The 56,768-nt window shown below is 73.7% G+C and carries 51 protein-coding genes and 1 pseudogene (1 of these 52 running past the window's edge); 31 read left to right on the forward strand and 21 right to left on the reverse strand.

The window, feature by feature from the left end; translation table 11 throughout:
* Nucleotides 1-1,091 (forward strand): SMC family ATPase (locus ABEA81_RS26665; RefSeq protein ID WP_345608264.1); only part of this gene is annotated, 1,091 nt, incomplete at its 5' end.
* Nucleotides 1,088-2,041 carry a hypothetical protein gene (locus tag ABEA81_RS26670; RefSeq protein WP_345608266.1) on the forward strand — a complete coding sequence of 318 codons (954 nt, stop codon included), beginning with the start codon at nt 1,088-1,090 and terminating at the stop codon, nt 2,039-2,041. The genes ABEA81_RS26665 and ABEA81_RS26670, both read left to right, overlap by 4 nt.
* Nucleotides 2,042-2,064: 23 nt before the next feature.
* Here ABEA81_RS26670 and ABEA81_RS26675 read toward each other — a convergent pair whose 3' ends face one another.
* On the reverse strand, nt 2,065-2,346 hold the full coding sequence (locus ABEA81_RS26675) for a MerR family DNA-binding transcriptional regulator (protein WP_345608268.1): 282 nt from the start codon (nt 2,344-2,346) through the stop codon (nt 2,065-2,067).
* A 132-nt stretch (nt 2,347-2,478) separates the two neighbouring features.
* On the opposite strand from ABEA81_RS26675, the gene ABEA81_RS26680 reads away from it, so the two are divergent.
* Both ABEA81_RS26680 and ABEA81_RS26685 read left to right on the forward strand, forming a co-directional pair.
* Complete coding sequence (locus ABEA81_RS26680; protein ID WP_345608537.1) at nt 2,479-3,000, forward strand: bifunctional nuclease family protein; 522 nt, start codon at nt 2,479-2,481, stop codon at nt 2,998-3,000.
* Nucleotides 3,001-3,058: 58 nt separating this feature from the next.
* The gene (locus tag ABEA81_RS26685; protein WP_345608270.1) at nt 3,059-3,895 is read left to right on the forward strand and encodes an NAD-dependent epimerase/dehydratase family protein; all 837 of its coding nucleotides are present in this window, start codon (nt 3,059-3,061) and stop codon (nt 3,893-3,895) included.
* Nucleotides 3,896-3,902: 7 nt separating this feature from the next.
* Here ABEA81_RS26685 and ABEA81_RS26690 read toward each other — a convergent pair whose 3' ends face one another.
* The gene (locus ABEA81_RS26690) at nt 3,903-4,823 is read right to left on the reverse strand and encodes a TIGR03620 family F420-dependent LLM class oxidoreductase (RefSeq protein ID WP_345608272.1); all 921 of its coding nucleotides are present in this window, start codon (nt 4,821-4,823) and stop codon (nt 3,903-3,905) included.
* Between the two features lie 121 nt (nt 4,824-4,944).
* Between ABEA81_RS26690 and ABEA81_RS26695 the strand changes: the two genes are divergently transcribed.
* The 4 genes from ABEA81_RS26695 (at nt 4,945) to ABEA81_RS26710 (ending at nt 10,634) form a co-directional block, all read left to right on the forward strand.
* A complete protein-coding gene (locus ABEA81_RS26695) occupies nt 4,945-5,832 on the forward strand; it encodes a LysR family transcriptional regulator (protein WP_345608273.1) in 888 nt (295 codons plus the stop codon).
* Between the two features lie 51 nt (nt 5,833-5,883).
* Nucleotides 5,884-6,843 (forward strand): NADP-dependent oxidoreductase, encoded by a 960-nt coding sequence (locus tag ABEA81_RS26700; RefSeq protein WP_345608275.1) that lies wholly within the window; start codon nt 5,884-5,886, stop codon nt 6,841-6,843.
* Between the two features lie 93 nt (nt 6,844-6,936).
* Nucleotides 6,937-7,614, forward strand: coding sequence for a hypothetical protein (locus ABEA81_RS26705; protein ID WP_345608277.1), 678 nt, complete (start codon nt 6,937-6,939; stop codon nt 7,612-7,614).
* Nucleotides 7,615-9,752: 2,138 nt separating this feature from the next.
* A complete protein-coding gene (locus ABEA81_RS26710; RefSeq protein WP_345608539.1) occupies nt 9,753-10,634 on the forward strand; it encodes a CHAT domain-containing protein in 882 nt (293 codons plus the stop codon).
* On the opposite strand, the gene recD is transcribed toward ABEA81_RS26710, so the two are convergent.
* Genes recD through recC form a run of 3 tightly spaced genes read right to left on the reverse strand, consistent with a single transcriptional unit; the run spans nt 10,615 to nt 19,078 of the window.
* Entirely contained in the window at nt 10,615-12,450 is a 1,836-nt protein-coding gene (recD, locus tag ABEA81_RS26715; protein WP_345608279.1) for an exodeoxyribonuclease V subunit alpha, read from the reverse strand. The two genes, ABEA81_RS26710 and recD, sit on opposite strands and share 20 nt — an antisense overlap.
* Nucleotides 12,447-15,800 carry a UvrD-helicase domain-containing protein gene (locus tag ABEA81_RS26720; protein ID WP_345608281.1) on the reverse strand — a complete coding sequence of 1,118 codons (3,354 nt, stop codon included), beginning with the start codon at nt 15,798-15,800 and terminating at the stop codon, nt 12,447-12,449. The genes recD and ABEA81_RS26720 overlap by 4 nt, the downstream gene beginning before the upstream one ends.
* Entirely contained in the window at nt 15,797-19,078 is a 3,282-nt protein-coding gene (recC, locus tag ABEA81_RS26725) for an exodeoxyribonuclease V subunit gamma (protein WP_345608283.1), read from the reverse strand. The genes ABEA81_RS26720 and recC overlap by 4 nt, the downstream gene beginning before the upstream one ends.
* 313 nt (nt 19,079-19,391) lie before the next feature.
* Here recC and ABEA81_RS26730 point away from each other — a divergent pair, with 313 nt between their 5' ends.
* From ABEA81_RS26730 to ABEA81_RS26740, 3 genes are all read left to right on the forward strand, one after another.
* Nucleotides 19,392-19,778, forward strand: coding sequence for a hypothetical protein (locus tag ABEA81_RS26730; protein WP_345608285.1), 387 nt, complete (start codon nt 19,392-19,394; stop codon nt 19,776-19,778).
* A gap of 112 nt (nt 19,779-19,890) precedes the next feature.
* Complete coding sequence (gene pgm / locus ABEA81_RS26735) at nt 19,891-21,516, forward strand: phosphoglucomutase (alpha-D-glucose-1,6-bisphosphate-dependent) (RefSeq protein ID WP_345608287.1); 1,626 nt, start codon at nt 19,891-19,893, stop codon at nt 21,514-21,516.
* 28 nt (nt 21,517-21,544) lie between these two features.
* The gene (locus tag ABEA81_RS26740) at nt 21,545-22,222 is read left to right on the forward strand and encodes a hypothetical protein (protein WP_345608289.1); all 678 of its coding nucleotides are present in this window, start codon (nt 21,545-21,547) and stop codon (nt 22,220-22,222) included.
* Between the two features lie 216 nt (nt 22,223-22,438).
* On the opposite strand, the gene ABEA81_RS26745 is transcribed toward ABEA81_RS26740, so the two are convergent.
* Nucleotides 22,439-22,942, reverse strand: a complete 504-nt coding sequence (locus ABEA81_RS26745) for a DUF2127 domain-containing protein (RefSeq protein ID WP_345608291.1) — start codon at nt 22,940-22,942, stop codon at nt 22,439-22,441.
* 90 nt (nt 22,943-23,032) lie between these two features.
* Here ABEA81_RS26745 and ABEA81_RS26750 point away from each other — a divergent pair, with 90 nt between their 5' ends.
* The 4 genes from ABEA81_RS26750 (at nt 23,033) to ABEA81_RS26765 (ending at nt 28,091) form a co-directional block, all read left to right on the forward strand.
* Nucleotides 23,033-24,004 (forward strand): hypothetical protein, encoded by a 972-nt coding sequence (locus ABEA81_RS26750; RefSeq protein WP_345608293.1) that lies wholly within the window; start codon nt 23,033-23,035, stop codon nt 24,002-24,004.
* Between the two features lie 57 nt (nt 24,005-24,061).
* Complete coding sequence (locus tag ABEA81_RS26755) at nt 24,062-26,716, forward strand: helix-turn-helix transcriptional regulator (protein ID WP_345608295.1); 2,655 nt, start codon at nt 24,062-24,064, stop codon at nt 26,714-26,716.
* A gap of 53 nt (nt 26,717-26,769) precedes the next feature.
* Complete coding sequence (locus ABEA81_RS26760) at nt 26,770-27,189, forward strand: ester cyclase (protein WP_345608297.1); 420 nt, start codon at nt 26,770-26,772, stop codon at nt 27,187-27,189.
* A 296-nt stretch (nt 27,190-27,485) separates the two neighbouring features.
* A complete protein-coding gene (locus ABEA81_RS26765) occupies nt 27,486-28,091 on the forward strand; it encodes a hypothetical protein (protein ID WP_345608299.1) in 606 nt (201 codons plus the stop codon).
* Nucleotides 28,092-28,110: 19 nt separating this feature from the next.
* On the opposite strand, the gene ABEA81_RS26770 is transcribed toward ABEA81_RS26765, so the two are convergent.
* The 7 genes from ABEA81_RS26770 to ABEA81_RS26800 form a co-directional block, all read right to left on the reverse strand.
* On the reverse strand, nt 28,111-28,878 hold the full coding sequence (locus ABEA81_RS26770) for a hypothetical protein (protein ID WP_345608301.1): 768 nt from the start codon (nt 28,876-28,878) through the stop codon (nt 28,111-28,113).
* On the reverse strand, nt 28,875-30,290 hold the full coding sequence (locus ABEA81_RS26775; RefSeq protein WP_345608303.1) for a Na+/H+ antiporter NhaC family protein: 1,416 nt from the start codon (nt 30,288-30,290) through the stop codon (nt 28,875-28,877). The genes ABEA81_RS26770 and ABEA81_RS26775 overlap by 4 nt, the downstream gene beginning before the upstream one ends.
* 77 nt (nt 30,291-30,367) lie before the next feature.
* On the reverse strand, nt 30,368-31,945 hold the full coding sequence (locus ABEA81_RS26780; protein ID WP_345608305.1) for an N-acyl-D-amino-acid deacylase family protein: 1,578 nt from the start codon (nt 31,943-31,945) through the stop codon (nt 30,368-30,370).
* Complete coding sequence (locus tag ABEA81_RS26785; RefSeq protein ID WP_345608307.1) at nt 31,942-33,360, reverse strand: Na+/H+ antiporter NhaC family protein; 1,419 nt, start codon at nt 33,358-33,360, stop codon at nt 31,942-31,944. The genes ABEA81_RS26780 and ABEA81_RS26785 overlap by 4 nt, the downstream gene beginning before the upstream one ends.
* Entirely contained in the window at nt 33,357-34,475 is a 1,119-nt protein-coding gene (gene menC / locus ABEA81_RS26790; RefSeq protein WP_345608309.1) for an o-succinylbenzoate synthase, read from the reverse strand. Before menC ends, ABEA81_RS26785 begins: the two co-directional genes overlap by 4 nt.
* Nucleotides 34,476-35,126, reverse strand: a complete 651-nt coding sequence (locus ABEA81_RS26795) for a MurR/RpiR family transcriptional regulator (RefSeq protein ID WP_345608312.1) — start codon at nt 35,124-35,126, stop codon at nt 34,476-34,478. It lies immediately after the preceding gene.
* Nucleotides 35,123-35,863 carry a GNAT family N-acetyltransferase gene (locus ABEA81_RS26800; protein WP_345608314.1) on the reverse strand — a complete coding sequence of 247 codons (741 nt, stop codon included), beginning with the start codon at nt 35,861-35,863 and terminating at the stop codon, nt 35,123-35,125. The genes ABEA81_RS26795 and ABEA81_RS26800 overlap by 4 nt, the downstream gene beginning before the upstream one ends.
* A gap of 97 nt (nt 35,864-35,960) precedes the next feature.
* On the opposite strand from ABEA81_RS26800, the gene ABEA81_RS26805 reads away from it, so the two are divergent.
* Together ABEA81_RS26805 and ABEA81_RS26810 are read left to right on the forward strand one after the other, a co-directional pair.
* Nucleotides 35,961-37,082, forward strand: coding sequence for a M20/M25/M40 family metallo-hydrolase (locus ABEA81_RS26805; protein WP_345608316.1), 1,122 nt, complete (start codon nt 35,961-35,963; stop codon nt 37,080-37,082).
* Between the two features lie 409 nt (nt 37,083-37,491).
* Nucleotides 37,492-37,836 carry a DoxX family protein gene (locus ABEA81_RS26810; protein ID WP_345608318.1) on the forward strand — a complete coding sequence of 115 codons (345 nt, stop codon included), beginning with the start codon at nt 37,492-37,494 and terminating at the stop codon, nt 37,834-37,836.
* Here ABEA81_RS26810 and ABEA81_RS26815 read toward each other — a convergent pair whose 3' ends face one another.
* Nucleotides 37,837-38,814, reverse strand: a complete 978-nt coding sequence (locus tag ABEA81_RS26815) for a LacI family DNA-binding transcriptional regulator (RefSeq protein ID WP_345608320.1) — start codon at nt 38,812-38,814, stop codon at nt 37,837-37,839.
* A gap of 108 nt (nt 38,815-38,922) precedes the next feature.
* Between ABEA81_RS26815 and ABEA81_RS26820 the strand changes: the two genes are divergently transcribed.
* From ABEA81_RS26820 to ABEA81_RS26840, 5 genes are all read left to right on the forward strand, one after another.
* Entirely contained in the window at nt 38,923-40,227 is a 1,305-nt protein-coding gene (locus ABEA81_RS26820; RefSeq protein WP_345608322.1) for an extracellular solute-binding protein, read from the forward strand.
* Between the two features lie 73 nt (nt 40,228-40,300).
* Entirely contained in the window at nt 40,301-41,242 is a 942-nt protein-coding gene (locus ABEA81_RS26825) for a carbohydrate ABC transporter permease (protein WP_345608324.1), read from the forward strand.
* A complete protein-coding gene (locus ABEA81_RS26830) occupies nt 41,239-42,162 on the forward strand; it encodes a carbohydrate ABC transporter permease (protein ID WP_345608326.1) in 924 nt (307 codons plus the stop codon). The genes ABEA81_RS26825 and ABEA81_RS26830 overlap by 4 nt, the downstream gene beginning before the upstream one ends.
* Nucleotides 42,163-42,175: 13 nt before the next feature.
* Nucleotides 42,176-43,699, forward strand: coding sequence for an arabinosylfuranosidase ArfA (gene arfA / locus ABEA81_RS26835; RefSeq protein ID WP_345608329.1), 1,524 nt, complete (start codon nt 42,176-42,178; stop codon nt 43,697-43,699).
* A 178-nt stretch (nt 43,700-43,877) separates the two neighbouring features.
* Nucleotides 43,878-44,390 carry a beta-class carbonic anhydrase gene (locus ABEA81_RS26840; protein WP_345608331.1) on the forward strand — a complete coding sequence of 171 codons (513 nt, stop codon included), beginning with the start codon at nt 43,878-43,880 and terminating at the stop codon, nt 44,388-44,390.
* 19 nt (nt 44,391-44,409) lie between these two features.
* Here the strand turns inward: ABEA81_RS26840 and ABEA81_RS26845 are convergent, their stop codons facing one another.
* The 6 genes and pseudogenes from ABEA81_RS26845 to ABEA81_RS26870 form a co-directional block, all read right to left on the reverse strand.
* Complete coding sequence (locus ABEA81_RS26845; RefSeq protein WP_345608549.1) at nt 44,410-45,090, reverse strand: hypothetical protein; 681 nt, start codon at nt 45,088-45,090, stop codon at nt 44,410-44,412.
* A 41-nt stretch (nt 45,091-45,131) separates the two neighbouring features.
* Nucleotides 45,132-45,444, reverse strand: a pseudogene (locus ABEA81_RS26850) (ArsR/SmtB family transcription factor); the annotation flags it as partial.
* Between the two features lie 59 nt (nt 45,445-45,503).
* Nucleotides 45,504-45,833: a hypothetical protein gene (locus ABEA81_RS26855; protein ID WP_345608335.1), complete on the reverse strand. Its 330-nt coding sequence runs from the start codon at nt 45,831-45,833 to the stop codon at nt 45,504-45,506.
* 56 nt (nt 45,834-45,889) lie between these two features.
* The gene (locus tag ABEA81_RS26860) at nt 45,890-46,126 is read right to left on the reverse strand and encodes a hypothetical protein (RefSeq protein WP_345608338.1); all 237 of its coding nucleotides are present in this window, start codon (nt 46,124-46,126) and stop codon (nt 45,890-45,892) included.
* Nucleotides 46,127-46,255: 129 nt separating this feature from the next.
* Nucleotides 46,256-47,944, reverse strand: a complete 1,689-nt coding sequence (locus tag ABEA81_RS26865) for a hypothetical protein (protein ID WP_345608340.1) — start codon at nt 47,942-47,944, stop codon at nt 46,256-46,258.
* Between the two features lie 306 nt (nt 47,945-48,250).
* Nucleotides 48,251-48,625 (reverse strand): hypothetical protein, encoded by a 375-nt coding sequence (locus tag ABEA81_RS26870; protein WP_345608342.1) that lies wholly within the window; start codon nt 48,623-48,625, stop codon nt 48,251-48,253.
* 137 nt (nt 48,626-48,762) lie between these two features.
* On the opposite strand from ABEA81_RS26870, the gene ABEA81_RS26875 reads away from it, so the two are divergent.
* The 3 genes from ABEA81_RS26875 to ABEA81_RS26885 are packed head-to-tail and all read left to right on the forward strand — an operon-like array spanning nt 48,763 to nt 50,132.
* A complete protein-coding gene (locus ABEA81_RS26875; protein WP_345608344.1) occupies nt 48,763-48,936 on the forward strand; it encodes a ribbon-helix-helix domain-containing protein in 174 nt (57 codons plus the stop codon).
* A 1-nt stretch (nt 48,937) separates the two neighbouring features.
* A complete protein-coding gene (locus ABEA81_RS26880) occupies nt 48,938-49,291 on the forward strand; it encodes a VOC family protein (protein WP_345608346.1) in 354 nt (117 codons plus the stop codon).
* 1 nt (nt 49,292) lies between these two features.
* Nucleotides 49,293-50,132 (forward strand): class I SAM-dependent methyltransferase, encoded by an 840-nt coding sequence (locus ABEA81_RS26885; protein ID WP_345608348.1) that lies wholly within the window; start codon nt 49,293-49,295, stop codon nt 50,130-50,132.
* Here the strand turns inward: ABEA81_RS26885 and ABEA81_RS26890 are convergent.
* Nucleotides 50,125-51,162, reverse strand: coding sequence for a LacI family DNA-binding transcriptional regulator (locus ABEA81_RS26890; protein ID WP_345608350.1), 1,038 nt, complete (start codon nt 51,160-51,162; stop codon nt 50,125-50,127). The two genes, ABEA81_RS26885 and ABEA81_RS26890, sit on opposite strands and share 8 nt — an antisense overlap.
* Nucleotides 51,163-51,256: 94 nt before the next feature.
* Between ABEA81_RS26890 and ABEA81_RS26895 the strand changes: the two genes are divergently transcribed.
* The 6 genes in view from ABEA81_RS26895 to ABEA81_RS26920 are tightly spaced (at most 28 nt apart) and all read left to right on the forward strand, a layout consistent with a single transcriptional unit that may run on beyond the window.
* Nucleotides 51,257-52,474: an amino acid ABC transporter substrate-binding protein gene (locus tag ABEA81_RS26895; protein WP_345608352.1), complete on the forward strand. Its 1,218-nt coding sequence runs from the start codon at nt 51,257-51,259 to the stop codon at nt 52,472-52,474.
* Nucleotides 52,475-52,502: 28 nt separating this feature from the next.
* Complete coding sequence (locus ABEA81_RS26900) at nt 52,503-53,387, forward strand: branched-chain amino acid ABC transporter permease (protein WP_345608354.1); 885 nt, start codon at nt 52,503-52,505, stop codon at nt 53,385-53,387.
* Nucleotides 53,388-53,406: 19 nt separating this feature from the next.
* A complete protein-coding gene (locus tag ABEA81_RS26905) occupies nt 53,407-54,399 on the forward strand; it encodes a branched-chain amino acid ABC transporter permease (RefSeq protein ID WP_345608356.1) in 993 nt (330 codons plus the stop codon).
* Nucleotides 54,396-55,124 carry an ABC transporter ATP-binding protein gene (locus tag ABEA81_RS26910; RefSeq protein ID WP_345608358.1) on the forward strand — a complete coding sequence of 243 codons (729 nt, stop codon included), beginning with the start codon at nt 54,396-54,398 and terminating at the stop codon, nt 55,122-55,124. Before ABEA81_RS26905 ends, ABEA81_RS26910 begins: the two co-directional genes overlap by 4 nt.
* Nucleotides 55,117-55,893: an ABC transporter ATP-binding protein gene (locus ABEA81_RS26915; protein ID WP_345608360.1), complete on the forward strand. Its 777-nt coding sequence runs from the start codon at nt 55,117-55,119 to the stop codon at nt 55,891-55,893. Before ABEA81_RS26910 ends, ABEA81_RS26915 begins: the two co-directional genes overlap by 8 nt.
* Nucleotides 55,894-55,901: 8 nt before the next feature.
* A protein-coding gene (locus ABEA81_RS26920) for a Gfo/Idh/MocA family protein (protein ID WP_345608362.1) crosses the window boundary here: on the forward strand, nt 55,902-56,768 show its 5' portion. 267 nt of this gene lie beyond the right edge of the window; only the first 867 of its 1,134 coding nucleotides appear in the window; its start codon is at nt 55,902-55,904; the stop codon falls past the right edge of the window.

Below are 56,768 nucleotides of genomic sequence, written 5' to 3' on the forward strand. Positions count from 1 at the left end.
CCGTCGACACCGCGGAGCGCGGGGCGGCGCAGCGGCGGCCCGCGCTGCGCGACGCCCCGTCCGACGAGGACGCCGCCGCGGCCCTCGACGAGCTCGGCGCTCTCGAGGCGGCCGTCCGCGAGGCGGACGCGCACCTGCGCACGGCCCGCGCCGCAGCCCGTTCCGCGGAACGCACCGCGTCGGACGTCGCCCGCGAGGTCACCGCGGCATGGGACGCCCTGCGCGCGGCGCGCGACCCCCTCGTCCCGCTCGGTGCCCCCGCCGTCCGCGGGGACGAGCTGCTCGCGGCCTGGCAGGAGCTCACCGCGTGGTCGCGCCGAGAGGCCGAGGCCCGCGCCGCGCGCCTCGCCGAGGCGGCGACCACCGCCGAGGACGCGCGGGCGGCCCGCGCCGCCGTCGAGCGCCGGATCGCCGACGACCTGGCCGCCCACCAGGTGACCGCCGCCGCCCCGCTGGGGGGCACGGCACCAGCCGCCGTCGCCGGGGCGCTCGCCAGGGCCCGGTCCGCCCAGGAGCGGGTGGCGGAGCGGCGGGCCGCGGCGGAGCGGATCCGGGCCGATCGGGACGAGGCCGAGTCGGCCCAGCAGGTCGCGAAGCTCCTGGGCAGCCTGCTGCGCTCCGACGGGTTCCCGCGCTGGCTCGTCGCGTCCGCGCTGGACGCGCTCGTGGCGGACGCGTCGGAGAGCCTCGCCGAGCTCTCGGGTGGGCAGTTCGCGCTCACCCACGAGGGCGGCGAGTTCCTCGTCATCGACCACGCCGACGCCGACGCGCGGCGCCCGGTCAAGACCCTGTCGGGCGGCGAGACGTTCCAGGCGAGCCTCGCGCTCGCGCTGGCCCTGTCGGCGCAGATGGCGGGGCTCGCCGCGCAGGGTGCCGCCCGCCTCGAGTCGATCTTCCTGGACGAGGGCTTCGGCACCCTGGACGAGGCCAACCTCGACGTCGTCGCGAGCACCCTCGAAAACCTCGCCACCCGCGGCGACCGGATGGTCGGTGTGGTCACCCACGTGCCCGCGCTCGCCGAGCGCGTGCCGGTGCGGTTCGTCGTGAGCCGCGACCAGCGCACCTCCTCCGTCGTGAAGGAAAGCCTGTGAGGTTCGCCGTCGACCCGTGGGACCCCTCCTACGGCACGAGCCTGGACGCGGAGCGCGGTGAGTCGGCCGCGCAGGTCACGCCGGACGTCGAGCTACCGGCAAGCGAGTGGCAGCCGATCGACCCGGATCCGGCTGCCGTCCCGCCGGAGGCGGTGCTGTTCGTCGACGGTGTCCGCCGGGTCGACGCGCAGCTCTGGCTGGAGGACGGGAGCCCGGAGTCGGCGCCCGCGCTCTGCGCCTCGTACGCGGCGGGCGTGGTCTGCTGCTGCCGGGACGGGGGCGCGCACCTGCTCGCCGCCGACGTCCGCCGCGGGCTCTTCACCACCGCCGACGCCGCCGACGACGTCCGCACCGGCGCCGGGACCTACCGGGCCACCCGCACCGCGCCGCACCCCGACGTCGCGCCCGCCCAGCTGCTGAGCCTCGCGCTGCAGCGCGAGCTGGCCGACACCGAGCTCGCCGCCGCGGCCGCCGCCCGCAGCGGTCACGGCGTGCCCGACGACCTGCTCGTCGTCGACGGCCCGCTGCGCGGGCGCCAGCACCTGCCCCGGGCCATCGGCTTCGTCAAGACCCACCGCAGCGACTACCTGCCCCCACAACTCGGCGGGGTCGTCGGGATGCTGCGCACCGGGCAGCGCACTCCGGTGTTCCGGCTCGGCAGCTCGTGGGAGCGGCACACCTGGTACCTGCGGCTGCCCTGCCGGCCGGGCGCACCGTGGGCGGGCATCGTGCGGGTCGAGTGCAGCGCCGACCTCCCGGCCGCGGAGGCCGTCGCGCACGCCGCCCGCAGCCAGGCCACCCTGCCGAGGTTCGCCTCCACCGAGTACAAGGACTCCCGCGCCCCGCAGAACCTCTACCCGATCGCGGGCCTCGAACGCGAGCTGCGCAGGCGCCTCGGCGAGCCGAACCTCCTCTACCGTGCGCTGCGGAGGGCCGCGGCCGCCGCCTGACCGGGCGATGCCTCCCCGAGGCCTCACTGCCTCGGCGTGCCGTCGGGCCTGCTGTCGTGCTGCCGCTCGCGCAGCTGCGCCTGCACCTCCGACCAGCGGAAGCGGGAGCGCCCGCCGGGAGTCCTCACGGCGGGCGTGAGCATGCCGCGCGCCACCCACCGCCCGACGGCGCGCGTGGTCACGCCCAATCGGCGCGCCACGTCACCGGAGCTGATCAGTGGCTCCTCGCCGCTCACACCCGCACGCCAGGACGGATGCTTGTCGGATCGTGCCTGTCTGTCGCAGCGGGAACCGGCGCCGACCACCCGGGTGATCGCGGCCCACTGAGCCGGGGGCGAATACCGCCCAGCTCGTGCGGCCTGCGGTGCGGGCGACTCCAGTTGACGCCGCGTGCCGGGCGGTGAACCGTGGAGGTTGGAGTCTGGAAGGGGGTCGCCGTGCAGGAGATGCGGGTGGTCGCGCTCGGCAGGGACCCGATGGCCGTGCAGCCGGTCCTGCTCCTGCAGGAGACCGGCGGCAAGCGGCGCGTGCTGCCGGTGTGGGTGGGCGTGCCGGAGGCGACGGCCATCGAGCTCGCCCGCCGCCGCGTCGAGCTGCCGCGGCCGCAGACCCACAAGCTGATCCTCGACGTCGTGAGCGCGTTCGACCGCAGGCTGCAACTCGTGCGCATCACGATGCTGCGCGACAGCGTCTTCCACGCCGAGCTCGTGTTCGACGGCGACATCCGCGTATCGGCCAGGGTGAGCGACGCCGTGGCGATGGCCCTGCACGTCGACGTCCGGATCGAGGCCGAGGACGCCGTGCTCGACGAGGCAGCGGTGGCCGAGGTCGGGATGGTCGGCCCTGCGGAGGAGGACGACGAGACCGAAGGCGAGACCCCGTCGGAGCACGAGGAGCTGGAGCGCTTCCGCCGCTTCCTGGACAACGCCTCACCGGAGGACTTCGGAAACTCCAGCTGACGGGCCCGTCCCGCACCGCCGGTTGACGCGCTCCGCGGATGGATCAAGGATCGATCGCATGCGGATCGCGGTCACCGGGTGCAATGGCAAGATCGGACGGGCCGTCACCGCCCGGCTGCGCGAGGACGGCCACGACGTGGTCGGGTTCGACGTCGACGGCGCGAGGGGCGCCGGCTTCACCCGGGTCGATCTGCGCGACTACGGGCAGACGCTCGACGCGCTCCTCGGCGTCACCTTCCGCCACGACGGCATCGACGCGCTCGTCCACCTCGCCGCGATCCCCGTCAACGGGCTCGTCCCGGACGCCACCACGTTCCACCACAACATGGCGGTCACGTTCAACGTCCTCCACGGCGCGCACCGGGCCGGGATCACGAGGATCGTGTACGCCTCCAGCATCAACGCGATGGGGTTCCCGTTCGAGGAGCCGCCGCCCTACCTGCCGCTCGACGAGGGCTACACGGCGGCGAACAACACGTACGGGCTGGGGAAGGCCATGGAAGAGACGATGGCCGGCCAGCTCGTGCGCTGGGAGCCGGAGCTGTCGATCACCGCCTTGCGGTTCACGAACGTGGTCGGCGAGGACGATTACGGGTCGTTCACGCGGGCCGGGGAGCTCGACTACCGCCGTGACCTGCTCGGCTCCTACGTCGATGCGCGCGACGCCGCGCTCGCGGTGGCGCTCTCGCTGGAGAAGGGCGCTCCCGGCTTCGAGGTCTACGCCGTGGCCGCGTCGGACACCGGCCTGACCATCCCGTCGGCGGAACTCGCCGCGGCGTGGTTCCCGGGTGTCCCGGTGCGCAAGGAGCTGGGGGAGTTCGAGACGCTGCTGTCGATCGACAAGGCCGCGGAGCGCCTCGGCTACGTGCCCCAGCACCTGTGGCGAGAGCGCTGATCCGGGGCTACCGCACCAGTGCCGGGGCGAGTCGTTCCAGCTCGTCCACGTCGGTGGCGAAGTCGCCGCCCACGGGGAGCATGACCAGCACGTGATCCGCACCGGCGGCGAGGTGCTCGCGCGCCTTCGCCGCGATCGAGGCGGGGTCGCCGTGGCCGATGACCGCGTCCACCAGCCGGTCGCTCACCTCGGCGATCTCCTGGTCCGGGAAGCCCAGCCGGGCGAGGGTGGCCGCGTAGGACGCGGCCGCGCGGCCGATCCGGCTCGACAGGACCTCGCGCGCGGTCTCCTTGGCCCGCTGCGCGTCTGTGTCCACCACCACGGACAGCCCGACGACCAGGAGCTTGTCCGGGCCGAGCGCCTGCCTGGCCCGAGCGGTGAACTCGGGAGGAACCATGGCCGGGAACGCCCCGTCGCTGATCTCGCCGGCCAGCGCGAGCATCTTCGGCCCGAGCGCGGCGAGGATCCGCGGGTAGGCCACGTCGGGCGCGGGCAGCTGGGTCGGCTCGGCCATCCGGTCGACGTAGTCGCGCATCGTGGCGAGCGGGCTCCCGAACGCCCGGCCGGCGCTGGCGGCCTGCTCCGGGTAGCCGACGCCCAGGCCCAGCACGAACCGGCCGGGGTGGGCCTGGGCGAGGAGCGCCGCCGCGCCGTGCGCGGTCTGCGGGGCCCGGGCCCAGATGTTGGCGATGCCGGTGCCGAAGGTCATCCGCTGGGTGGCGGCGAGCAGCACGGCCAGCTGCACGAAGGCGTCCTTGCCGCCGACGCCCTCGTTGGTCCACGCGGCCCGGTAGCCGGCGCGTTCGAGCCGGCCGACCGCCTCGCGCTGCACGTCGACGGGTGCCGCCTCGGCGAGCGGGGACGGCAGGAACACGCCGACCGGCCCCAACGCGTCCCGGGCCGCCTGGACCACGGTGGTGGGTTGCATGCGGATCCTCTCGGAGATGGTGCCTCCACGATGCGTCGGCGGCGCGCGTCCGGTCCAAGATCTGTTCCTCATCGGGCAATACGTTTCAGGCATCATCCCAGCTCGCGGCTATCCTGGGGCCATGCCCTCACCGCCGGTGGACCTCGACCTGCGGCTGGCGCGCTACTTCGTCGCCGTGGCCGAGCACCGGCACTTCGGCCGGGCCGCCGCCGCCCTGCACACCGCCCAGCCGTCGCTGAGCCGGCAGATCCGCCGCCTCGAACAGCAGCTGGGCGCACGCCTGCTCGACCGCACTTCGCAGGGCTGCCGGCTCACCGAGGCCGGCGAGGTCTTCCTCCCGCACGCCGTCGCGCTGCTGCGCTCCGCGGCCGAGGCCGCGGCGCTCACCCGGGCCGCGGCCGACCCCAGCCGCATCACGATCGGCTACACCACCGGTCTCATCGTCACCCCGGCCGTGCGCGAGCTGCGCCACCGGCACCCCGAGGCCGAGGTGCGCACCGTGCACCTGTCCTGGAACGAGCCGCGCACCGCGCTGCTGGACCACCGCGTGGACGCGGCGATGACCCGGCTGCCGTTCTCCACCGAGGGGCTGCACGTCACGGTGCTGTACGACGAGCCGCGCGTGCTCATCGTGCCCCGGTACCACCGGCTGGCGGGCAAGGAGTCCGTCACGCTCGACGACATCGCCGACGAACCCCTTCCGCGGGTCCGCAACCCCGATCCGGCCTGGAGCGCGTTCTGGCGCATCGACCCCCGCCCGGACGGCCGCCCGGCACCCGACGGCCCTCTCGTCGAGGACGGCGAGGACAAGCTCGAGCTCATCGCCGCCGGGGAAGCCGTGGCCATCGTGGCCGGGTCGCACGCCACCGGCCTGCGCCCCGACCTCACGACGATCCCGCTCGACGGCGTCGAGCCCTGCCACGTCGTGCTGGCCACCCGCGCCGGCGACCGCAACCGCCTCGTGGCGCAGTTCCGCAGGATCGCCGAAGCCCGCCTGTCCCATCACTGAGGCGGACAAGGCGCGGGGAAGACCACAGGTGCGAGGTGGGTTGATCCATCCATGGCGAGAGTGGTCAAGGCGACCGCGTTCGGCGGTCCCGAGGTGCTGGCCGTCGTCGACGAGCCCGTCCCCGCCCCGGGGCCGGGCGAGGTGACGATCCGGGTCGAGGCCGCCGCGGTCAACCCCATCGACTACAAGATCTACAGCGGGCTGCTCGGTCGCGACCCGGATACGCTTCCGCAGCGGGTCGGGATGGAGCTGGCCGGGGTGGTCACCGCTGCCGGACCGGGCGCGCACGGGCCCGCCGGTCCGCTCGCGGTCGGCGACGAGGTCATCGCGTACCGGCGGGACCGGCCGGGCGCGTACGCCACCGAGGTGACCTGGGAGGCCGAGTTCGTGGTGCCCAAGCCCGCGCGCCTGAGCTTCGCGGAGGCGTCCGGGCTGCTGCTCACCGGCAGCACCGCGGTGCACGCGCTGACCGCCACCGGTGTGCGGGCGGGCGACACGCTGCTGCTGCACGGCGCCGCCGGCAGCGTCGGCAGGCACGTCGCCCAGCTCGCCCGGGACGCAGGTGCCGAGGTGATCGGCACCGCATCGCCCCGGCGCCACGACGAGCTATCCGCGCTCGGGGTCCGGCCGGTGGCGTACGGGCCGGGCCTGGCCGACCGCGTTCGCGCGCTGGCGCCGGCGGGCGTCGACGCCGCGATCGACGCGGTCGGCACCGACGAGGCCGTCGACGTGTCCCTCGAGCTGGTGGCCGACCGGGAGCGGATCGCCACGCTCGCCGCGTTCGCGCGCGGTGCCGAGGCCGGCATCCAGATGCTCGGCACCGCGCCCGGGGCCACCGACCGCGGAGACCGGGTGCGCCGGCAGGCGTGGCCGCGGCTGCTCGAGCTGGCCACCGCCGGCCGCCTCCGTACGGCGGTCACCCGTACGTTCCCGCTGGCCGAGGCCGCACGGGCACACGCCTTCGTGGCCGAAGGTCACGCCGGGGGCAAGGTGGTCCTCCTGGGCGGGTGATCCGGAAGTCCGCTGGCTCCAGTGCATCGAATCGGGCGATAATCGATGGTCCCGCCGGAGGGGGACCGGATGACATCGCTTCCTTTGCCGCCAGTGGTGACCGACGCGGATCTGGATCTGGTTCGTCGACGCGTCCTCGGCGGCCCTGGCGACCACCGGGTATCCGGCCAGATAAGTCTCGGACGCTCGGAAGCGATACGACTCGGACCGGAGACCGCGGGACTGGATCAGGACCTCGCGCGCGCGCTGGAGCGGGACGCGGACCACCACCGCTACTACATGATCATGTTTCGGTGCACCTTCCGCACCGGCTCGGCCCCGGTCGTCAGCGCTCGACTGTCGGTAGCGTTGCGGCAGGCGTCCGTCCGCGGTGTCGCCGACCCCGTGGTGTGGTCGATGGATCCGTTGCGCGCTGCTACTCCGGTCAACCATCGCCGGATGCTGCGGCTGAGTCCGAATATAAAGATCTTGCCGGAGACCTCCGAATTCGGGCTGGCGGCGGAGCATTCCCGGGAATACACATCGAACCTCTCGCACATCGTCGCCCAGGGTGAGGGTGAAAGCCAGGTCGAGTGGGTCTTCAGCAAGACGGAGGCGGTCGATCTGGTCGGCGTTTACCACCTCCATCTCGTCGCACGTACGTCGGCCCGGGTGTCGTGCCGGGCCGAGCTCGCCCTCGCCGCCACCCGAGAAGAGAAGCGGTTCGGCCTCGTGCGTTATCGTGCCGCCATACCGGCGGAACATGGCGCGGTCCCGCTGGCCGGGCTGTGAGCGGCTGGTCGTTCCTCCGCCGAGGCGCCCACCTGCATGACCTCCTTCGGCTCAGCATGACGGGCAGGCTCGGGCAGCTGACCGTCATGGTCTTCGACGAAGCGATGACCATGGAGCGGGCCTTCGAACTCATCCGAGCCGAGCGGGAGTCCCTCCCGGTCGGCGAGTTCGCGGTCGCGTTGGCCGACGACTGCTGGGAGTACGCCAGCACGAGACGGGAGATCGGCTGTGTCGCGGCGGGCCTGTTGCACGAGTGGGTCCTCGCCCATTCCCCGCATGATCGAGCGGCGGTGTACGCCAGCGCGCGGTCGTTCGTGCGCGCCGCCGCGGAGGTGCTCATCGGCCGTGACGACGGTGCCCTCTACCGCCGGGCGAGCCACGCCGCGAGCCTGATGGTCGCTGCGGCGTCGCCCGAGCAGGTGGCGTGGGCGCGCCGCACGGCGGGACAGCTGGCCCTGGCGCCGTACGCGCTCGACCCGGTGGATGAACACCACGACCACGTCTTCAGCGATCGCGACGACTACGAGTTCGGTCGGTGGCGACGTGCACAGGTGGAGCGGTCGTCATCGGCGAGTACCCGTCCGGGTGAGCACGTCATGCCGGAGCCCAGGATCGGTCTCCGCAACGCCGTGATGCACCTGTCGGCAGCCGCGGCCCATTCGAGCGGCGAGGCGAAGGGAAAGGCGCTGGCACACCTGGCCTTCGCCGAGTACTCGCGCCACCTGGCCGGCTGCGGCGATGATCTCGCAACCGTGGATCGGTTGTGCGACGAGTCGGCGGCGTTGCTGTCTCCCACGAGCGACCCACTGGCGTCGAATCGCCTGCTCTGGCTGTACATCATGCGCCGTCGGTTCGACTCCGTCGCCGGGCGCATGATCGCGGTTCCCCGGGAGCTCCTCCCCGATGGCCTGGCGCACACGGTGCTGGTCGTTGCCACCGCGTTGCGCATCCACACCATGGGCCGCAAGGCCGACCCCGGGGTGTGGCGGACCATCATCGACATCGCGTTCCCGTGGGTGGCCGCCGATCCGCATCTCCAGCCGTACCGTCGGTACTTCGATGTGCTGACCGCGCACTCCCTTCCCGGCGACCCCCGGGACTGTGACGCGCGGCGGGACGCCGCGGTGTCCGACGGTGATCCGGATGCGACGTCGGTCGCGGCGGACCGGCTGCACGCCTTGCTGTGCGGGCCGGGCGACGCTGACCTGTGGGCCGAAGGAGCCGCGCTGGAGGCCGTGCGATCGCACGCTCCCGAGCTCGACCGCACCCTGGGTGTCGTCATCGCCTTCCGGCGGTGGAAGACCGCGGTCCGGGCCGCCGATCACCAGGGGCCCCAGCGGATACCGGCCTACGTCGATGCGGTCGTCGGCCTCGCTCTCAACGGGAGCTGGGACCTCGCTCTGGTCGCCCTTCAGCTCCTGGAGTCGGCGATCCGCGACGAGTTCGGCAGGGGGGCCGACCTCGCTGATCCAGATCTGCTCAGGAAGCTTCCCCTTCTCGTCGATGTCGCGTTCGAAAGACTGCCCGAAGGGAGCTGGCCGAGCGTCATCACGTGCCTCTCGATGCTCGTTCGGCGGTGGTCCGAGTGGAATTCGAGCCGGCTCATGATGTTCGGGATGATGGCTGTCAAGGGACGGGCACTGGGTACGGCCATCGCCCGGGCCGGGCCGCGGAGGTCGCCGTCCGAAGTGGTCCGGTGCGTGGATCTCCTCTCCCGTTACGGAACCGGGGCCGGCGATGCGGCGGACCTGCGTCTCCCGGGTCGTCACGAGTTCACGGCGTCGGGCTTCCTGCAGGGCGCGGAGCGCGAATCGGGCTCACTGGTGGAGCAACAGCGGGCGAACATCCGGCGTCGTGCCCAGGACTCCGACTTCATCGGTGGGTACCACCTCGCACCGCGGCGTGAGCCGGACGAGGTTCTGGAGGCGCTGCCGCAGGACGGAATCCTGCTGAGCGTGGTCGCCAACTCGACGGCCGTCGGTGAGGGCTACGGCGTGCACGCGGTGTTCGGCGTCAACGGCAGGCTCCGCGCGGTCTCGGCGATGTCGCCGGGGGCGCCCACCGAGCACGTCGAGACGAGCCTCGATCCGAGGAACGTCGGCCACGACACGACCATCCACTCCCCATTCGGCCTCAGGATGGGTGGCTTGCGCAGTGCACTGCTCGATGAGCCGCTGCACCGCGCGGTCACCCGGGAGGCGGAGTCGGGATTGTCGTACTTCGGCAGCTGGATCCTGCATCCGGTCGCGGTGGAGCTGTTGGAGAGCCTGGTCTCCCAGGGCGGCTACTCGCGGATCCTCTTCTCCCCGCACGAGGCCCTGCACCTCTTCCCGCTGCACCTCACGCCCTTCCGCGACGGCATCCTGGCCGACCACTTCACCGTGACGGTGCTCCCCTCGCTGGAATGCCTGTTCTCCGGCTCGCGCGCCGCCGAGGCGAAGGCCGGCGGCGTCAGCGTGGTCGCGTGCGCGGCCGGAGGGCTTGGCGTGGGCCTGCCGGAAGAGCCGTCGCTCCACGAGCAGGCCGAGCGGATCGCCGGTCTGTTCGGCAGCCGGCCGCTCACCGGGGACAACGCCACCCCGGACGCCGCACTCGACGTGCTCGGTGCCGCCCGCTACCTCCACCTGGCGGCCCACGGCGTCCCCGATCACGACGCACCCCTGTTCTCCCGCGTCTACCTGGCAGGCGGTCAGCTCCACGCCTACGAGGTCCTGGAGCGTGACCTTCGAGGTGTCGAACTCGTGACGCTCAGCGCGTGCGAGTCCGCGCTGCTGCGCTACGACTTCTTCGACAACCTGCACGGCCTGGTCCCCGCTTTCCTGCGCGCAGGCGCACGGGCCGTCGTCGGCGCATTGTGGCCGGTCGAGCCGGACGTCGCGGTGACCTTCTTCGGTGAGCTCTACGCCCACCTCGCCGCGGGTGTCGACCAGGTAGCCGCTTTTCGGGCCGCCCAGAACACCGCACGGGAACGGCACCCGAACTACCGCGACTGGGGTGGCTTCAGCTACTTCGGGCGTTGACGCCGGACACCCCGAGCCGGTGGCGCAGGCCGCTGGCCCTGCTGACCGGCCGGGCCACCGCGGCGCGCACGGCCTCCTCGGTGCCGATGACCCGGACGAACTCGGCGGCCCGGGTGACCGCGGTGTACAGCAGCTCCCGGGTGAGCAGCGGGGACTCGGCGGGCGGCAGCACCACCGTGACCCGCCGGAACTGGCTGCCCTGGCCGCGGTGCACGGTCATCGCGTGCACGGTGGCCACCTCCGACAGCCGGGCGGGCGGGTGCAGGGTGGGCACCCCGCCGCGCGCGAACGCGACCCGCAGGCCCTCCGGTACGGCGACCGCGACGCCGGTGTCGCCGTTGAACAGCCCCACGTCGTAGTCGTTGGCGGTGACGAGCACCGGGCGGCCGGGGTACCACGGACCCGTCGGCGCATCGGGGAGGGCCGCCCGCAGCCACCGCTCGATCTCCGCGCTCCAGCGGGTGACGCCGAACGGGCCCCTGCGGTGCGCGCACAGCACCCGGTGCCGTTCCAGCGCCGCGAGCGCGGTGGGGACGTCGCCGCGCCGGGCCGCGCCGGTGAGCTCGCGGCCGGCGGCGACGACGTCCATCCGCACCCCGTCGGCGTCGTCCGCCGCGACGAACTCCAGGTCGGGGTGACCGCCGTGCAGCAGGGCCACCGCGGAGTCGGCGTCGCCGGCCTGAACGGCCCGGGAGAACTCGGCGATGGCGCCGCCGAAGCGCCACACGTGCCGCAGGGTGACCACGCCGTTGATCACGGAGCCGTCGACGAGGCTGCCCGCCACGCCCGCGGCGTCGAGCGCCGCGTCGAGGCTCGCCTCCGGCCGGCCCGGCGCGCGGGCGAGGTCGCCGAGGACCGCGCCCGCCTCGACCGACGCCAGCTGGTCGGGGTCGCCCACCAGCACGATCCGGGCCTCGGGGCGCACGGCCTCCAGGAGCCGGGCCATCATCGTGAGCGAGACCATCGACGTCTCGTCGACCACCACCACGTCGAACGGCAGCCGCTGGGCCCGGCCGTACCGGAACCGCCCGCCCGGCCGCCAGCCCAGCAACCGGTGCAGGGTGGCGGCCTCGGGGGTGCGCGACCGCAGCTCGGCGGGCAGCTCGGCCGCGACCGCCTCCTGCAGCCGGGCGGCCGCCTTGCCGGTGGGGGCGGCGAGCGCGACCCGCGGCGGCGGGCCCGGCTGGTCGTGCAGCAGGGCGAGCAGGCGCGCCACCGTGGTGGTCTTGCCGGTGCCGGGGCCGCCGGCGAGCACCGTGACCCGCCGCAGCACGCTCACCGCGGCCGCCAGCCGTTGCCGCTCCGAGCCCGGCGCCGGGAAGTAGCGCTCCAGGCCCTCCCGCAGCCGCGCGACGTCGACCGCGGGCCGCGCGGCCGCGGCCCGCTCCGTGAGCGACCGGCGCACCACCTCCTCCTCGCCCCAGTAGCGGGCGAGGTAGAGCAGCCCGTCGACCAGCCGCAGCGGACGCCCCCCGGGCTCGTGGGGCCCGTCGGTCACCACCGGGCTCGCCGCGCACGCCGCGAGCCAGCGGGGCGGGTCGGGCCATGGCAGCGCGGAGACGTCCACGATCTCCTCGCCCTCGCCCAGCACGGTGTGGCTCACCGCGGCGAGGTCGACGCACACCGACCCCAGGCGCACCGCGCGCACGGCGAGCGCCACGGCGAGCAGTACCTCCTCGTCGGTCTCGCCGCCGAGCCGCCCGACCCGCGTGGCCACGTGCACGTCGGCGGGATCGAGCACGCCGGCGGTGTTGAAGACGCCGAGCAGCCCGTCGGCGGTGCGGGCCAGCCGGACGTCGCCGATATCGACCGTCATGCCCGCTCACCGTCCAGCAACCCGGACAGCTCCTGCACAAGCGCGGCGGGCGGCGCCCAGCTGAACACCCCGCACGGCACTCCGCCGACCGCCGGGGTGTCGGGGCCGCACATCCCGCGCACGAACAGGTACAGCACCCCGCCGAGGTGGCGCTCCGGCGCATAGCCGGGCAGGCGCCAGCGCAGGTACCGGTGCAGCGCGACGCCGTAGAGCAGCGCCTGCAACGGGTAGTGGGCGGCGATCATCGCCTCGGCCAGGCGCGGCGGCGTGTAGTGGGCGGACGTGAGCGGGTCGCGCCCGTCCGGCCCCATCGGCCCGAGCCAGTTGGTCTTGTAGTCGACCACCGCGAACCGCGGGCCGGGCAACCGCAGCACGGCGTCGATGCTGCCGGTGAGGTAGCCGCGCAGCGGCTGCTCCGCGAGCGCGGCGAGCGCGTCGGGGTAGTTGCGCAGGGGGTCGTCGGCCGGGAGGTGCCGGCGCAGCAGCGGTGCGAGCGCGCCGAGGGTCACGGGAGGGCCGGGTTCGTCGCCGCCCGCGAGGGGGAGCTCGAAGTCGAGCTCGGCGAGCCGGTCGCGCGGCGCGATGTCGGCCAGGCGCAGGCCGCCCGCGAGGGGACCGAGCGGCGTGCGGGCGGCCGGCAGCAGCGCCGCGGCCAGCCGCTCCGCCTCGACGCCCGGTACCGGGTGGTGCACGAGCTGCTCGCGGGCGCGCGCGGTGAGCTCGCCCGCCAGATCGGCAGCGGTGAGGTCGGCCGCCTCGAAGATCCCGTGCACCAGCGTGCCGAACCCGGCCCCGAGCGGCAGCTCGGCCATCGGTGACGGGAGGTCGGCGCCGGGGAGGTCCGACGTCGCCGCCAGCTCGACCGCCGCCTCGTCGTCGATCTCCGGGGCCTCGGGCTCGCTGCCGACGCCCGGCCCGTGGCCGTGGGCCGCGTCGGCGGTGAGCGCGCTGTAGGACGTGCGCCGCCACGCGATGTCCAGGTGGCGGGAGAACTCCGCGGCGCGCAGCTCATCCGCTGCCGGCGCCGGGGCGGAGAACGTGAGGGCGGCTCGGGAGAACCCGATCTCCTCCACCGAGATCCGGCTGCCGGCGAGCTCGCGCAGCGCGTGGAGCGCGGCGTTGTCGGCCGGCACGCGGTAGGCCTCCGCGGGGTCGCGCCCGGCGTCGGGCCGCCCGATCAGCAGCCGGTGCAACGGGGACGTGGCCGTGGTGGTGGCCGGCACCCACCACGTGACCACCTGGCAGCGTGCCCGGGTGAGCGCGACGTAGAGCAGCCGCAGGTCCTCGCCCGCCTCCTCCGCGCGGTGCCGGGCGACCCGCTCCTTCCACCCCTCGCCGGACTCGCCACCGACGTCGAGCACCCGGGCACCCGACTCGTCGTGCAGCAGCGGGACGTCCGGGTCGCGGACGTTGCGGTCCCAGGCGAACGGCACGTAGACGATCGGGAACTCCAGCCCCTTGCTGCGGTGAATCGTGATGATCTGCACGGCGTCGGCGTCGGACTCGAGCCGCCTGCTCCGCTCGACCACGACGTCCTGGGCGGCGTCGGCGATGCGGTGGCGCAGCCATTCCACCAGCGCGGCCGGGCCCAGGTGCTCGGACGCCGCGGCCGCGTGCAGGGTCTGTGCGATGTGGCGCAGGTCGGTGAGCAGCCGCTCGCCGTCGGCGACGCCGAGCAGGCGGCCGGGCAGTCCGGTGCGGGTCGTGATCGCCTCCAGCAGCGCGGCGACCCCGCGTTCGTGCAGCACCGCGGCCCAGGCCCGGAGCGTGGCACCGACCTCGTCGAGCAGGGACTCGGCGTGCGGCCCGCAGAGCTCGGCGACCGTGTGGCCGAGGAACGGGGTGAGCGCGGCGGCGCGCACCCGCGCCGCCCGCGGCTGCTCCAGGGCCTCCAGCAGCGTGAGCCACTCCCCGGCGACCGGGGTGCCGAACACGCTCGCGGTGCCGGACAGCACTGCGGGCACCCCGGCGGCGGCGAGCGCCTGGCGGATCATCGCGCCCTGGTCGTTGGTGCGCACCAGCACCGCGACGTGGCCGGGTGCGACCGGCTCGCCGTCGACGGAGGCCGGGCTCGCCAGCAGCGCCGCGATGTCGGACGCGGCGTCGCGCGTCACGAGCTCCCGGGCCGGTGCGACGACGGCGAGGTCGCGGCGGGGTGCCTTGGGCAGCCCGGCGCGGGACGCCACGCGCAGCCGGAACGGCGTGTCGACCGGCGCGCCCCGCAGCCTGCTGCCGGGGTGCGCGGACTCGACGGGGTGCACCGTGATCCGCGGGTCGCCCAGCGCCGCCCCGGCGAACACGGTGTCGAGCGCCTCCAGCAGGACCGCGTCGCTGCGCCAGTTGCGGGCGAGTGTGGCGTGGTGGTCGGCGGCCTCGGTGGCGTCGAGGTAGCTCACGACGTCGGCGCCGCGGAAGGCGTAGATCGCCTGCTTCGGGTCGCCGATCAGCACCAGGGCGGTGGACCCGTGGAAGGCCTTGCGCAGGATCTGCCACTGCACCGGGTCGGTGTCCTGGAACTCGTCGACCAGCACCACCCGGTAGCGGGCCCGCAGCCGGGCGGCCGCGCCGCGCGCCGGGTCGGCCAGTGCATCGGCGAGGCGGGTGAGCATGTCGTCGTAGGTGTAGATGCGCCGCACCCGCTTGCGCCGCGCCACCTCGGCCCGCACGGCGGTGGCGAAGCGGTACCGCACGTGGGCGGCCGTGCCCGGCTCGGCGCCCCGCGGCTCGAGCCGCGCCTGCCCGTCGTGCACGGCCCGGCGCGCGAGGGTGAGGGCCTCTCTCCGGCTGAAGTCGGGCGTGCCGGCGCCCCGCGCCCCGTACTTGCGGACGTAGAAGTCGTCGACGACCTCCGCGAGGATGTCCTCGATCGACTCCACGAACGTGGCGTCGCGGTCGCCGTCGCCCGCCACGCCCAGCCCGGCGAGCATCTGCTGGCAGAACTGGTGGGTGGTGGCGATGGTGGCCGCGTCGAACTGGGTGACGGCGCGGGCGAGGCGGGCCCGCCGGGCCGCGACCTCGGCATCGGGCGCCTCGGCGAGCAGCCGGAGCACGTCGTCGGCGCCTGCGCGGGCGGCAGCGGGATCGGCCAGGCCGCGTTCGGCCGTGACGAGGCGCTCCCGGACGCGTTCGCGCAGCTCCTGCGTGGCCTCCCGGCCGAACGTGACGAGCATGAGCTCGGGGAGCGACGCGCGGCCCTCGGCGACGTAGCGCGTGGCGAGCGCGGCGATGGTGAACGTCTTGCCGGTGCCGGCGCTCGCCTCGAGCACGGTGGTGCGGGTGGGCAGCTCGCCGCAGACGTCGAACGCGGCCGGCGCGAGCACCGCAGGCGTGGGGAACTGGATGACGGTCACAGCCGCACCACGTCCTCCGCCGTGAGCAGCGGCGACCAGACCTGCAGCGCGAGCGTGCCGAACCGGGTGGGCTCCCCGCCCGGCGGCCCGGGGACGGTGAGCACCTCGGCGCCCGCGTCCGGGCCCCACGCCCGCACGTGCGCGGTGTCGGCCCGTTCGGCACCGGCGCCGCTGCTCCACTTGCGCAGCGCCTCGTCGAGGGCGCCGGACGGGTCCGCGCCGCCGCGGCGGACGGTGGCGTACGTGTGGCCGGTGACGGTGGGCAGCGGCAGCGGCTCGCGCAGGCCCGCGCGCCGCAGCGCCACGAGTTCGGCGAGCTCGGCGGCAGCCCGGTCGGGGTCGAGCGGGCCCACCGTGGCCATCGCGAGCCCGAACTTCTGCCCGCGCCCGATCGTGACCGCGCGCCACGGCTCCCGGGTGGCGGCGGTGAGCGCGAGCAGCCGCACCCACGCGCGGATCCGCTGCTTGGCCGCGAGCCGCGAGAACTCCGCGCGCAGCAGGACGGTGCCGTGCAGCCCGCCGACCGTGCCCACGACGCGGGTGCCGTCGGGCAGGGCGACGTCGACGTCGCGGTCACCCGCCTCACCCGCGAGGTAGGGCTGGGCGGCCGAGACGATCGGCTCGACGTCGTCGAGCACCCGGTGCAGCGCCTGCTCGCCCAGCGCCCCCGGCGGCAGCTCCCCGCGGCGCCACTCGGCCTGCCGGCAGCGGTCGAGCGGCCGCCCGGCCAGCCGGTCGCGCAGCAGCCGGTCGCCGATCGCCCACGTCGCGAGCCCGTCGAGGTCGACCGGGAGCGCGTCGATGTCCTGCTCCTCCGCCGTGAAGAGCGACAGGCCCACCCGCTGGCGCAGGAACTCCTTCACCGGGTGCTCGACGAACGACACCAGGTCGTCGAGCGGGACGGTGTCGCTGCCGTCGTCGCCGGCAGGGGGCAGCGGGGCGGCGAGGAACGGTGCCGGCGCCACCTTCGCCCCGGTGGCCGCGACCGCGCCCGCCAGCTCGGCGCGGTCGAAGCTGAACGGGGCGGGCCCGGAGAAGTTGCGCGGGTCGAACGGCTGCAGCGGATGGCCGACCACCACCTGGTCGAGCGCCGCCGGGCCCGCGGTGGCCGCGACGGCGTCGAGCAGCTCCCCGAGCGGAACGGCCGGTGGACGCCGGGCGCCGCTGCGCTCGTCGGCGCCGGAGTGCACCACGACGAGGTGCTCGGTGGCGGCGCAGATCGCGTCGAGGAAGAGCTGGCGGTCCTCGCTGCGCGGGTCGCGCTCGCCGACGAGCGGGTCGCGGGCGAGCAGGTCGTCGCCGTCGGGCACGCCCGCGCGGGGGAAGGCGCCGTCGTCGAGCCCGAGCAGGCAGATCACGCGGTGCGGCACCGACCGCATCGGCACCAGCGTGGCGACGGTGAGGGTGCCGGTGCGGAAGTTGGCCCGGGTGGGCCGGCCGCGCAACCGCTCGGCGAGCAGGCCGCGGACGTCGGCCAGCCCGAGCTCGACGGTGGCGGCGTGCGGCCCGGCGGCCCGGACCGCCGCGGCGAGCTCGGCGCGGGCCTGCGCCCCCTGCCACTCGTCGGTGCCGGTGACGAGCGTGAGCGCGTCGAGCCCGTCCTGCAGCACCGCGACCCACCGGTCGAGCGGCTGCTGCCCGCCCAGCCCGGCGAGGACGGCCGCGACCCGCTCGACGAACTCGGCGAGCCTGCCCACCCGCGCGACGTCGCCGGACTCGACCTCGTCCAAGGGCAGCGCGGTGCCGAGCCACTCGTGCTCGGCACCCGACATCGCGACGCCGAGGAGCAACCGGTCGAGGCCCGCGGACCAAGTGTTCTGCGGGAACCCGTCGAGCTGGAACGGCGCGCGGTGCGCACCGTCGAGCCCCCACCGCACCCCGGAGCGGACCACGAGCTCGCGCAGCCGTTCGAGGTCGGCCTCGTCCAGGTCGAAACGCCTGCGCACCGGTGCGGTGCCGAGCAGGTCGAGCAGCTGGGACGCGGTGACGCGCGCGTCGGCGAGCTCCAGCAGCTGCGCCACCGTGTCGAGCAGGGGGTTGACCTGGCGCAGGGCACGGTCGGCCAGGCGGACCTGCAGGCGCTGGCCGGGATGGGCGTCGGGGCCGTCGGCGAGGCCGAAGCAGGCGGAGACCAGCGGCGCGAACGTCTCGACGTCGGGGCACATCACGAGCACGTCGCGCGGTTCGAGGGTGGGGTCGGTCTGGAGCAGCCCGAGCACGACCTCCCGCAGCACCTCGACCTGGCGGTCCGGGCCGTGGCAGGAGTGCACCTGCACGCTGCGGTCGTCGGGCCGCAGCACGAAGCCGCCGTCGGGCGCGCGGTCGTCGCGCAGGTCGGCCTGCAGCCGCTCCAGGAGCGTGCGGGGCGGGCGCTCCTCCGCAGGGTGGTGGACGTCGACGCGATCTGCGGGCAGCCGCAGCTGCAGCTCGCGGGCGTCGCGGCCGAGCGACCCCAGCAGCGGGTGGCGCGGTGTGCCGGCCGTGGGGTCGGCGCGCCGGGCCGGGACCTCGGGCGGCACGGCGACCGCCGCCCACAGGGCGGGCGACGGGTGGGGCAGCCACAGGTGCACGTCGCGGTGCTCGGCGAGCGCCGCCAGCACCGCGAGGTGCTCGGCGGGCAGGCGGGTGGGGCCGAAGACCGACAGCCGCGCCGGGAGCGCGACCACGTCGGGGTCGGCGCGCAGCGCGGCGCACGCCGCCCGGAGGCGCTCGGCCGGGGAGGGGGCGCCGACGCGCTCGTGCAGCCGCCGCCACAGCTCCGGCTGCCACGCGAGGTCGGCCGCCCGGCCCTCCGGGGCCCCCGCGCCGGACAGCCATCCGGTGAGCAGCGCGGGCCGGTGGGTGGCGTAGGAGGCGAAGAGGTCGGTGAGGTGGCGTGCGACGGCGTATCGGCGGCCCCGCTCCGCCTCGCCGACGTGGGCCCCCAGCGGGGCGCACCACTCCTCCCCGACGCTCGCGTCGATCACCTCGAGCAGCGGCCACACGGCCCGCTCCGGCTGCCAGGGGTCGTCGGCGGGATCCAGGCCGGTGGCCGCGGCGACGACCTCGGCCACCACCGCGGCAGGGGAGGGGAAGGCGACGCCCGCGCACACCCCGTCGCCGGCGCCGCCCGCTGCCCCCAGCCGGTGGGCCAGCCGCTGCGCCAGCCACCGCTCGACGCCCCGGGCCGGCACCGCGACGACCTCCGTGGCGAACGGGTCGGCAGGTGGATCGGCCAACAGCTCGCCGAGCGCGCGGGCCAGCACGTCGGCCCGTTCGGCCCGGTGCAGGTGCCACATGGCTGTGCCCCCCTCGTTCACGTTCTGCGCACACGCTAGGCGCGGGCGGTGACAGACCCGGACAGGGGCGCGCCGGTTGTCCACAAGTCACCGAGCGCGAGCGCGTGCACGGGGTGCGTTGCCTCGAGATCGAGCCGCGCGGCAGCGAGGAAGCCCGTGTGCCCACGCTGGGTGATCATCCACCCGCCGCCTTCACTACCCACCGTGATCAACCTCGGGAAACAACACGATGGTGTTATCCCGCTTCGGCCCGGCTAACGGAAAGCTGTGACCCGCGCGATCACCGGGTACAGGACGCGGAGGAAGGGGCCAGATGAGCGCCGACAGGAGCGACGCGACGACCGGGCCGGTGGTGCCGGAGCAGCGCGGGGTACGCGATGCGGCGCGGGCCGAGGTCCTCGCCCGCCACGGCAGGCTCACCAGGGCCGGGCGTCCGATCTTCTGCCGGCCCAGCCGCGCCGAGGTGGCGGGCAGGGCGCTGCCCCGCCCCGGCTCGGACGGCAAGGTCATCTACTCGACGCGCGAGGACGCCGAGGCGGCCGCCCGCGAGCTCGAGGCGCTCGGCGCGAGGCCGTTGCGCTCCTACATCTGCGCCCGCTCGAGGGGCGGGCACTACCACCTGACGACGGACGCTCCCCGGACGGGCCACCTCCCCCTGCACCTGCGCATCCCGCAGCAGCGCACCCCCCTCTCCGCCTGACGCACCTCCCGCTCCGTACGAACGGCACCTCCGTCCGACAGGACCGGACGAGAGTGCCGTTCGTGCAACGGCGGTGGCATCGTGGAGCCCGCCGCCACCCCGGGAGCCCGCCATGCCGAACCACCCCCGCGCCGGAGAGCCCGCTCAGGCCTCGGACCTCGTCGACCTCGACGCGCTGCTCGCCGCCTACCACGACCGCACCCCGGACCCGGACGACCCGGCGCAGCGGGTGGCGTTCGGGACGTCCGGGCACCGCGGCTCGTCGCTGCGCACCACGTTCAACGACGCCCACATCGCCGCCACCAGCCAGGCCATCTGTGAGTACCGGGCATTCCAACGCACCGACGGGCCGCTCTTCATCGGGCGCGACACGCACGCGCTGTCGGAGCCGGCGTGGGTCACCGCGATCGAGGTGTTCCAGGCCAACCGCGTGCAGGTGCTCGCCGACGCCGAGGACGCGTTCACGCCCACCCCCGCGGTCTCGCACGCCATCCTCACCCACAACCGCGGCCGGACGTCCGGCCTCGCCGACGGGGTGGTCGTCACGCCGTCGCACAACCCGCCGTCGGACGGCGGCTTCAAGTACAACCCGCCGAACGGCGGCCCGGCCGACACCGACGCCACCTCCTGGATCGCCGGCCGCGCCAACGAGCTGCTGCGCGCCGGCCTCGCGGGCGTCCGCCGCACGTCGCTCGACCGCGCGGGGCTCGCCCGCCACGACTTCCTCGGCGCGTACGTCGCCGACCTGCCGTCGGTGGTGGACCTGGACGCGGTCCGGTCGGCGGGCGTGCGCATCGGCGCCGACCCGATGGGCGGGGCGAGCGTGGCCTACTGGGGTGCGATCGCCGAGCGGCACGACCTCGACCTCACCGTCGTCAACCCGGCCGTCGACCCGCGGTTCGGGTTCATGACGCTCGACTGGGACGGCAAGATCCGGATGGACTGCTCGTCGCCGTACGCGATGGCCTCGCTCGTGCAGCGGCGCGGGGAGTTCCGCATCGCCACCGGCAACGACGCCGACTCCGACCGGCACGGCATCGTCACCGCCGACGGCCTGATGAACCCCAACCACTTCCTCGCCGTCGCGATCGGCTACCTGTACGCCCACCGGCCGGGGTGGTCACCCGACGCGGGGGTGGGCAAGACGGCCGTCAGCTCGTCGATGATCGACCGCGTCACCGCCGACCTCGGCCGCACGCTCGTGGAGACCCCGGTCGGGTTCAAGTGGTTCGTGCCGGGACTGCTGGACGGTTCGATCGGCTTCGGCGGCGAGGAGAGCGCCGGGGCGTCGTTCCTGCGCACCGACGGCGGCGTGTGGACCACGGACAAGGACGGGATCATCCTGGCCCTGCTCGCCTCGGAGATCACCGCGGTGACCGGCAGCACGCCGAGCGAGCGGTACCGGGAGCTCACCGAGCGGTTCGGCAAGCCCGCCTACGCGCGCACCGACGTGGCGTGCAGCCCCGAGGACAAGGCGAAGCTCGGCAAGCTCTCCGCCGACGACGTGCGTGCCACCGAGCTGGCCGGCGAGAAGATCACCGAGCGCCTCACCAGCGCACCCGGGAACGGCGCCCCGCTGGGCGGCCTGAAGGTCGTGACGGAGGGTGGCTGGTTCGCGGCCCGCCCCTCCGGCACGGAGGACGTGTACAAGGTCTACGCGGAGAGCTTCCACGGTGCCGACCACCTGATGCGCATCCAGGAGGAGGCGCAGGAGGTGGTGAGCGCCGCGCTCGGGTGAGACGGCGCGATCCGGCAGACTCCCGCCGGTGACCCAGAACGGATCGGAGCTCGTTCCGGCGTGGGCGCGGCGGACGGCGGGTGAGCACCGCTGGCCCGCCGCGATGGCGGTGGCCGTCACCATCGGGCTCCAGCTGCTCATGCCCCCGCAGGTGGTTCCGGACGCCCGCTTGGTCCTCCCCGCGCTCCAGCTCGCGCTGCTGGTCGGGTTGGTGGTGGTCAACCCGTTCCGGATGGACCGGCAGTCGGCCGCGCTGCGCGCGGGCGGCCTGGTCCTGACCGGGCTCGTCGCGCTGGCGAACGGGTGGTCGGTCGTGCTGCTCGTCGTCGACCTGCTCACGGGACGGCCGGGGTCGCCCGCCGAGCTGCTCACCGCGGGCGGCGCGATCTGGCTGACCAACGTGCTGGCGTTCGGGCTCGTGTACTGGGAGCTCGACCGCGGCGGGCCCGCGGCGCGCGCGGCAGCGGCCCGCGACCGCCCCGACTTCCTGTTCCCCCAGATGCAGGTCCCCGAGATCGCAGGCGCCGAATGGGAGCCGGCCTTCGTCGACTACGCCTACCTGTCCTTCACCAACGCCACGGCCTTCAGCCCCACCGACGTGCTGCCGCTGTCCCGGTGGGCGAAGCTGACGATGGCGGTGCAGGCGGGGGTGTCGCTCGTGGTGGTCGTGCTGGTGGTCGCCCGCGCGATCAACACCCTGGGCTGATCGTCCGAGCCGCCAGAGAACGATCCGGCGCAGTGCTGGAGCACGCCCGCGCGCCCCCGCAGGAGCGCGGTCATCGCGAATCCCGGGAGGCACGGGCCGACGAGCGTGCCGACGAATCCGGCCGGACCCTGCAGCGGCCGGTCCCAGGCGCCGAGCGCCAGCCCGAACCACGCCCAGGACGGGACGAACGCCATCACGACGTAGGTCGTAGGGGATTCACAGGTGGGGCACATCTCCGGGGGGCGAAGCGTTCGTCCGCAGCAGCCGGTACTCCCGCAGGACGAGCGCGATGACCACGACGTCCAGCGCGGCCAGCAACGCCAGCACGACCGATCCGGTGTGGACCGCGCGGACCAGCTCGTAGACGACGAACACGCCGAGCACGAGTGCCGCCACCGGGTAGGCGGGGCGGATCCTGCGCAGCAGCGCCCACACCAGGCCCAGCTTCAGGACGCCGTGCAGCCCGAGGTAGACGAGCACGAACGTGCGGTTGCCCGCGGTGAACTCGGCGGTGCCGGCCACGAGGTGCCGCGTGAGGAAGCCGTCGGGCGGTCCGAGCAGGTCGCGGCTGACGACCTCGGCGACGAGCCGGTCCACCGTGGCGGCCGGGACCAGCAGCAGCACCACGGCGCCGAGCAGCTCCGCTGCGCCGTCCAGGCCCTTCAGGAGCAGCGCGGCCTTGAACCAGCGCTCGGTGCGGCGTGCCCGGACATCGGCCATGGACGACTTCTACCAGCGTGCGCGACAGGAATCGCAGCGATCCGGACAACGTCCTACCCCGTACCGCCGGTCCGCCCCGATGCTCCGGGTGTGCTCGACAGGACCCGGTGGCCCGACACGCGCGAATGGCACCGCCCGTTGCTGCTGGTCGCGGCCGTGGCCGCGCCGTTCGTCGTGATCTCGCTCGCCGGCGTGCTGCTGGACGACCGGGTGCTGGTCGGAGCGCCGATCTGGTTGAAGCCGTTCAAGTTCGCGGTGTCGATCGTGATCTACGCGGTGACGTGGGCCTGGCTGTTCGCCCACCTGCCGCGGAATCGGCCGGTGCGCTGGTCCACGACGATCATCGCGGCGATGCTCGTGATCGAGTACGTGATCATCGTCGCTCAGGTGGTGCGCGGGAGGCAGAGCCACTTCAACGTCGCCACCCCGCTCGACGCCGGGCTCTGGGCCACCATGGGCACCTCGATCGTGGTGCTCTGGATCGCCAACCTCGTCGTGGCCGGGTACCTGCTGCGCCGGAAGGTCGGCGGCCCTTCCCTCACCTGGGGCGTCCGCGCGGGCGCCGTCATCTCGCTGTTCGGTGCCGCGGTCGCGTTCGTGATGCCACGGCCGACCGCGGCGCAGCGCGCATCGTTCTCCGACGGCACCTTCGCCGGGATCATCGGCGGGCACGGCGTCGGCGTCGCCGACGGCGGGCCGATCATGCCCGTCACGGGGTGGAGCACCACTGGTGGAGACCTGCGGATCGCCCACTTCGTGGGCCTCCACGCGCTGCAGGCGCTGCCGCTCGTTGCCGTGCTGCTGGCACTGCTGGCCGGCCGGGTGGCGGTGCTGCGCGCCGAGGAGGTCCGCACGCGGCTGGTCGTCGTCGCCTCCGCGGGGTACGCGGGGCTCACGCTCCTCTCGCTGTGGCAGGCCCTGCGCGGCCAGCCGCTGACCAGCCCGGACGTACTCACGCTGGCCGCCTTCGGCGTGCTGGTGCTGCTCGTTGCCGCCGCGGTGGTGGCCGTGCTCGGGACGAGCCCCCGCGACGCGCGGCGCACCCGGAAGACCGCGCGCTGAGCCCGTTCCGCGGGTCGCGGTCTCCCTTCGGGCCTGTCGCTCCGGCACACTCGCCTGGTGGCCGGCGCGCCGACGGTGCTGCCCGGGCCGGTCTCGTCCTTCGTCGGCCGGCGCCGGGAGCTGGCGGCCGTTGCCGGGCTGGTGGCGCGGCAGCGGCTGGTCAGCCTCGTCGGTCCGGGCGGCTGCGGGAAGACGCGGCTGGCCGCGGAGTGGGCCCGGTCGCAGCCCGCGGAGCTGGTGGGTTTCGTGGAGCTGGCGTCGTTGCCCGACGCGGCGTTGCTGCCCGTCGCCGTGCTGGTCGCGTGCGGCATCCGGGAGGAGCCGGGCACCGACGCGGTCGACCGGGTGGCGAGCCGGTTGGCCGGCGAACCGGGCGTGCTGGTCCTGGACACGTGCGAGCACCTCCGCGACGAGGTGGCCGCCTTCGTCGACGTCCTGCTCCGCCGGTGCGCGCGCCTGCGCATCCTGGTGACCAGCCGGGTGTCGCTCGGCACGGCGGGGGAGACCGTGCTGCCCGTCGGGGGGCTCAGCTCCGACGGGCCGCAGCTGTTCCTCGACCGCGCCCGCGCGGTGCAGCCGGACCTCGCACCCGACGTGGGCTCCGCGCGACGGATCTGCGAGCTGGCCGACGGCCTCCCGCTCGCGATCGAGCTCGCGGCGGCGAAGACCCGCGCGCTGCCGCTGACCCACATCGAGGCCGGGATGGCCGACCGGCTCCGTTTCCTCGCGCGGACCAGCCCGGTCGGCGAGCCGAGGCACCGGTCCATGGAGGCGTGCATCGGGTGGAGCTACCGGCTCGCGGAGCCCCGATCCCGGCGGGCGTTGCGGGCGCTGTCCGTGCTGCCCGGGCGGTTCACCGTCGAGGCCGCGGCTGCCGTGGCCGGCGAGCCGGCCCTCGAACCGCTGGTCGACCAGTCGCTGGTGACGTTCCACGCCGACGACGGCCGCTACGTGCTGCTGGACATGGTCCGCGAGTTCGCGGCCGGGGAGCTGTCCGCAGCGGGCGAGGCCGAAGCGGTCGCGCTGCGGCTGCTCGGCTGGGCGGACGAGCTGGCGCGCTCCGCCGCGCCGGGCCTGGACCGCGCCGATCCGGCCACGGTACGGCGGGTCGAACGCGACGACGCCGGCGTGCGCGCGGCGTTGGAGTACGCCGTCCGGAGCCGGAAGGCGCTCGACGTCGCCGCCGCGATCGTCGTCGGGTTGACGTTCTACTGGTCGCTGCGGGGTCGCTGCGGGGAGGGCCTGCTGTGGGCGCGCCGGGTGGCTGCCGCGACGGCATCGCCGCCGTGCGGCCTGACGTGGGCGATGGCCTTCCTCGCCAGCTACACCGGCGACGTCGTGGAGGGGAGCAGGCTCGGGGCGGCTGCGGCCGCCGAGGCGGCGGCGGCCGGGGACGACCGGGTGCGCGGCCGGGCGCTGGTCGTGGTGGGCATGGACGCGATCTTCTCGCGGCCCGCGCACGCGCAGGTCGTCCTCACCGAGGCGGTGGACCGCACCGACCGGGCCTGCGACGGCTGGGGTTCGGTCGAGGCCCGCCAGGCGCTCGCCTACGCGTTCCTGGTCCGATCCGATCACCGCGCGGCGCTGGCGCACCTCGACGCGGCGGTTCCGGTCCTCACCGAGCTGGGGCACGCCCAGCTCCGGGCGTGGGATGCGGCCGGGCGGGCGGAGGCGGCCGTCCTGGCGGGCCGGTTCTCGGTGGCGGAGTCCGAAGGCAGGCGCGGTCTCGCGCTCGCCGGCGCGGTCGGGGAGCCGGTCAGTGCCGTGTACGCGCTGCGCCCACTGGCCAAGGCGCTCTGCCAGCAGGGGCGGGTCGCCGACGCGGCCGCCGAGCTCGCGGCCGCCGCCTCGTTCTTCGCGGCCCACCCCGGCCTCGGGGTCGGCGAGGAGCTGGCCGTGTGCGCCGCGACCGTGGCGGTGTGGCGCGATCCGGCGACCGCCACGCCGGCCGCGGAGGAGGCGGTACGGGCCGCAGGCGAGGTGGCTGGGCAGGCGAGCGAAGCCGGGGCGCTGCTCGCCATCGCCCGGCTCGCGGCAGGCGATCCCGACGGCGCGTGCGCCGCCGCGGCGGCCGCAGTGCGCTGCGCCGAGCCGATCGAGGCTCGCGAGTCGGCGTGCACCGCGGGCCTGGCCTGGTGCGCCGCCGAAAGGATGCTGGGCACGGCCGGCGCCGGCACCGTGGGGCGCGCGCACCGGGTGCTCGCCGCCGCCGCGGACCTCGCGCTCCTGCCGCAGGTCGCGGACGCGCTCGACGTCGTCGCCGGGCTCGCCCTCGACCAGGGCCGCCCCGCGGTCGCGGCCCGCCTGCACGCGGCCGCTGCCCGGACAAGGGCCGAGATGGGATCCCGGCCGTCGGCTCTCGTGGACCTGTTCCGCCCCGCCGACGATCGGGCCGTGGCAGCGCGGCTCGACGCCGAGCAGCTGGCTGCCGCGGGGCGGGAGGGAGCACGGCTGACCGCTGCCCGGGCCGCGGCGTACGCGGCGCGCTCCCGGGGCCGGCGGGCGCGTCCGCGATCCGGTTGGGAGAGCCTGACCCCGACCGAGCGCGACGTGGTGGCGCTGGTGGCCCGCGGCCTGGGGAACCAGGCGATCGGTGCTCAGCTGCTGATCACCGAAGGCACCGTCCGCACCCACCTGCGCAGCGTGTTCGGCAAGCTCGGGCTGCGCAGCCGCACCGAGCTGGCAGCGGAGTTCGCCCGCCGGGACCGGTAGCCCTCTGCGCATCGGCAGATGTTCCGGCGGCCCGGGATTCCTACCGTGCCCGCATGGACGCAGCACACCTCATCCAGCTCACCACCGACACGTGGAACGACCGCGACCTCGACGGCTACCTCGCGGCCTACCACCACGACTGCGAGATCACGGCCCCCGGCTTCGTCGGCAAGGGGCACCAGGGGGTCACCGAGTTCTGGACGGCGTTCATGACCGCCTTCCCGGACAACCGCGTCCTGCTCCCGCACCCGATCATCGGAGCGGGCGACATCGGCGTCGAGGAGCCGGTGCTGGAAGGGACGCACACCGGCGTGCTGGCCGGAGCGGACGGGAGCGAGATCCCGCCCACCGGACGCCGGATCTCGGTCCCGGCCGCGGGGGTCCACACCGCCCGCGACGGCAGGATCGTGAGCTCGCGGTTCTACTACGACACCCTCGAGCTGCTCACCCAGCTCGGCGTCGCGGCGGGATGACGGGCCGGACCACGACCGGATGGAGGGGGTCCGGTCGTGGTCCGGCGCAGAGCTCACCCACCGGGGGCCGGGCCCCGTTCGGCGCCGGCCCCCCGCCTCGATCGTGGTGCTCCCGCTCGCCGACCTCGCGGTCGCCGCCGCGATTGGCGAGAAAGCGTCGGTCCCTGGCAAGTCCGGTTGTTCCACGCCGCAGTCGATCGTGCCAGATTTGCCCCAGCTCCCCGGACGGCTGCCTTTCCCGTGGAATCCCGCCCATCGGAAATGGCGCCTCGATGAACACCCGTGAAAGGGACGTCATGCCTCGAAAGAACCCGGCAGCGTCGGTCGCGTTCCGCGTCGGCGCTTCGATCGCCGTGAGCGTCGCGGTCGCGGTGGGCCCGCTCGTCACCACCGGTGTCGCCGTCGCGGAACCGTCGGCCGCCCGGCCTGCGGTCGCGACCGTCGAGCAGGAGTGGGAGAACACGGCCGAGCTGAAGGAGTTCAAGACCTCCGACGACAAGGGGACCTTCTACACGCTGAACGAGGAGGAGGCGGCTGCGGCCGAGGGGGTGCACGGCAACCGGCCGACGGGTGAGGCGGCCGGGATCCGGATGTTCACGAAGAAGGTGCCCGGATCCGTTCCCCTGCACCGGTTGAAGCAGCTGAACGTGTCGTACCACACCTACATCGTCTCGTCGTACCAGCCGGAGATCGATGCCCTCACCGCTTCCGACGCCCCGCGGCGGTTCGTCGACAAGGGTGTGATCGGGTACGTGCTCGCCGAGCAGGAGGAGGGCACGATGCCGCTCTACCGCTACGCCAAGGGCACGGTCTGGCGGATCGCCCGTGACAACCGGCAGGACCTCCTGAACGCCGGCTACAAGAAGAGCTCCGGCACGCTCGGGTTCGTTCCGCAGGGCTGATCCGCCCGTCGCGCTCCGGCTACCGGACGCCCAGACGGGCCAGGTCGCGACAGGTCGCCGCGAGCAGGTCGCGCAGGAGCGGCCCGGCGAGTTGCTCGTGCACGTCGACGACCGGGCGCCCGGCGCGCAGGTCCTGCTGGTAGCGCTCGCGATCGGCGGGGTAGGGGAGGGCGGACATGGCGGCGACGACCACGGTCTCGCCGTCCCGCTCCGCGACGGCGACAGCGTGGGTGCGCAGCACGGTCTCGTCGGGGTGGCCGATCCAGCCCGCCTTCACCGCGACGTCCGCGGCCGGGACACCGAGCGTGTCCGCCACGGCGTCGGGAATCCCGAAGGCCTGCTCGGGGGCCACGGCGCGCATCCAGCCCAGTACCCGCGCCGCGCCGGGATCGCGGGCGAGCGCCCCGTAGGCCGTGACGAGCTCGGTGGCGCTCACCTCGACCCCGCCGAACCAGCCGGGATCCGCGTTCGCCATCCGCCAGCGCACGGTGGTGGAGGCGGCCAGCCGGTCGAGGATCCGCGGCGGCGGGCCGGCGTGCCAGATGCGGTTGGTGGCGGCGTTGTCGGAGTAGCGGACCGCCCGCTCGGCGTCCTCGCCGCGCCCGCCGCCCGCCGCCCACACGATCAGCGGCTTGGTCACCGACGCGCAGCGCAACCGGACGGCGCCGCGCCGGGCGGAGGTGGCCCGCAGCGGTGCCCCTCCGTACTGGGGCGAGCCGGACACCTCGCCCGCGACCTGGGCGGAGGCGCCCTCGGGGAGGGTGGCGAGCACGTCGGTGGCCGTCACAGGTAGATCCCCAGCAGCACGGCGTAGAGCGCGACGACGGGGACGAGCACCAGGTACGACGACAGCAGCTGCCAGCGCAGCGACCGGGACTCGGCCAGGCCCATCTGCCCGATCATGTCGGGGTTGGGGAACGGGCCGAGCCCGTCGGTCTGCGCCCCGGCGAGCAGCACGAGGCTCCACGCCGCTGGCGGCACGCCGAGCGCCGCGGCGAGCGGCCCGAACACCTGGTTCACCAGCACCGCCTGCGCGGCCGCGGCCCCGGCCACACCGACCCAGCCGATCAGCACGACGACCAGGCAGAACAGGTACGGGCCGAGCGTGGAGAGCGCGAACCGCTCCGCGACGCCGTCGTAGACGCCCATCGAGTCGACCAGCGTGAAGAGCACGGCGAGCAGGAAGAACAGGAAGAAGATCCCGAGCAGCCTGCTCGCCCCCGCGTAGACCGCGCCCATCAGCTCGCCGATCGGCCGGCGCGCCGCGATCCCGGTGACCGCGATGAGGAGGATCAGCGCCACCGGGACGAACGTGGCCCCCGCCGCGGTGAGCCCGCTGTAGACCACGAGCGCGACGAACGCGACCAGGAAGGCGGCGGTGGCGCGCCCGGCGCCCGGCGCGGGGTCGTGCACGTCATCCAGGTCGACGGCGCGCTCGGGCGGGTAGGGGAAGGCCTCCGCGGTGCGGCGCTGGTTCCACCGGACGGCGAGGAAGCCGACGCCGAACATGACGGCAGCGGTGGGCAGGCCGGCGGCGAGGACGTAGCCGATCCAGCTGATCTGCGCCGCCCCGTAGATGCTCGCGGTGATCGGCGCGAACGGGCTGAGCGTGAGCCCGGCGAGGCCGCTGAAGAAGAACATCGCCGCGGTGGCCGTGGTCGAGAACCCCAGCGCGGCGAGCAGCGGGATCACGATCGGCGCGACGATCGCCACGGACCCGGCGAGCGTGCCGAGCGCCCCGGCGAGCACGGTGCACGCGATCATCACGCCGAGCTGCGCCCGCAGCTGCGTGGTCAGCCCGACCTTGCGCACCACGCTCAGCACGATGAACTCGGCCACCCCGGTGCGCTTGAGCACCTCGCCGAGGCCCGCGCCGAGCAGGATGATCACGCCGAGCAGCGCGATCAGCGAACCCATCGACTCGATCAGCACCGGCCCGAGCGCCGCGGGCGTGGACCGCGTCAGCACCACGGCGGAGACCACCGCGCCCAGCGTGGCCAGCACCATGTCGACGCCGAGCAGGGCGAGCCCCGCGTACACGACGATCGGGATGAGCCCCCACAACCCCGGCTGGTCGGTCTGGATCGCCACGGCGATGCTCGCGACCAGCGCGACGGCGTAGAGCGCTGCCGCGGCGACGGCCTGCCGCCGCGACATGTCGAGCGTGTAGATGTTGATGTCCGACGTGGACGAGGTCACGGTGCCTCCAGGGGAGCGGGCGGGATGTCAGCGAAGTGGCTTTGCTGACGTCTCGGGTCAGCAAAGCCACTTCGCTGTCACGGGGGAGGCGCGGAGCGGCGGAGGACCTTTCCCGGGCGGGCATCCGTGAGCGCCCCGTCCGCCAGCACCGGCTCGCCCGCCACCAGGACGTGCTGCACGCCCGTCGAGAGCTGCCACGGGTCGTCGTAGGTGGAGCGGTCGGTCACCGTCGCGGGGTCGAGGACGGCGATGTCGGCGACCGCGCCGGGGCGCAGGACGCCGCGGTCGGTCATGCCGAGGCGGGCGGCGGGCAGCCCGGTCATCTTGTGGACGGCCGTGGCGAGCGGCAGGTCCCCGTCGCGCACGTACGGTCCGAGGACCCGGGCGAACGTGCCGAAGCTGCGCGGGTGCGGCCGGCCGGGGCCGTCGGGGCGCAGCACCCAGCCGTCGCTGGCCACGCTGGCGGCCGGGTGCCCCAGCACCGTGCGGACGTCGGCGGCCGCCATCGCGTGGTTCACGATCGACACGGCGCCCCGGTGCCCGGCGAGCACCCGCAGCGCGGCGTCGGCGGGGTCGGTGCCGAGATCGCGGGCGATGTCGGCGATGCTGCGCCCGCGCGCGTCGGTGAACGGCCCGGGCGGCAGGTCGGCGATCACCACGCCCTCGGGGTCGACGTCGCGGGCCATGCGGTCGCGCAGCCCGGCGGCCACCCGCTCCCGGGTGGGGCCGTCGGCGAGCCGCTCGAGCATCCGCTCCACGCCGCCGTCGAGCGCCCACGCCGGGAGCCGGGAGGTGAGGGTGGTGGACGAGGCCGTGTAGGGGTAGACGTCGCAGGTGACGTCCACGCCGTCGGCGCGGGCCCCGTCGATGATCGCGAGCGCCTCGGCGACGGCGCCGTGGTTGCTTCGGCCCATCGCCTTGAGGTGCGAGATCTCCAGCCGCACCCCGGTGGCCCGGGCGGTGGCGACCGCCTCGCGCACGGCGTCGAGCAGGGTGTCGGCCTCGTTGCGCATGTGCGTGGAGTAGAGCAGGCCGTGGGCGGCGGCCACCCGCGCCAGCGCGGTGACCTCGGCGCTGTCCCCGTACGCGCCCGGCGCGTAGATGAGCCCGGTCGAGAAGCCCCAGACCCCCTGCCCGGCCGCCGCGGCGAGGAGTTCCTCCATCCGCTCCAGCTCCGCGGGCGACGGTGCGCGCTCCGCGCCGCCCATGACGGCCAGGCGCAGCGCGGAGTGCCCCACCTGCAGCGCGAGGTTCACCGTGGGCCGGGTGCCGTCGACGGTGTCGGCGTAGCCCGCCGCGTCGGTCCAGGTCCAGTCCAGCTCCGCCTGCAGGAACGCCGACGCCGACCGCAGCGTGTCGAGGTCGCCGACCGGGAACGGCGAGAAGCCGCAGTTGCCTGTCACCAGCGTGGTGACGCCCTGGGTGACGGCGGTGTCGGCGGCCGGGTGCCCGGCGATGCTGAAGTCGGCGTGCGAGTGCAGGTCGATGAACCCGGGGCAGACCACGAGCCCGTCGGCGTCGATCCGCCGGCCGGCGATCGTGCCCGGTGCGGCGACGGCGTCCACCCGGCCGTCGGTGACGCCGACGTCCGCCGCCCGCCCGGGAGCGCCGGTGCCGTCGACGACCGTGCCACCGGCGATGACGAGGGCACTCATGTCAGCACCGCCAGGATCGCGACGTACATCAGCGAGGCCGGGATCAGTACCAGCCACCCGGTGAGCAGCAGCGATCTCAGGTTCGTCGACCGGGCGAGGCCCATCGCGCCCACCATGTTGGCGTTCGGGAACGGGCCGTACGTGTCGGCCTTCGACGCCCACAGCAGCACGATCACCCAGGCGCCCGCGCCGAGCCCGACGGTGGTGGCGAGATCGCCGAACACCTTGTCCAACAGCACGACCTGGGCGGCGGTGGCCCCGGGCACGCCGACCCACCCCAGCAGCGCGATCGCGGCGGCGAAGCCGAGGCCGGACGAGCTCTGCAGCTGTGGTCCGAAGATCTGCAGCACGACGTCGTAGGGCTTCAGGCCGTCGATCACCAGGAACAGCGCCGCGAGCAGCCAGAACAGCAGGAAGATGCTCACGAGCCTGGCCGCGCCGCGGTAGAGGTGCCGGGCGATGTCGGTGGTGGGGAGCCGGGCCGCCAGCCCGGTGGCGATGCCCAGGAGCGGCAACGCGAGCAGCGGGAACGAGGTGCCGGCCGCGGTGATCGTCGCGTAGGCGACGGTAGCGGCGAGCAGCACGAGGAACACCGCGGTGGCCCGCCCGGCGGACGCGGGCACCTCCGCCTCCTCCGTCTCGAGGTCGGCATCGGTGTAGAAGTCGCCGAGGCGCGCGCTGCGCCGCTGGATCCAGGGCACGACGACCATCGCGACGAGGAGCGACAGCACGGCCAGGGGCGCCGCGCCGTACTGCAGGTAGGTCAGGTAGCCGACGTCCGCGGCTTCCATGATCGCGACGTTCGACCCGGCGAACGGGGCGAGCGCGAGCCCCGCGCAGCCGCCCACGAACATCATCGCGGCGGTGGCCGCGCGCGTGAAGCCCACGCGCGCCGCGACCGGCAGCAGGATCGGCGCCGAGATCGCCAGCGCGCCGGCGAGCGTGCCGAGGCTGGTGACGAGCACCAGGCAGGACAGCATCACGCCCAGCAGCACGGCCCGCTGGCTGCGCTGGCCCGCCACCCGCAGCACCCAGTGGACGATGGTGTGGGCCACCCCGGTGACGCGCAGCACCTCACCGACGCCGGCGCCGAGCATGATGATCACGCCGATCGTGGTGACGAGGTCGCCCATCGACTTGCCGAGGAGATCCCCGAAGTCGGCGGGCGTCATCCGGGCGATGAGCACGCCGCCCACCAGGCTCACCACGGTGGCGATCACCAGGTCCATGCCGAGCAGGCACAGCACCGCGTACATGGCGATCGGCACGACACCCCACAGCGTCGGTGCCTCGGCCACGGCGCCCGCGACGGCGCAGACGACCAGGCCGGCGACCGCGATGGCGGTGGTGACGATGCGGCGGCCGCGGCCCTGTTCCAGCTCGTAGGCGTTGGCGCGGTCGGTCTCTTGGGTCATCGGGTCCCCTCGTGGGTGCGGACGGCATGCGCCCGCACGAAGTCCTCATCGACGTCGTGCCCGAGGCCGGGGGTGTCCCACGGCACGGCGACGTTGCCGTGGTCGGCGCGGATCGGTGGGGTGACCACGTCGCGCGCGTAGTACTTGTCCGAACCGGAGACGTCCGACGGCAGGACGAACCCGGGCAGGCTGGACAGCGCGACGTTGGCGGCGCGGCCGACGCCGAACTCGTGCATCCCGCCGCACCACACCGGGACGCCGTGCTCGCGGGCGAGGTCGTGCGCGGCGACGGCGGCGGTGAGCCCACCCATCCGCGAGACCTTGATGTTGAGCACCCGCCCCGCGCCGACGGCGAGTGCGGTCTCCAGGTCGTGCCCGTCGACGATCGACTCGTCGAGGCAGACCGGGGTGTCGAGCACCGCCTGCAGCCGGGCGGACGCCATGAGGTCGCGCGGCGCGAAGGGCTGCTCGATCATGGTGAGGCCGGCGCCGTCGAGGGCGCGCAGCGCCACGAGGTGGTCCTCGTCCTCGGTGTAGGCGCCGTTCGCGTCGACGTGCAGCGCCAGGTCGGGGAACTCGGCGCGGACGGCGGCCACGGGCTCCACGTCCCACCCGGGTGCGATCTTCAGCTTCACCCGCGGGTAGCCGGCCTCGACCTGCCTGCGCACCTGCTCCACCAGCGCGTCCACGCCGGGCTCGATGCCGAGGCTGACGCCCGCGACCACGGTCCGGCGCTCCCCGCCGAGCGCCCCGGCCAGCGGCACGCCCTCGGCGCACGACCAGAGCGACCAGCACGCCATGTCGAAGCCGGCCTTGGCGAACTCGTTGCCACGCACCTTCTCCCACGCCACGGAGGCCCGCGCGGGGTGCTCCCATTCCGCGCCCAGCAGCGCGGGCGCCAGGTACGCGGAGCCGATTGTCCAGCACGTCTCGACGGTCTCGGCGGCGTAGAAGGGCCCGGACGGCGACGCGACCTCGCCCCAGCCCACCGCTCCGCCTGCGTCCTCGACCCGCACGAGCACGTGCTCGAGGTAGGACTTGCGGTGCGAGCTGGTCTCGAACTCGTGCACCAGTGGCAGCCGCACCTGCAGCAGCTCGATCCGATCGATCCGCACCTATCGGTCTCCGTCCGCGTAGACGCCGAGGCGCGCCGTGAGCACGTCGCGGCGCGCGAGCCGCCTGCGCGCGCCCTTCGCGCTGGCCGCGGCGAGGGTGGCGAGGATGTGCACGACGGCGGCGACGGCGGTGGGGGAGTCGGCGTAGGACGCGCTGTCGGTGCTCACGACGACCGCGACGTCGGCCACCCGCGCCACCGCGCTGTCCGCGTCGTCGGTGACGCCGACGACCGCGCCGCCCGCCGCGGCGAACTCCTCGGCCACCGCGATCGTCGAGCGCGCGTAGCGGCGCAGCGAGAACGCGACCAGCACGTCGCCGGGCCGCACGTCCGAGAGCACGTCGACCGCCCGTACGACCGTGCCGTCGATCAGGGTGACGTTGGCCATGCTCGCCGACAGGTCCGTGGCCAGCAGCGAGGCGTAGGACCACGACTTGGACCCGCCGGCGACGAACCGCCGCTTGGCGGCGACGATCCGCCGCGCGGCCTGCTCCAGCGAGCCGTCGGCCTGCAGGCGCTCCAGGGTGGCGGACAGGTTCGCGGTCTCCTGGGCGACCACCTGCTGCAGCAGGGCGGTGGCGGTGGAACGGCGCTGCAGGCGGGCACCGTAACGCTCGTCGGGCGTGCTGAGCCGGCGGTTCTCGACCGTCACCGCGCCCCCACGCAGTAGAGGGCCGTGCGGTCGTCGGCGCGCCGGCACGACAGCAGCACCCGGCCCGAGCCGAGGAGCCGGGTCAGCTCGTCGGCGACGCGGTCGCGCACCTCCAGCGCCCGGCCGGTGCGCCGGAGCTCGTCGCCGCTCGCCGGCACCGCGAGCCAGCAGACGTCACCGTCCGGCCGGCACCCGCCCCAGTCCGGGACGTCGCGCGACAGCGGCGGGACCGCCGCGGGCGGCGGCTCGTCGAGGTCCCACTCGACGACGACCCGGTCGGTGCGGCCGTTGTGGTCCTCCATGTCGTAGAGGTCGCGGTGGAACCAGCGGCCGACGGCGCCGAGCACGTCGAGGTTGAAATGGGCGTTGCGGGCCTGCAGCGGGTCGTACGCCCACCGCATCGTCCGCACGCCCGCGCGCCGGGCCACCTCGGCCTGCGCCCGCTTGAGCTGCCGGCCGACGCCGCGGCCCTGCGCGGCCGGGGCGACCGCCGCCGTCTGCGAGTAGTGGTACGGCGTGCCGTCGTCGAGCCCCACGAAGCCGTAGGTGAAGCCCACCAGGCGGTCGTCCTCGTCGAACGCGCCGACGGCCGACCCGCCGGTGTGCCGCAGCGCGGAGAGCAGCTTCGGGGTGAACGCCGGGTCGTCGCCGGGCAGGCCGAACACCTCGCGGTAGAGCCGGACGGCGGCGAGCCGCTCGGCGGTGGTGGCGAGGGGCCGGGTCGTGATCCCGGGCATGCTGCTCCCAACGGTGATACGCAACGTATGGGTGATGGTCATACCGCCGGAAGAGCAGGGTGTCAACACGAAGCGGTCGAAGATATAGTCCGTATCCATGGCCGACTTTTCCGGCGCCGCAGCCGCTCTCGCCGACGACGCGCTCGCGCGGCTGGTCGCGTACGCCCGGCACGAGACGCCCACCGGCGACGCGGCCGCGCTCGACGCGCTCGCGGACGTGCTCGAGGCGCGCTACCGGGAGCTGGGTGCCCACACCGAGCGCGTCGCGGAGGAGACCGGCGACCACCTCGTCGCGCGGTGGGGTGAGGGCGACGCGCCGCACGTGCTGCTGCTCGGCCACCACGACACGGTGTGGCCGCGCGGCACGTGCGAGTCGATGCCGGTCACCGAGGACGACGGGGTGCTGCGCGGCCCCGGTGTCTACGACATGAAGGGCGGGCTGGTCGTCGCCGAGCTGGCGTTCGCGGCGATGCGGGAGTGCGGGGTGGCGCCCGCGCGGCCGGTCCGCCTCGTCGTGGTGGCCGACGAGGAGGTGGGCAGCCCCACCGCGCGCCCGCTCGTCGAGGCCCACGTGGATGGCGCCGCCGCGGTGCTCGGCCTGGAGTCGCCGCACCCCGGCGGGGCGCTGAAGACCGCGCGCCTCGGGAGCACGCGCGTGCGCATCGAGGTCGCCGGCCGGGCCGCGCACGCCGCGCTCGACCCGGAGTCGGGGGTCTCCGCGGTGGACGAGCTGGTGGACCAGCTGTTCGCGGTCCGCGAGATCATGGCGGCCGAGCCGACGGTGCTGTGCAACATGGGCACCGTCGGTGGGGGAGGCCGCACCAACGTCGTGCCGGACCGGGCGACCGCCGACGTCGGCCTGCGGTTCACCGACACCGCCACCCAGGACCGTGTGCTCGCCGCGCTCGGGCGGCTCACCGCCGTGCGGGAGGGCGCCGAGGTCGTCGTGCGGACGCTCACCAGCCGTCCGGCCTGGTCCGACGCGGACGACGAGTTGCTGGCCCGCGTGGCGGCGGCCGGTGCGGACGTGGGTCAGGAGGTCACCGGACGCCCGGCCGCAGGCGGTGCGGACACCAACACCGCGGGCGCCGCAGGCCTGCCCACCCTCGACGGCTTCGGCCCGCTGGGCGCGGGCGCCCACGCTCCCGACGAACGGATCGAGGTCGCGTCACTGGCCGAGCGCGCGGCCCTCTTGGCGGCGGTGCTGGTAGCCCTCTGAGCTCCCACACCAACTTCCTTGCTCGCACACCGACTGCAGTTCGTGTGTGAACGACAGAATTCATGTGTGACCGCCTGATGCTCGTTGCTCGGCTCACGCGCGGAGGCCGGCGGCCACGCACGAACTTCGGCGCTCGCACAACAACATTGTTGCCGGCACACCAACTGCAGTTCGTGTGTGAGCGACAGGGTTGGTGTGTGGCCGCCCGCAAAGACGGCGTGAAGGAGCGCTACTGGCGCCACGCCGGCGGGTGGGAGCTCGTCGGTCTCGGTCTCCTCGTCGCGCTGTTCCTCGCCGCCGGGCACGACCGTCGGTAACGCGTCCTCCTCGCCGACGTCGGTGTCGGGCCGGCCGGTCACCTCGGGGTTCCTCGCTCCGTCATACCGGTGTCCCCGATGGAGGAGGAGCGATGCAGACCGCCTACCTGATCGTCACGGTGCTCACGGTCGTGGCCAACCTCGCGATCGCGCTCGCGGACGTGCTGCGGGCGCGGTTCGTCCTCGCCAACTCCGAGAGCGTCGGCGTGCCCGAGTCGTGGCTGGTGCCGCTGGGCCTCGTCAAGGCTGCCGGGGCGGCCGGCCTGCTGCTGGGCCTGGCGGGGGTGCCCCTGATCGGCACGGCGGCCGCGGCCGGGCTCGTGCTCTTCTTCGTCGGCGCGGTGCTCACCCACCTGCGGGCGTGCAACTACGCGCTGGCCTTCCCGGGCGCCTTCCTCGCCCTCGCCGTCGCGGCGTTCGTGCTGAGCCTCGTCTGATCACCCGCTGTCCCGCACCACGAGGCGGTGGGGCGCGGTGAGGTTGCGGGGCGGGAGGCCCGGGTCGGCGAGCCGGGCGGTGATCATCTCCAGCGCCGCCTCCACCACGAACGCCCTGTCGATCGCGACGGTGCTGAGCGCGGGGGTGGTGAAGCGGGACTCGGGCACGTCGTCGACCCCGACGACGGCGACGTCGTCGGGCACCCGGCGGCCGTGCCGGTGCAGCGCGCTGAGCACGCCGATGGCGAGCACGTCGTTGGCCGCGAAGATCGCGTCGACGTCCGGGTGCTCGGCGAGCAGCGCGTCGACGGCGTCGGCGCCGGGTTGCCGGTCCCATTCGGGCACGGCGCGGATCAGCGCGCGGTCGACGGGCAGCCCGGCCGCGCGCAGCCCCTGGGTGTAGCCGAGCATCCGCTGCTCCATCACCGGCTTGGGCCGGTTCTCCTTGTAGCCGACCATCGCGATGCGCCGCCTGCCCGACGCCGCGAGGTGGCTGGCGGCCACGGCGCCGATGTCGACGCTGGCGTTGGTCACGTGGTCGACCGCGGCCGCGCCTCCGTGCTCGCCGATCAGCACCATCGGGGTGTCGTGGCGGGGCGCCTCCAGCTCGGACGGCGGCATCGAGAGCGGGCTGAAGATCAGCGCGTCGGCGAACCGGACGGGGAAGCCCGCCGCCACCTCGCGCTCGCGTTCGATGTCGCCGTCGGTCTGCTCGACGACGACCGTGAGGCCGCGCTCGCGGGCCGCGCTCACGAGCAGGGCGGCGAGGTCGGCGAAGTAGGGCATGTCGATGCCCGGGACGGCCAGTGCGATGGCGCCGGTGCGTCCCCGGCGCAGCTGCCGGCCAACGGCCTGCGGCCGGTAGCCCAGCTCCTCGACGTAGCGCCGGACGAGGGCGCGGGTCTCGGGGCGCACGTGGACGTAGTCGTTGACGACGTTGGACACGGTCTTCGGCGACACCCCCGCGGCGATCGCCACGTCACGCATGGTCACCGGTCGTCGCGTTGTTCCCACGTCACCAGTCTCCCCTTGACAGGCAAGCGCCTTCCCGACAGGGTTTTACCACGATGTAAAGGGGAGTGGTCGATGACGACCTCGCACCGCCTGTCGCGTCGCACCTTCCTGCGTGCGACGGCCGCCGCGGGTGGCGCCGCGCTCCTGTCCTCGTGCGCGCGAGGCCCGGGAGGCGCGGTCGACCTGGCGTACTGGAACTTCTTCACCGGCAGCGACGGCGAGCTCATGGTGGGTCTCGTCGACCGCTTCCGGTCGGAGGCGCCGAACGTCCGCGTCACGGACACCACGCTGATGTGGGGCCCGCCGTACTACACGAAGCTCGCCATGGCCTGCGCCGGCGGCCGGGCGCCCGACCTGGGCACCCTGCACGCGTCCCGGCTGCCGACCTTCGGCACCGACCTGCTCGACGAGTGGGACGTCGACGAGCTCGCCGCGCGCGGCGTGTCGATGGACGAGTTCCCGGAGCCGGTGCGGAAGCGGGTGACGATCGACGGCCGGGTGATGGCGCTGCCGCTCGACACCCACCCGATGGTGCTCTACTACAACACCGACATCTGCGAGAAGGCCGGCCTGCTCGCCCCGGACGGCACGCTGGCCCCGATCACCAGCGCGGACCAGATGCTCGAGGCCGGGCGGCGCGCCGCGGAGGTCACCGGCAGCACCGGCATCGCCTTCGGCTCCGCCGACAACCTCGGCGGCTGGATGGTGTTCTGGTCGGTGTTCCGCCAGCTCGGCGGGCAGATGCGGCTCCCGGACGGCGGGCCGGCCGAGGTGGACCGGGACGCGGTGGTCCAGGCGATGTCCTTCCTGCGGGACATGGCCGACGGCACCGTCGCCTCGCCGACCCTGGACGGCCAGGCCGCGTCCGCGGCGTTCGCCAGCCGGCAGACCGGGTTCCTGATCCACGGGCCGTGGGAGGTCACCACGGCGCGCACCGCGGAGATCCCGTTCTCGATGACGCAGTTCCCGGCCGTCTACGGCGACACGCCGTACGTGCGGGCCGACAGCCACAGCTTCGTGCTGCCGGCCCAGGCCCGGGTGGACCCGGCCGCCCGCAGCGCGGCGTACGACATGGCGGTGTCGATGCTGCGCAACAGCCTCGACTGGGCCTCGGGCGGCGGGCACATCCCGGCCCTGTCCGCCGTGGCCGAGAGCCCGGAGTACCTGGCCCAGAAGCCGATATCCAACTACCGAGGGGCGGCGCAGGTGGTGCAGTACGACCCGGAGGCCTACTTCTCCGGCTCCGGTTCGACGCTGATGTCGCGGGCCGGGCAGAGCATCCAGGGCGTCACGTCGCGCGCGCTCACGCCCGAGCAGGGCGCCGACGACCTGATCGGCTGGCTGGACTCCCAGCTGAAGCTGGGGAGCCCACTGTGAGCGAGCGGAGCGAGCGAACCGGTCGACACGGCGATGGCGTCAGCCGTCGACCGAGCGCAGCGAGGGGGATCGGATGACCGCGGCGAGCACACTCGCCGTGCCGGGCCGGACGCAGCCGGGCGCGGCGACCCGCCGTACCGGCCCCGGCCTCGCCGGCGGACGCGGCGGGATCTGGTTCGTCCTGCCGTTCATGGTCGTCTACGCGGCATTCGTGCTGTGGCCGCTGCTCTACGGCCTGGGCCTGAGCTTCTTCGACACCAGCCTGGTGCGCGCCGAGTCGCGGTTCGTCGGCCTCGCCAACTACGCGCTCCTGTTCTCCGACCCCGAGGTGTGGCGCACGCTCGGCGTCACCGTCCTGTTCACCATCGGCAGCACGATCCCGCTGGTGGTGATCGCGCTGGCCATGGCGCTGCTGGTGCAGACCGGAGTGCGCGGGCAGTGGTTCTGGCGGTTCGTGTACTTCGCACCGTTCCTGCTGCCGGTGGCCACGGTCGTGCTGATCTGGCAGTGGCTGTTCTCCGGCGACTTCGGCCTGTTCAACGGCATCCTGACCGGTATCGGGCTGCCGGCGGTCGGCTGGCTCACCGAGCCCGAGATCGGCCTGTGGTCCGTCGTGATCCTCACCGTCTGGTGGACGGTCGGGTTCAACTTCCTGCTCTACCTCGCCGCGCTGCAGGCCATCCCCGCGCAGCTCTACGAGGCGGCGGAGCTCGACGGTGCGGGCGGATGGCGCCGGCTGCTCTCGATCACGCTGCCGCTGCTGAACCGCACCACCGGGCTCGTGATCGTGCTGCAGGTGCTCGCCTCGCTCAAGCTGTTCGACCAGGCCTACATCCTGTTCAAGGCGAACGGGGGGCCGGGCGGTTCGGCGACGCCGATCCTGCAGTACGTCTACGACACCGGCTTCACCGACTACCGGCTCGGCTACGCCTCGGCGATCTCCTACGTGTTCTTCGTGCTGATCGTCCTGATCGCCCTCGTCCAGGCCCGGCTCACCCGCAGGAGCGAACCGTGACCACCGCGCCCGACACCGCGAACCCCGCCACCACCGCCGTCGTCCCCCGGGCCCGGCGCCCGCGCGCCGACGACGGGCCGTCGGACGTGCGGCGCTACACCCCGCTCGCCCGGGCCGGGCTGGTCACCGCGCTGGCGGTGCTGGCCGTGCTCTGGCTCGCACCGCTGGTGTGGGCGCTGCTCACCTCGCTCAAGCACGAGGCGGACACCACCACCGTGCCGCTCGAGGTCGTCCCCGACCGCGGGTTCACCCTCCAGGCCTACGCATCGGTGCTCGCCAACGGCAACCTGGTCACGTGGTTCGTCAACAGCACGGTGGTCACGGTGGTGATCACGGTGCTCACCGTGGCGCTCTCGGCGGCGGCCGCCTACGGGTTCTCCCGCACCCGGTTCCGCGGCCGCAATGCGCTCTTCGCGCTGACCATCGCCGGGATCATGGTGCCGCCGCAGATCCTCATCGTGCCGCTGTACCGGCAGGTGCTGGCAATGGGTCTCGCCGACACCTACGCCGGCATCATCCTCCCGCAGCTGGTGCTGCCGGCGATGGTGTTCATCCTCAAGAAGTTCTTCGACGCCATCCCGCACGAGCTGGAGGAGGCCGCGCGCGTCGACGGTGCCGGCTCGCTGCGGATCTTCCTGCAGATCGTGCTGCCGCTGTCGCGGTCGATCCTCGCCGCCGTCGCGATCTTCGTGTTCATCCACGCGTGGAACAACTTCCTGTGGCCGTTCATCATCACCTCAGACCCCGCCCTGATGACGCTCCCGGTGGGGCTCGTGCAGGTGCAGAGCAGCTTCGGGGTCCGTTACGCGCAGGTGATGGCCTCGGCGATCCTGGCGGGTCTTCCGCTGATCGTCGTCTTCATGCTCTTCCAGCGCCAGATCATCCGCGGGGTCGCCACCACCGGCCTCGGCGGAACGTAGAGAGAGGACGCACTTGCCCCGAGCACGCCTGACCATCGACCCCGACTTCACGATCGCCCCGGTTCCCCGGCGCCTGTTCGGCTCGTTCGTCGAGCACATGGGCCGCTGCGTCTACACCGGCATCTACGAGCCCGGTCACCCCAAGGCCGACGCCGACGGCCTGCGCACCGACGTGCTCGACCTGGTGCGCGAGCTCGGCCCCACCGTCGTGCGCTACCCGGGCGGCAACTTCGTCTCCGGGTACTACTGGGAGGACGGCGTCGGCCCGAAGGAGCAGCGACCGCGGCGGCTGGACCGGGCGTGGCGCTCGATCGAGACCAACGAGTTCGGCCTCGGCGAGTTCGCCCGCTGGGCGAAGGCGGTGGGCACCGAGCCGATGATGGCGGTCAACCTCGGCACCCGCGGGATCCAGGAGGCCTGCGACATCCTGGAGTACGCCAACCACCCGGGGGGCACGAAGTACTCCGACCTGCGCCGCGCCCACGGCAATGCCGACCCGTTCGGGATCAAGCTGTGGTGCCTGGGCAACGAGATGGACGGGCCGTGGCAGGTCGGGCACAAGACCGCCGCCGAGTACGGCCGGCTGGCCGCCGAGACCGCGCGGGCCATGCGCCTCGTCGACCCGGGCATCGAGCTCGTCGCGTGCGGCAGCTCGAACTCCCGCATGCCGACGTTCGGCGAGTGGGAGCGGGTGGTGCTCGAGGAGACCTACGACCAGGTCGACTACATCTCCGCCCACGCCTACTACCAGGAGCACGACCATCTGGGCGACTTCCTGGCCGCCGCCAGGGACATGGACCACTTCATCGAGTCGGTCGTCGCCACCGCCGACGCCGTGCGCGCCCGCGGCAAGCACCGCAAGCGGATCGACATCTCCTTCGACGAGTGGAACGTCTGGTACCAGTCGCGCCACCGCGAGTCCGCGATCGCCAAGGGCGAGAGCGAGTGGGAGGTGGCCCCGCGGGTGATCGAGGACGAGTACTCGGTCACCGACGCGGTGGTCGTCGGCACGCTGCTCAACTCGCTGCTGCGCCACGGCGACCGGGTCACCGTCGCCTGCCAGGCGCAGCTGGTGAACGTGATCGGCCTGCTGCGCAGCGAGCCGGGCGGCCCGGCGTGGAAGCAGCCGATCGCGCACCCGTTCGAGCAGGTCCGCCGCCGCGCGACGGGGGAGATCCTCGCCGTGCAGACCCGCAGCGACCGCTACGAGACCCCCCGGTTCGGTGACGTCGACCTCGTCGACGCGTCCGGCACGTGGGACGCCGAGAACGGGGTGGTCGCACTGTTCCTGGCCAACCGCGACCAGGCCGAGGCCGCCGCGGTGGAGGTCGGCGTGCGCGGCTTCGGCGAGCTGCGGGTGCAGCACGCCGCGGTGCTCGCTGCCGCCGAGGGCCAGGACCGCCACACCACGAACGACGAGCAGCACCCCGACCGGGTGGGCCTGCGCCCCCTGGACGGCGTCGTGGTCGAGGACGGTCTGGCCCACGTGACGCTGCCCCCGCTGTCCTGGGCGGTGGTGCAGCTGGCCCGCGCCTGACGCCGCCGGGGCCGGAGTCCCCCCGTGATCAGCGTCTGCCGTCGTGAACCCGCAGCATCGCGTCTCCGCGACCGCTTGCGCTGATCATGACGGCAGGTTCGAGCAGCGTGCGTGAGATCGGCCCCAATTCGGTGGCCACGACCGCTCGCGCCTGCGCTCTGCGTGGTTAGTTGTTCCCGTGAGCGCGGACGAACTGATCAAGCGGTACGAGGCGGGCGGCGGACGGCTGGCAGCGGCGAATGCCGAGGGGCTGGCGGTGCCGCCGTCGCTCCACACGGCCGTTGTGACGTGCATGGACTCGAGGATCGACGTCTTCGCCCTGTTCAAGATGGAGATCGGGGAAGCGCACGTGCTGCGCAACGCGGGCGGCGTGGTCACCGACGACGTGATCCGCTCCCTGACGATCAGCCAGCGGCAGCTGGGCACCCGTGACGTGCTCCTCGTGCAGCACAACGGCTGCGGCCTCACCACGTTCACCGACGACGAGTTCTGCGAGGAGCTCGCCGCGGAGACCGGGATGCGGCCGTCGTGGCGCACCCACGCGTTCCGCGATCCGGCGCAGAGCGTGCGGCGCGACATCACCCAGCTGCGCCACGACCCCTTCCTGCACCCGGACACCCGCGTGCGGGGGTTCGTGCTCGACATCCACGCGGGCGTCCTCGACGAGGTCGTCGTCCCGGAGGGCGCCTAACGCGACAGCGTCCGGTTGATCACGTTCTCGGCGATGCGGGTGGTCCCATCCTCCATCCGCGCCACGGCGGGCGGGTCGGAGTCACCGGGACTCCACGACATGTCGCCGCGTGGCGCGACGAGGCGTGCCTCCACCAGCGCGACGCGGGTGCCCCGGGGTCGGGAGCAGCTGGCAGGTAGAGGTTGAAGGTCCCCCGGCCGGAGCACTGGGTCACGGTGCGGCCGGCGATCTGCACCTCGTTCTTCTCGAAGTCCCGGCAGTACTCACCGGCGGTGGCGTGGGAGAAGAAGCCGAGGTACACCAGGTGAGCATCGTTGGTCAGACCAATGCAACCGACGCCGCCGGCGTTCATCTGCGCGGCGACCTCGATGGCATCGCCCAGGACCGGTGTGGCGGCGTCGTGCAGGACGGCACAGGTCATGTCGGCGGCGAACAAGCTCTCGCTCGCGCGCAGCACATCGGGTGCCGTGGCCGGCACCGGAACCGACAGCGGGGCCCGGCAGGTCTCGGGAACGGTGTTGGAGAACGCCCCACATGCCGCCGGCATCTCCGCGTCGGGCTCGCCGACGGCGAACCCGAGATGCGGAGGGGGCGGGGCCGGCTCCGGTGGAGGTCCGGTGAACGCTTCGTGGATCTTCGCTGCGGCGTCGGCAGCGCCGGCGCACGGGTCGCCGGGTGAGCCGGCGAGCCGGACCGACATGATCTGGGCGGCGAACTCGGCCGGGGCGTCGGGCTGCGCCCCAGGTCCGCGAGCAGCTCGACCTGGCCGGACAGGACGCCGGTGAGGATCGAGCGGGCCATCGCGAGCAGCTCCGAGACCCGGGACCGGTCAGCGAGCAGTGCACCGCGGAGCCTCCCCGGCGTGACGTCACCCACCCCGCCCGGCGCAGCACGGCCAGCTGCTGGGACAGGTTCGCCGGCTCATCTCGATCTCGGCCGGCAACTCGGACACCGCGTGCTCGCGGATGCTCAGCAGTTCGAGCACCCGGATCGGCACCGGGTGCCCCGGCGTCTTGAAGAACTCAGCCTTGAGCTGGTACAGGGGTGAGCTCATCAATTGCACATGTTGGCAACTGGATGAGAAGTGATGTGCGTGGGTCTCGAACCGGCCGGTCAGCCCCTCTCGCACTCGACCGTGATCTCGAGGGTGGCGGCCTTCCCGGTGAACTGGGGCCGCACCTGGATCCCGGTGCCGTCGGCCTTCTCCCGCGACTCGTCGACGAGGTCCTTGTCGTTGACGTGCCAGTCCCGCATCACGTCCTCGTTGTGGCAGGTGACCTCCACGACGTCGTCGTCGGCGGGGGGCACGATCGTCGGGTCGCCGTCCACGTAGGTGAGCTTCCACGAGTGGCTGACCTCGTACGTCTCGGAATCGGCCACGGCGATCCCGGGAACGAGGAACGTCGCGGCGGCGGCGACGAGCAGCGAGACGATCATGCGCATGGCCACTCCCCAGGTTCGCACGCGATGATGAGCCCTGCGACGGCCTGGTGGTACCGCTACGGGAGGGTGAACGCGGTGCCGGCGGCGATCAGCAGGAACGCCACGAGGGCCACCGCGAGCGCGATCGCGGCGACGGTCCACCCCCCGCGCTCGCCCCTGCCGACCTCGCCGGCCGGGCCGCCGGGCGCCGCGTCCAGCTGGTGGGGGGCGGGTGGGCCGCTCCGCTGCGCCGGGACGTGCACCCAGTGCTTCGGAGCCCCGGACCAGTACTGGTAGGGGTCGGGCGTGGCCACGTCGGCTCCTTCTTTCGGCGCTCCGGTCGCTGTACGCATCCGTATTCGCGCTGCCGCCCACCGGTGTCACGGTGCGACGCGGGTGTCACCCGAAGGTGTGATGCCGGGGTGTGACGCCGGGGAGGCGGATCAGGGCCGGGCGAGGCGCGCGTCGCACTCGACGCGGGGCTGGGCGCCGCTCGCGGGGGCCCGCAGCGCCGCGCTCACCCGGCCCCGCCAGCGGCTCGTCTCCCGCCCGGGCGCGCCGCAGCGCGAGAGCGCGAAGAGCGCCAGCTCGCGGTGCGCAGGCACCTCGACCCGCTGCAGGTAGCGCATGATCTCGTGGCTCGCGGCCCGCCCCGTGCGGGCCTTCACCCACGCCGAGAGCTCGGCCTCGGCCACGTCCCGGCTCACGCCCGCCATGCGGACGCATACGTACTCGATGTCCTCGTCGGCGAGCTCGCCGACGAGCGGTGCGTGCACCCCCCGTTCGACGAGCATCTCCCGCACGGCCCAGATCCCGATCGGCGTGAGGGCGACGAGGGTGGGGTCGGGGTCGTCCCGTCCGGCGAGCGCGATCAGCTCCCTCATGCCCTCGCCGTCCTCCACGCCGAGGCTCTCCGAGAGCTGGACCGCGCCGAGCAGTTCCAGCGCGTCGAGCAGCGCGGTGACGTCGCGGCGCCACAGCCGGTGCTCGACGTCGCCGGCGAGGTCGTCGACGACGCAGCCCATCCGGTCGTTCACCGTCTCGCGCACCGCCCGGTGGAACCGTTCCACCGGGATCGGCTCGCCGCCCGCGGCGTAGAGCTGGTACAGCAGGATCGGGTAGGCCTCGCCCAGGCTCATCCCGAACAGCGACGGCGCCCCGAACACGTTGCTGCCGCCGAAGTGCTCGCCGATCCCGCCGACGGCCTCGAACGCGCGCCGCCACAGCTCGATCGGCCGCGACAGCAGCGGCGCGGCGCTGCGGACCTGCACCAGCCGTCCGCGCACCACCCGGACCAGGCGGGCCTGCCGGGCCCAGTGCAGGAGCAGGCTGATCTCGGGGAGGTCGTCGCTGGTGCGGGCGCGGTCGCGGGAGAAGTGGTCGAGGTCCAGCGCGTCGGCCACGGCGCGGGCGTCGGAGAGCAGCAGGCGCCCCTCGCGGGTGAGCGCGCGGCCGGCCCGCACCCACCGCGTGAACGCGCGCAGCCGGGCGAGCGCCACCGAGGAGTCGGCGGCCGCGAGCATCTGCGCCGCGCTCGGCAGCAGCACCGGCGGCAGGTCCTGCTGCGGTTGCTCGGGCGGCTCGTCGGCCTGCCTGCGCTGGATCTCCTCCAGCGCCGCGCGGTCGATCTCCAGCTCGCCCGAGTGCACCTGCTGCAGGAACCGCGCGACGGCCGACGGGTCGGCAGTGGCCACCCCGTGGCGCAGCATCTGCACGGCCCAGAACGTTCCGAGGTCGTGGTTGCGCTCGTCGTCGAGCGCGTCGTGCAACGCGGGGGTGGAGTCGCGGACCTGCTCGTGCAGCTCCGCAGCGGGCGCCGAGCGCGAGTCCAGCCACTCGTGTTCGTCGAGGAAACCGATCAGGGCGTGCAACGCGGTCGGGACGGCGTCCCGGTCGTCCTCGAGCAGCGCGACGGTGCGCGGGAACCACACGGCGAGTGCGTCGGCGACGTGGCGCCGGGTCCAGTGCCCGAGCCTGCCGTCGACGCTGTGTTTGTGGTCGAGGGCGGCCGCTACCAGTGACGGCTCCACCGCAATGCCTCGCCTGCGGGCCCACGCGACGATGTGCAGGCGCAGGCGGTCGCGAACGGCGGAGTACTCCTCCAGATCGTCGGGGCCGAACACGAGTCGCACTCGACCAACCTTGGCAGGCCCCGAAGTTCCCGATCGAGGGGGGCCCCACAAAAGATCGCCGGATCGGGGTGTGCTGCGCGTGACGCGCCGCTCGCCGGGAGCGAGGTCGGCGGCACCACCTCGGCGGCCCGGCCCCCCGACACCTGCCGCCCCGAACTGCGCGATCGAGCCGGCCCGCGTGGGACGCGCGTCGTGCTGCCCCGATCAAGGTCGTGCTGCCCCGATCAAGGTCGTGCTGCCCTGCTCAAGGAGGCAACGCCCATCATGGCCCGCGTCCTGAGGGTCCGGGTCCGGCCGATCCGACGATCACGCACCCCCTCCCGGGGCGGCGGTCCGGCGCACGCCCGGTGGACCGCACGCCTCCAGCGCCGCCTCCCACTTCTCGGGATCGACGCCGTCGGGCGCGGGCGGCGGGTTGCGGCGGGTCACGGGCGCGTCCTGCCGCTGACCCGGCTCACCCTGACGGGGTCCGGTGATCCTCGTTCCCCCCTCCGGCGCCGGTACCCCCTGCGCGGTCATGCAGTCGGCGAAGGCATCGGCCGACGCCGTCGTCTCCGGGGCGGTGGCGGGGGCGTCGGTCGGGGCCGTGCTGTCGCCACCGCCGCAGGCCGCGAGTACCACCAGGCCGGCCGCGGTGAAGGGCGCGGGGAGCCACCGGCGACCGGTCCGCGAGTCGGACATCTCCTTCTCTCCTGATCCGGCCGCGGTCCCTCGCCGCGGCCGGCACCGACCTTGGTGGGCGTTCCTGGGAACGAGCTGTCCGTCCGATCTGCGCGAGCTGTGCGGGACTAGCTTGCTAGCATGCTAGGGTCGGCATCGTGGACGCCGAGGAGGTCAAGCAGTTCAACGTGTACCTGCCGATCAGCCTGATCCGGCGGGTCAAGCACCGCGCGATCGAGTCCGAGATGTCGCTCTCGGCACTGGTCGCCGATGCGCTGCGGGCCTACCTCGACGCCCACGACGAACGCCCGCGGTCGGGGGAGGAGACCTGATATGACCACCGAAGGCATCGAGGCCGTGTTCCTGGAGACCCACAACTGGGGGAAGGCGGCGAGGTTCTTCCAGGCACTGGGCTTCGACCTGGAGTTCGCCACCGACCACAACTCGGGCCTGCTCCGCAACGGGGACGGCCCGTACGTGTTCGTCGCGGAGGTACCCGAGGACCGGGAGCCGCAGGAGCCGCGGATCGTGCTGAAGGTCGCCGATGCCGATGCCGATGCGTTCCGGCCCGGGTCGGGGGTCGAGGTCGTCACCCCGTTCGCGGACACGCACTTCGGCACCAGGGAGATGACCGTCCGCGACCCCGACGGGCGGCTCTGGAGCCTGCAGGCGAAGGCGAAGGGCTGACGTGCCCACCGAGGCGCCGGAGAGCACGGCGGAGCGGGTCGCGCTCTGGCGGGCGATGCACCTGCAGGTCGACCCGCCGCCGCACGTGCTCGCCGACGGCATCGGGCTGCGGCTCGCAGACCCCGGGGAGGGCTGGCGGGACCGTCCGGACATGGATCCGCGCGCGACGGCCGGGTTCCGGGCGGGCGTCGTCGCCCGTTCGCGGTTCATCGAGGACCTCGTCCTCGAGCGGGGTGCGGATCAGTACGTGATCCTCGGCGCGGGGCTCGACACGTTCGCCCAGCGCACCTCGGCCCGCGCCCCGCACGTGCGGGTGTTCGAGGTCGATCAGCCCGGACCGCAGGCGTGGAAGCGGCGCCGCCTGGTCGAGCTCGGCTACGGCGTTCCCGACCACCTGCGCCTCGTGCCGGTCGATCTCGAGGCGGGCGACGACTGGTGGGCGCGGCTCGCCGCGGCCGGGTTCGACCCGACCCGCCCCGCGGTCGTCGCCTCCGCCGGGGTGAGCATGTACCTCACGAAGGACGCCACGGCGGCCACCCTCCGCCGGCTCGCGGGCCTCGCACCGGGCTCGACGTTGGTCATGACGTTCCAGCTGCCGACCGAGCTGCTCGACGCCGGCGACCGCCCGATGCGGCAGGCGGTCGAGAACGCGGCCCGGGCGTCCGGCACGCCGTTCGTCAGCATGTACCCGCCGGGGGAGATGATGGCGCTCGCCCGCGAGGCCGGCTTCCCGGGCGTGCGGCACGTGCCAGGCACCTCGTACGCCGAGCGCTACTTCTCAGGCCGCAGCGACGGCCTGCGCCCACCGAGCGGTGAGGACCTGCTGATCGCCACTACCTGACGGGCGGTACCGGGCCCGTCGAGTCGCGCACGATCAGCTCGTGGCCGGTGTTCTTGCGCCTCCTGCGCGCCGAGGGCGGTTTGAGCGCCATGGTGAGGGCCAGCTCGCCCATCTCGGTCATCGGCAGCCGGACGGTGGTGAGGCTCGGGGCGAGGTCGGCCGCGACGGCGACGTCGTCGACCCCCGCCACGGACATCTGCTGCGGCACGGCGATCCCGCGGGCGCGCAGCACGGACAGCACGCCGATCGCCATGAGGTCGTTCAGCGCGATGAGCGCGGTGAGGTCGGGGTGCTCGGCCAGTAGCCGCTCGGCCCCGGAGTGCCCGCCGTTGCGGGTGAAGTCGGTGGGCAACACCGGCACGTCGTCGAGTGTGAGGCCGTGGGCGGCGAGCGCCTTCTCGACGCCGGCGAGCCGGTCGGCCACGGTGGTGAGGACGGGCGGACCGCTGATCACCCCGATCCGGCGGTGCCCGAGCGTCAGCAGGTGGGCGGCGGCGGCGGCGCCCGCCGCCTCGTTGTCCGGGCGCACGGCGTCGGCAGCGATGTGGTGGCGGCCGATGACCGCCACCCGTCCTCCGGTCTCCTGGAACGCGGTGAGCAGCGCGTTCGACTCGGCCTGCATCGCGGGCTCGGTGTAGCCCGACCCGGCCACGACGATCGCGTCGGTGCGGTGGGCGATGAGCGTGCGGATCTGGTGCAGCTCGCCCGCGGGGTCCCGGCCGGAGTGGCAGATCTGCACGGAGAAGCCCCGCTGCGAGGCCACCCCGATCACCCCGCTCGCGATCTCGGCGAAGTACGGGTCGCCGATCTCGTGGACGATCAGGCCCACCGTGGAGGTGGCGCCGCCCGCGAGCGTGCGGGCATGGATGTTGGCGACGTAGCCCATCCGCAGCGCCACCTCGCGCACGTGCGCGGCCACCGCCTCGCTCACGCCCTCGCGGCGGGCGAGGGCCCGGGACGCCGTGGCGATCGACACCCCGGCGCGCAGCGCGACGTCCGCCAGGCGCGGCGCCGACCGGGGCTTGGGCATCGGTGCCTCCTTGCGAGCTCGCCGGGGTCGTCCGTAGTCTACGCAAGCGCTTTCGGAAAGCGCTTACGTTCCTCGACGAGGAGGAGATCCCCCGATGAACGCCCGCACCACCCTCCGCCTGGGATGCCTCGCCGGCATCTCGGCGCTCGTCCTCACCGCGTGTTCCGGAGGTGCGGCCGGTGGCGGTGACCCGTCCGAACCGATCACGATCGGCATCTCGCTGCCGCTCACCGGGGACTTCTCCGAGCCCGGCAAGGGGGTCCAGCGCGGCTACGAGGCGTGGGCGGACGCGGTGAACTCGACCGGCGGGCTGCTCGGCCGGCAGGTGGAGCTGCGCATCCTCGACGACCAGTCCAACGCCGACCGCGTCGTGGCCGACTACGAGTCCCTGATCGCCCAGGACCAGGTCGACCTGGTGTTCGGACCGTTCTCCACCCGGCTCGTCGTGCCGTCGGCGCGCGTCGCGAAGGAGTACGGGATGCTCTTCGTCGAGCCCGCCGGTGCCGCCGCCGAGGTGTTCGAGCAGGGCTTCGACAACCTCTTCTACGCCGCGCCCGCGATCGCCGACGACCACTACAACCACCTCGCCGAGGCGATCATCGCGATGCCCGAGGGGCAGCGGCCGCAGACCGCCGCCTACGCCGCGATGGACGACCCGTTCGCCCAGGGCACGGCGTACGGGCTGAAGGCCAAGCTGGAGGCGGTCGGGATCCGGACCGTGGTGGACGAGGTCTACCCACCCAACACCACCGACTTCTCCTCCATCGCCGCCCAGATCGCCGACTCGCGGGCCGACGTGGTCGTGGGCGGCACCCAGTACCAGGACGCGGTCAACCTGATCGTCGCGTTGCAGCAGCTCGCCTACCAGCCCAAGCTGGCCGCGTTCACCACGGCACCGACCAACCCGGAGTTCTCCGCGGCGATCGGGTCCCGCACCGAGGGCATCCTGTCCCCCACGGGGTACACGACGGCGGCCCCGTTCCCGTCCAACGTCGAGTTCGTGCAGCGCTACACCGCAGCCCACGGCACCCCGCCGACCGAGGACGAGGCCAACGCCTACACCACCGGGCAGGTCGTGGCCGCCGCCGTGCAGGCCGTGGGCTGCGCCGAGCAGGGCGAGTGCCAGCAGCGGCTCGTCGACTGGCTGCGCACCAACACCGTGGACACCGTGGTCGGCCCGCTGAACTGGGACGCCCAGGGCCGCCCGCAGAGCGCCCACCTCATCCAGCAGTACGTCGACGGCCAGATCCGGATCGTGCTGCCGAAGGACACCGCCGAGGCGGAGTTCACGTACCCGAAGGCGTCCTGGTGAGCGAGCTCGCGAGCGAACGGACGTCCCGGTGACCGGATCACTCCTGTTCCAGAGCCTGGTGCTCGGCGTCCTGCTGGGCGGGCTCTACGCGCTGCTCGCCGCCGGGCTCACGCTGTACTTCGGCGTGATGCGGGTGGTGATGATCGCCCACGCGGCGTTCCTGGTGCTCGCCGGGTACCTGGCGTGGGACGTGCACGAGCGCTTCGGCATCGACCCGCTGCTGTCGCTGGTGGTCACGGTGCCGCTGTTCTTCGTCGCGGGCGTCGGGTTCCAGCGGCTGCTGCTCGCCCGGCTGCGGCCGGCGTCGGTGACGATGATGTCGGTGCTGCTGACGTTCGCCGTGGCGCTGGTCATCGAGGGGATGCTGGGGTTCGTCTACTCCGGCACGCAGCGGCGGGTGCAGCTGACCTACAGCGCCGCGAGCATCGAGGTGTTCGGCGCGCAGGTGGCGGTCGTCAAGCTGATCGCGTTCGGGCTGGCCGCACTCTCGCTGCTCGCGCTGTACCTGCTGCTCACCCGCAGCCGGTTCGGCCAGGCGCTGCGTGCCACCATCCAGCACCCGCAGGCGGCCCGGCTGATCGGCATCGACACCGACCGGGTGGCCGGCTACGGCTTCGGCCTCGGCCTGGCCACCGCAGCGGTCGGCGGGACGGCGCTCTCCCTCGACTCCACGATCTACCCGTCGCTGCACTGGCACTGGATCGGCCCGCTGATGGCGATCATCGTGGTCGGCGGGCTGGGGAGCATCCCGGGCGCGGCGATCGCGGCGATGGTCCTCGGCGTCGGGCAGAGCCTGCTGCAGCTGCCGCTCGGCACGACGTGGGCGCAGACGGTGTTCTACCTCGCGCTGTTCGCCACCCTGCTGGTGCGGCCACAGGGCTTCTTCGGAGGTCGCCTTGCGCAACGTTTTTGAAAGGCGCGTTTCCAGATGGGTGGCGCTCGTCGTCGGCGCCGCCGCGCTGCTGTCGTTCCCGCTCTGGAGCCCGAACCCGTACATCACGTCGGCCGGCGTCGTCGTGCTCTCGTACGCCGTGCTCTCGACGTCGTGGAACTTCGTGGGCGGCTTCACCGGCTACATGTCCCTCGGCCACGCGGCGTGGTTCGGGCTCGGCGCGTACGGCACCGGCCTGCTGATCACACGCGCCGGGGTGCCGAGCTTCCTCGCACTGGTCCTGGCCGGCGTGATCGTCGCGGTGCTCGCGGTGCCGATCGGTATCGCCGCGCTGCGGGTGCGCGGGGCGTCGTTCGTGATCGTGTCCATCGCGCTCGTGCTGGTGCTGCTGCTGGTGTTCCAGAGCTGGCGGGAGTTCACCGGTGGCTCCGACGGCCTCGTCGTGCCGCGGCCGTTCCCCGACCTCCTGCGCCCCCAGCACCACATGGTGTTCTTCCTGCTCTTCGCGGTGCTGCTGGGCCTGGCATTGCTGGCGTGGTGGACGATCGACCGGTCCCGCTTCGGGCTGGGGCTGAAGGCGATCCGCGAGGACGAGGACAAGGCCCAGTCGCTGGGCGTGCCGACGTTCGCCTACAAGCTCGTGGCCTTCGTCGTGTCGGCCACGTTCACCGCCCTCGGGGGTGGCCTCTACGCGCTGTGGTTCGGCGACCTCGACCCGATCTTCCAGTTCTCGATCCTGCTGGGCTCCTACATGGTGCTGATGGCGCTCCTGGGCGGGGTGCGGCACCTGTTCGGGCCGGTGCTGGGCGCGTTCGTGGTCGGCGTGGCCATCGAGTACTTCAAGGTCTCCTTCGGCGACACCCAGTTCCACCTCGTCGCCACCGGCCTCCTGCTGGCGGTCGTCGTGCTGTTCATGCCCGACGGCGTGATCCCCGCCGCGCAGGGGGTGCTCGCCCGGTTCCGCCCGCAGCAGAGCTCGATCCGCGAGGTCACCGCGGCCGAGCTGCGCGAACGAGCTGAGGTGGCACGGTGAACCTCGCGACCACCGGTCTGGCGAAGTCCTTCGGCGGCGTGCGCGCCGTCGACGACGCCTCCGTCGAGTTCCTGGACGGGAAGATCAACGCGGTGATCGGGCCGAACGGCTCGGGCAAGACCACGTTCTTCAACTGCGTCACCGGGATGATCCGGCCCGATGCCGGCACCGTGAGCTACCGGGGCCGCGACGTCACCGGGAAGGCCCCCTACCGGATCGCCGCCGCCGGCATCGGGCGCAGCTTCCAGCTCTGCCGCATCTTCCCCCGCATGACGGTGCGGGAGAACGTGCTCGCCGCCGTGCGGCCGCGCGGGTTGGCCGGCCTGCTGCGCTCGGCGGGCGCGGCCGCCGACGTCGAGCGGGCCCGCGGGTGGTTGCGGCGGGTGGGCATCGACCACCTGGAGGACGCCGAGGCACGCAACCTGTCCTACGGCCAGCAGAAGCTCCTGGAGCTGGCCGGGGTCCTGATGGCCGACCCCGAAACGATCATGTTGGACGAGCCGGCAGGTGGCGTGAACCCCGCCCTGATCGACCGGATCGCCGCGCTGGTGCGCGAGCTCAACGCGGAGGGCCGCACCTTCATCGTCGTCGAGCACAACATGGAGCTGGTGATGAGCCTGTCCGACCACGTGGTCGTGTTCGACCGCGGGCGGCCGATCGCCGAGGGCCCGCCGGACGCGGTCCGGGCCGACCCGGCGGTGCTGGAGGCGTACCTCGGTGTCTGAGCGGAGCTTTGCGGAGCGAACCGAGAGCGCTGAGCCACTTCTCGAACTCCGCGACATCGAGGCCGGCTACGGCCGCGCCGCCCTGGTGCTGCGGGGGCTCTCGGTCAGCGTGCCCGCGGGCACGGTCGTCTGCCTCGTCGGCCCGAACGGTGCCGGCAAGTCCACCGTGCTCAAGGTCGCGAGCGGGCTGCTCGCGCCGCGGTCGGGCGCCGTCCGCGTCGACGGGAAGGACGTCACCGGCCTCTCCCCGCAGCGCATGCTCGCCGCGGGCGTGGCCCACGTGCTGCAGGGGCACAGCGTGTTCCCCGAGATGACCGTGGCCGAGAACGTCTTGCTCGGGGCGTACACGATCACCGACAAGGCCCGCGTCGCCGAGCGGGCCGCGTTCGTGCAGGATCTCTTCCCGGTGGTCCGCGAGCGCTGGCGCTCGCTCGCCGGGCTGCTGTCGGGCGGCCAGCAGAAGCAGGTGGAGTTCGCCCGTTCGCTGATGGTGAGCCCCGAGGTCCTGCTGCTGGACGAGCCGTCGATGGGCCTCGACCCCAAGGCGACCGCCGTGGTGTTCGAGCAGGTCGTCGCGATGCGCGAGGCCGGGCTCGCGATCCTGCTCGTCGAGCAGAACGCCCGGCGCGCCCTCGAGACGGCCGACCTCGGCTGCGTCCTCGACCTCGGCCGGGTGCACATCAGCGGCCCCGCGCCCGAGCTGCTCGCCGACCCCCAGCTCGCCGAGCTGTACCTCGGCGGCCGTCCCACCGTCACACCAGGAAAGTAGGTAAGTGCATGCGCATCGTCATGAACGGCGTGACCGGGCGGATGGGCTACCGCCAGCACCTCGTACGGTCCATCCTCGCGATCCGTGACGACGGCGGTGTGCTGCGCCCCGACGGCACCCGCCTGCAGGTCGAGCCCGTGATCGTCGGCCGCAACCGCGAGAAGCTCACCGAGATCGCCCGCACCCACGACATCGAGACGGTGCACACCGACCTCGACGCCGCCCTCGCCGAGGACGACGCTCCGGTCTACTTCGACTCGCTCGTCACCAGCGAGCGCAAGAAGACGATCCTGCGCGCGATCGCCGCCGGGAAGCACGTCTACACCGAGAAGCCGATCGCGGAGTCGGTGGCCGAGGGCGAGGAGCTCGTCGCGGCCGCCCGCGCCGCCGGCATGGTCAACGGCGTGGTCCACGACAAGATCTACCTCCCCGGGCTGATCAAGCTGAAGCGGCTGATCGACTCCGGGTTCTTCGGCCGGATCCTGTCGGTGCGCGGGGAGTTCGGCTACTGGGTCTTCGAGGGCGACATGCTGCCCGCCCAGCGCCCCAGCTGGAACTACCGGGCCGAGGACGGCGGGGGCATCGTCCTCGACATGTACTGCCACTGGAACTACGTGCTCGAGCACCTGTTCGGCGGCGTCGAGGCCGTGATGACCAAGGCGGTCACGCACATCCCGCAGCGGTGGGACGAGAAGGGCGAGCCCTACGAGGCCACCGCCGACGACGCGGCGTACGGGATCTTCGAGCTGGCCGGCGGCGTGATCGCGCAGATCAACTCGTCGTGGGCGGTGCGGGTGGACCGCAAGGAGCTCGTGGAGTTCCAGGTGGACGGCACGCACGGCTCGGCGGTCGCGGGCCTCTTCGGCTGCCGCATC

Source organism: Pseudonocardia adelaidensis, assembly GCF_039543345.1.
Lineage (GTDB): Bacteria > Actinomycetota > Actinomycetes > Mycobacteriales > Pseudonocardiaceae > Pseudonocardia > Pseudonocardia adelaidensis.

Excerpts from the sequence above, each read along its gene's own strand:
- ABEA81_RS26845 (WP_345608549.1), bottom strand. The coding sequence starts at position 45,090 with ATGTCGGTCCGGCTCGCCGGCTCACCCGGCGACCCGTGCGCCGGCGCT.
- ABEA81_RS26880 (WP_345608346.1), top strand. The coding sequence starts at position 48,938 with ATGACCACCGAAGGCATCGAGGCCGTGTTCCTGGAGACCCACAACTGG.
- ABEA81_RS26780 (WP_345608305.1), bottom strand. The coding sequence starts at position 31,945 with ATGAGTGCCCTCGTCATCGCCGGTGGCACGGTCGTCGACGGCACCGGC.
- ABEA81_RS26855 (WP_345608335.1), bottom strand. The coding sequence starts at position 45,833 with ATGCGCATGATCGTCTCGCTGCTCGTCGCCGCCGCCGCGACGTTCCTC.
- ABEA81_RS26745 (WP_345608291.1), bottom strand. The coding sequence starts at position 22,942 with ATGGCCGATGTCCGGGCACGCCGCACCGAGCGCTGGTTCAAGGCCGCG.
- ABEA81_RS26695 (WP_345608273.1), top strand. The coding sequence starts at position 4,945 with ATGCCCTCACCGCCGGTGGACCTCGACCTGCGGCTGGCGCGCTACTTC.
- pgm (WP_345608287.1), top strand. The coding sequence starts at position 19,891 with ATGCCGAACCACCCCCGCGCCGGAGAGCCCGCTCAGGCCTCGGACCTC.
- ABEA81_RS26825 (WP_345608324.1), top strand. The coding sequence starts at position 40,301 with ATGACCGCGGCGAGCACACTCGCCGTGCCGGGCCGGACGCAGCCGGGC.
- ABEA81_RS26800 (WP_345608314.1), bottom strand. The coding sequence starts at position 35,863 with ATGCCCGGGATCACGACCCGGCCCCTCGCCACCACCGCCGAGCGGCTC.
- recD (WP_345608279.1), bottom strand. The coding sequence starts at position 12,450 with ATGACGGTCGATATCGGCGACGTCCGGCTGGCCCGCACCGCCGACGGG.
- ABEA81_RS26700 (WP_345608275.1), top strand. The coding sequence starts at position 5,884 with ATGGCGAGAGTGGTCAAGGCGACCGCGTTCGGCGGTCCCGAGGTGCTG.
- ABEA81_RS26805 (WP_345608316.1), top strand. The coding sequence starts at position 35,961 with ATGGCCGACTTTTCCGGCGCCGCAGCCGCTCTCGCCGACGACGCGCTC.
- ABEA81_RS26895 (WP_345608352.1), top strand. The coding sequence starts at position 51,257 with ATGAACGCCCGCACCACCCTCCGCCTGGGATGCCTCGCCGGCATCTCG.
- ABEA81_RS26870 (WP_345608342.1), bottom strand. The coding sequence starts at position 48,625 with ATGTCCGACTCGCGGACCGGTCGCCGGTGGCTCCCCGCGCCCTTCACC.
- ABEA81_RS26760 (WP_345608297.1), top strand. The coding sequence starts at position 26,770 with ATGGACGCAGCACACCTCATCCAGCTCACCACCGACACGTGGAACGAC.
- ABEA81_RS26785 (WP_345608307.1), bottom strand. The coding sequence starts at position 33,360 with ATGACCCAAGAGACCGACCGCGCCAACGCCTACGAGCTGGAACAGGGC.
- ABEA81_RS26730 (WP_345608285.1), top strand. The coding sequence starts at position 19,392 with ATGAGCGCCGACAGGAGCGACGCGACGACCGGGCCGGTGGTGCCGGAG.
- ABEA81_RS26820 (WP_345608322.1), top strand. The coding sequence starts at position 38,923 with ATGACGACCTCGCACCGCCTGTCGCGTCGCACCTTCCTGCGTGCGACG.
- recC (WP_345608283.1), bottom strand. The coding sequence starts at position 19,078 with ATGTGGCACCTGCACCGGGCCGAACGGGCCGACGTGCTGGCCCGCGCG.
- ABEA81_RS26710 (WP_345608539.1), top strand. The coding sequence starts at position 9,753 with ATGGGTGGCTTGCGCAGTGCACTGCTCGATGAGCCGCTGCACCGCGCG.
- ABEA81_RS26810 (WP_345608318.1), top strand. The coding sequence starts at position 37,492 with ATGCAGACCGCCTACCTGATCGTCACGGTGCTCACGGTCGTGGCCAAC.
- ABEA81_RS26765 (WP_345608299.1), top strand. The coding sequence starts at position 27,486 with ATGCCTCGAAAGAACCCGGCAGCGTCGGTCGCGTTCCGCGTCGGCGCT.
- ABEA81_RS26690 (WP_345608272.1), bottom strand. The coding sequence starts at position 4,823 with ATGCAACCCACCACCGTGGTCCAGGCGGCCCGGGACGCGTTGGGGCCG.
- ABEA81_RS26890 (WP_345608350.1), bottom strand. The coding sequence starts at position 51,162 with ATGCCCAAGCCCCGGTCGGCGCCGCGCCTGGCGGACGTCGCGCTGCGC.
- ABEA81_RS26685 (WP_345608270.1), top strand. The coding sequence starts at position 3,059 with ATGCGGATCGCGGTCACCGGGTGCAATGGCAAGATCGGACGGGCCGTC.